Origin of the sequence: Vibrio crassostreae, from assembly GCF_041439375.1 — a bacterium.
GTDB lineage: Bacteria > Pseudomonadota > Gammaproteobacteria > Enterobacterales > Vibrionaceae > Vibrio > Vibrio crassostreae_D.
Genome location: NZ_JBGONY010000038.1, coordinates 1 through 52,476, shown reverse-complemented (window position 1 = coordinate 52,476; position 52,476 = coordinate 1). Strand labels below are relative to the sequence as shown.

Genomic DNA, 52,476 nt, shown 5'->3' with positions numbered 1-52,476 from the left:
GAGCGCAACCTTGCCAAGGTTGAGGTCATCGGTTCGAACCCGATGTATCGCTCCAGCTTTCTTCTAAAAAGCTATTAAGACTCTTTAAACCACCGTGTTTTTCTTTAGATCACAGAGTTTAAAGGCGACCTTAAAGGTCACACTCTTTCTTTAATGCTGCGAAGCATAATCCCCCCAAAAAGCAAATAATCCTCCATCATGGTGGATATTTTTTTGTCTTAAATTTTTCTTAGCAACTGGAATGCTAGTAAACATCAGGTCTCTGAAGCAGATACTTGAGGTTTTTCATATCTATAAACAGACTTATCCACAAAATGTTAGGTGTGGATAACTTGGTTGATAAAGTTATTTCAGGCTTAATTCTTTACCTATCCCTAAAAGATCTTTCTTGTTTTCAATATATTAGATGAATTGCGCCGATCGTAACTTGTTGTTTTTTATCAAGTTGGATGCTTGTCTTAGGTTTGATAAAAGATCGTTAACTTGTTGTTTTTTGATCTTAATCATTTATCGGTACTGTGTTTAACTTTGTGCGAGTGTCGGAAGTTTACGAGAGTTCTGAATTTTTTCCACATTGCTAGAATTGAGAACAAGGTCAAACATTGTTCTAAAATTATGTGCAACGAGTTGTCTTAAATATTGGACTGTTAGTGGGGGCTCGCTTGCCATACATTGGTATATAAAGCGTTAAGCGTCTCTTGGCAGTCCTTTTTCTACAATACGTATTAGTCGGTGCTTTTTAGTCGCGACTTTACTGTTACCTTTTGGCACCTCAATGGCACTAGGTAATTGCTGTAGTTGTTTTTCTAAAGCCCACTCAATATGGACATCTAGCATTTCGTTTTTGCCTTGATGAGATTCCAGTGTTTCAACAATGCGTTGTTGAAATGGTGCATTGCCCATCGCAACAAAGATATTGCGCAACCATTGGGTGTGGCCGATACGTCTTATTGCGGAGCCTTCCATTTTCTTTAGGAAGGTTGCTTCATCCCAACCTGAAAGTGCAACCAGATCGGCTTCTTGGAAATCTTCTCTGCGGTGAAAGTCGGTTTGTTCTGTGAGTTCGGCATGACGGTTCCATGGGCAAACTAACTGACAATCGTCGCAGCCGTAGATACGGTTACCAATCGCTTCTCTATACTCTTCAGGGATCACACCATCATATTCAATGGTTAAGTACGAGATACATTTGCGCGCATCCACCACGCCATCATCAATAATGGCACCTGTTGGGCAAGAAGTGATACATGCGGTGCATTTACCACACTCATCGACACTGGGTTCATCGACTGGAAGAGGGATGTTAACTAACAGCTCCCCTAGAAAGAACCAAGAGCCCGCGTCTTTATCAAGAATTAATGAGTGTTTACCTGTCCAGCCCAACCCTGCTTTTTGAGCGAGCGGTCTTTCCAAAATAGGTGCTGAATCGACGAAAGGGCGTGAGTCTAAACCTTCGACCTCTTTTTCAATTCTTTGTCCCAGCTTTTTCAACTGGTTACGGAACAATTTGTGATAGTCGCGGCCTAAAGAATAACGGCTGATGTAGCCTTGAGTGGTATCGCTTAGGTTAGAGGCGAACTGAGCTTCTGGTGGTAGGTAATTCATTCGAGCGCTGATCACTCGAATTGTGCCTGGGTGAAGTTCATCAGGACGTGCACGCATCATCCCATGTCGAGCCATCCAATCCATTTCGCCGTGGTGACCCGCATCTAGCCATGCTTGAAGAGGGGCTTCGTGTTCGCTTAAATCAACATCGCAGATGCCAACTTTTTGAAAGCCTAACTCTTTTCCCCAAATTTTAATTTTTTCAGCAAGATGGTCTAGATTCATGGCTTCATACTTATCGATTAAAATTCGGTTAGGCAAAAATGGGGGCGGATCTTAACGGATCTTAGTGGTGTTGACCAGAACAGACGTGTTTTGAGCAGTATTTTTCATAGAACTTACACTTGAGTGCTTGTCTCCCAAAAGCATCACGGTTTACTATTCTTGTTCTTTTGATTTTTATATAGTCAACGATCGATTTTTAGAGAACGTATTCATGAGCACGAAACAATTTACTTTGAAAGATGAACAAGCAACGATTCAATTAGGAACGGAGCTTTCTAATCTTTGCTCACAGCAGACGACTATTTATCTGCATGGTGATCTTGGCGCAGGTAAAACGACCTTCAGTCGTGGCTTTGTAAAAGCACTTGGCCATCAAGGAAATGTAAAGAGCCCAACGTATACTCTAGTTGAACCTTATCAACTTGCCGATTGGCAGGTGTACCACTTTGACCTTTATCGCCTAGCCGATCCTGAAGAGTTAGAGTTCATGGGAATTCGTGACTACTTTACTCCAGATGCTATCTGTTTGGTTGAATGGCCTGAGAAAGGCTATGGGATGCTACCAGAAGCTGATTTGGATATTGATATTCGTTACCAAGACGATCACCGTATTGTTTCTTTAACCGCTAATAGTGAATACGGACAGCGCTTACTTAGTCAGTTGGAGTTATGTTGATTTCTAAACGCCTTATTTCAGCAGTGGCCATGATGGCTGCTGTTTTTTCTATACTGTTTTCTTCACTTGTTTCTGCAAACTCACTGAAAAGTTTAAGGGTTTGGCCTTCTCCAGAAGAAACTCGTGTGGTTATCGACTTAAAATCAGAAGCGGATTTTAGCTATTTCACACTGAGTAGCCCGAGTCGTTTAGTGGTCGATTTAAAAAATACCAACCTTGCAACTAAGCTACCGGTCGTGGTGAAAGATAGCCCTGTTCTATCTAAGATTCGTAAGAGTTCACCGCCAGACAAAAACACCTATCGCTTGGTTTTTGAGTTAAAGAAGTCGTCTAAAGCAGAGTTGTTCAAACTGAGCCCGACTCCGGGTGGTCAGTATGGACACCGTTTGGTGATCGACTTTCCTCATGGTGCGGCAAGTAAAGCGACATCGAAGCCAAGTAAACCAACGGTTAGCAAGAACATTAATCAGGTTAAACGTCAGAAAGACATTTTGATCGTGATTGACCCTGGCCACGGTGGTGAAGATCCTGGCTCAATCGGTCCATCTCGTAAATATGAGAAGAATGCGACGCTGAGTATCTCCCGCAAGCTGGCTGCACAATTAAATGCCGTACCGGGAATCAAAACGCGTTTAACGCGTAATGCTGACTACTTTGTGAACTTGAATCGACGTGTTGCGATTGCTCGAGAGAATGAAGCTCACCTGTTGATCTCTATTCACGCCGATGCATTTACCACTCCTCAACCAAGAGGTGGCTCGGTGTTTGTGCTGAATACTCGACGTGCGAATACCGAGATCTCACGCTGGATTGAGAATAAAGAGAAACAGTCAGAGCTACTTGGTGGTAGCGGTGCTGCTTTTACTGGCAATATTGATGATAAGAACGTAAATCAAACCTTGCTTGATTTGCAGTTTAGCCACTCTCAAAAAGAGGGCTACAAGCTGGCAACGGCGATTCTGTCTGAAATGGGTAAGGTTGCGAAACTGCATAACAGTAAGCCGATTAACACCAGTTTGGCGGTATTACGTTCACCACAGATCCCATCTGTATTGGTAGAGACGGGCTTTATTTCGAATCCGACGGAAGAGAAGCTGCTTTTCCAACGCTCGCATCAAGATAAATTGGCACGAGCAGTGACTAAAGCGGTCGTTAAGTATTTGAAGGCTAACCCGCCTGAAGGGATTATCTTGTCTAACGCGACGTCATCAACGGGTAGCGTGAGCCAACATAAAGTCTCTCGTGGTGAGTCTCTATCTGTTATTGCGAATAAATATGGCACGTCGACACAGGCCTTGATGAAATTCAACAACCTGAAATCGAGCAGCTTAGCGATTGGCCAAGTACTTAAGATTCCAGGCAGCGCTTCAAGCTCATCATCAAGCAGTGCTGTTAGAACTAAGACCATAACTCACACGGTTAAGTCTGGAGAGTATCTAGGCAAGATAGCCAGCCGTTATAAAGTTTCGGTGGCTGATATCAAACGTGAGAACCGCTTGAAATCAGAGACTGTGAGAGTAGGCCAAAAGTTACGTATTACAGTTGAAGTGAAAGATGTCCCTCTGCGCAAACACAAAGTCGCAAGAGGCGATTATCTTGGCAAGATAGCTTCGAAATACGGCGTGAGCGTTAACAGTATTCGCCAAGCGAACAAATTGCGCTCTGATGAATTAGCCATTGGCCAAGTGCTCATTATTCCACATAAGTAGTTGAGCCAATATTTAAGTCATGTTTAGAACATAGAAGTAATCTTTAACGCGAGAAGTACTTCTATAAGTGGCAGTAAGGTAGCTATATGACGATCAAAATACTGCCAGCTCGGTTAGCGAACCAAATCGCAGCGGGTGAAGTGGTAGAAAGACCAGCTTCTGTTGTGAAAGAGTTGGTTGAGAACAGTTTGGACTCAGGTGCGACGCGTATCGATATTGATATCGAGAAAGGTGGCGCTAAGATGATCCGCGTTCGTGACAACGGTAAGGGCATCGTCAAAGATGAGCTTGCCTTAGCGTTGAGCCGTCATGCTACTTCTAAGATCCATACTCTTGACGACCTTGAGGCGATCGTCAGCCTCGGTTTCCGTGGTGAAGCGCTGGCGAGTATTAGTTCAGTTGCGCGCTTAACCATGACTTCACGCCCTGCTACTCAAGATCAAGCTTGGGCGGCACACAGTGAAGGCCGTGATATGCAGGTGAAACTGCAGCCTGCAGCGCATCCAATTGGTACCTCGGTTGAGGTGTTGGATCTGTTCTTCAACACACCAGCACGCCGCAAGTTCTTACGCACCGAGAAAACCGAATTCACGCATATTGATGAGTTGCTTAAACGTATTGCATTGAGTCGCTTTGATGTGACGATCAACCTTCGTCATAACGGCAAAATGATTCGTCAGTACCGCGCAGCTAAAACACAAGTTCAAGCAGAAAAGCGCATCGCTGCGGTATGTGGCAACCCTTTTGTGCGCCATATGCTTAAGATCGAGCTTGAGCATCAAGGCCTAAAACTTCATGGCTGGATCACCACGCCAGAAGGAGCAAGACAACAAAGCGATCTGCAATACTGCTATGTGAATGGCCGTATGATGCGTGACAAACTGATCAATCACGCAATTCGCCAGAGCTATGAAACTAGCCTGCGTCCAGATCAATTCGCAACGTATGTGCTGTTCATTGAACTCGACCCACATCAAGTTGATGTGAATGTTCACCCTGCTAAACATGAAGTGCGTTTCCATCAAGCGCGCCTTGTGCATGACTTTATTTACCAAGCATTGAGTGATGGCTTAGCACAGAGTAAGCAGATCGATGCTGCGCCAATCAATCAATCAGCTTTTCATCAATCAGAAGTGATTCATCATCAGCAAGATAGTACGAGCTCTGTAGTTGATGGTGTTGCAAGTTTTACTGAGCCAGAAAACACGCTACCTAGTAATGCTGATCAAACCCAAGTTTCGGAGAGGGAGCGACACGCCATTGAGCAAACACCTTCCTACCCGAGAAAAGCCGAATCTGAGCAGGTTCATGATAAGCCTCAACACAGCGTTAATGACGGCGGGCGACACTATATTTCATCAACTAGCCCAAGCTCATCAACCAGCTCAAGTTCATCAACCAGCTCAATTTCATCTGCTGGCCGAAGCTCGTCTGCTAGTGAAAGCCGTTTTACCGGCTCTCCTCGCCAAGAGTGGATTGAGTCTCGACCTGCACCGAAGAAAGAAAAAGAACCACACCAACATCATGCTGAGCCAGCGCCCTCAAAGCGCGAAGTTAAGGCTTATAAAGAGCTTTTAAAAACGCCAGACTTTGATGAGCAGGTTGTACAGACTTCATATCCTCAAGAGCATGTGGCACCAGTAGAAACCAGAGACAACATAGAAAATATAGAAAATAAAGAAGCTAAGCCTGCTCAACAGAATCCTGTTCATTCAAAGCCAAGAGTACCTGTGACGGACTTAGGCAAAGCCGTCTCGGTAGTGGAACGTCAGTATCTGGTGATGGGTAATAAGAACGGCAGTGTGTTGGTTTCTTTGGCTAAGGCTGAATTATTGCGTGTTGTTGGTCAGCTTGATACTCGAGGTGGCGCGTTAAAAAGCCAGCCACTATTGGTGCCCTTATCGATTAAGCTGGGTAGTGAACTTGTCGAAGTTGCGAAGACGCTGAGCCAAACATTGGCATTACTGGGGATTGAGCTTAAGGCGCGAAACAGTGAGGCGGTAATGGTGATGGGCGTGCCTTCTCCTTTAAGGCAGCAAAACTTACAAATTTTGATCCCAGATCTGTTATCTTACGCGGCTTCATTAAACGCTCAGATTGCTGATAATCACACGGCTAATGTTTCCAACGACCTGTTGCCATCATTGGTTAACTGGATCGGGATTCAAACGGCACAAGTAAAAAGCGACTACACTTTATCTGAAGCGGTTCAACTAGTTGGGGAACTTGAACAACTTTGGCATGGTCTACTTCCATTAGATGATCCAGAGTTTGTTAATCCTATCGACTTTTCAGCGACTATAGCCGCGTTTACGGTTTAACTTTTTCGCGACGACATTTGTCTTTTTAGCTGAATACGTCGCGACACAAAGCCCTTTGCTAAAAAGCGCTAAAACAGAGAAGCAAATACAAAATATCATGACTGAAAAATTACCTTTAGCGTTGTTTTTAATGGGCCCAACGGCATCAGGAAAAACAGATTTAGCTATCCGCTTACGTCAGAAATACCCAGTAGAGATCATCAGCGTCGATTCGGCACTTATCTACAAAGACATGGATATTGGTACCGCTAAACCGGATGCGGAAGAGCTTGCGCTCGCGCCTCATCGCTTGATTGATATTCTGGATCCAAGCGAAGCGTATTCTGCGGCAGATTTTCGTCGTGATGCGATCAATGAAATGAATAAGATTGTAGCGGAAGGCAAAATTCCGCTACTTGTTGGTGGCACAATGCTTTACTACAAAGCATTGTTGGAAGGTTTATCGCCATTACCAGCAGCGGATCAAGAGATTCGTAAGCAGATTGAAGCGGAATCTATCGAACAAGGTTGGCAGGCATTGCACGATCAATTAAGAGAGATTGATCCCGTATCCGCTGAAAGAATACACCCAAATGATCCACAAAGGCTTTCAAGGGCATTGGAAGTTTACCGAATTTCGGGTAAAACATTAACAGAGCTAACTCAAACGAAAGGCGATAGCCTGCCATTTCGTGTAAAACAATTTGCAATAGCTCCCAAGGAAAGGAAAGAACTCCATCGCCGCATTGAGCTGCGTTTCGAGAAGATGATCGAAGCGGGATTTGAAGAGGAAATGAAGGCGTTGTACGCCAGAGAAGATCTTCATCCTGAACTGCCATCGATCCGATGCGTTGGTTATAGGCAGATGTGGGATTATTTAGACGGTAATTGTGATTTAGACGAAGCGGTTTTCCGTGGTGTCTGTGCAACCCGTCAGTTGGCCAAGCGACAAATCACCTGGTTGCGCAGTTGGGATGATTTAACTTGGTTAGATAGCGAAAACATTGATCAAGCGTTAGAAACTCTTTCAGATGCAATAGCATCTGATTAGTATTGCTGTGTATAATGTGATCGCTTTTGCGTGAATATACTCTGGAAAGGATCCGTTATTGAGGCTTTTAAAAAATCACAGCCTTTCAATAACAACGGAGTTTTTTTATTCATTTAGCTCAGATGCAAAGGCCGCACCTTTTTGTGCACCACTAGCTAAATAATTACAACAAAATACAAATAAGGAAAATAAAATGGCTAAGGGGCAATCGCTACAAGACCCATTCCTAAATGCACTCCGTCGTGAGCGCATTCCAGTCTCTATCTATCTTGTTAACGGCATTAAGCTGCAAGGTCAGATCGAGTCTTTCGATCAATTCGTGATCTTATTGAAGAACACAGTAAACCAAATGGTTTACAAGCATGCGATTTCTACTGTGGTACCTGCTCGCGCAGTTAGTCACCACAGCGGCGAGCAACGCACGCCATCTGATCGTCCAGAGAAGACTGAAGATTAATCGTTCAATTGATACAGCTTGCGCTGTAATAAGGAGTTGGTTGCTTGTTTGACCGTTATGAATCCGGCGAGCGAGCCGTACTTGTTCATATCAACTTCACGCAAGAGGGAGAATGGGAAGACCTAAGCGAATGTGAAATGCTGGTCTCCTCTGCGGGGGTAGAAACGCTACAAGTGATTACTGGTAGCCGACAATCCCCACTCCCTAAATACTACGTTGGAGAAGGTAAAGCCCTAGAAATCGCACAAGCTGTTCAGCTAACCGGTGCTGAAATTGTGATTTTTAACCACTCTCTCTCTCCTGCCCAAGAGCGAAATCTCGAGCAATTGTGTAAATGTCGTGTGATTGATCGCACGGGTTTGATCTTAGATATCTTTGCACAACGTGCGCGAACTCATGAAGGTAAGCTACAAGTTGAGCTCGCTCAGCTTCGTCATATCTCTACCCGATTGATTCGTGGTTGGACTCACCTTGAAAGGCAGAAAGGTGGTATTGGTCTTCGTGGTCCAGGTGAAACTCAACTGGAAACCGATCGCCGTTTGTTGCGTGACCGTATAAAGGCAATACTGCGTCGTTTAGCGAAAGTCGCTAAGCAGCGTGAACAAGGACGACGTGCTCGTAATCGAGCTGAAATCCCAACAATTTCTTTGGTTGGTTATACCAACGCAGGGAAATCAACACTTTTCAATCGCATCACAAGTGCTGGTGTTTATGCGGCAGACCAACTGTTTGCAACCCTAGACCCAACACTGCGTAAGATTGATTTGGCAGATGTCGGGCCTGCAATTCTCGCAGATACCGTAGGTTTTATCCGTCATCTACCACACGACTTGGTCGCTGCGTTCAAGGCAACATTACAAGAGACGCAGGAAGCTGACATTTTGTTACATGTTGTTGATGCCAGTGATGACCGTTTTCGTGAGAACATTCAGGCTGTTCATGAAGTATTAGAAGAAATCGATGCTCATGAAGTGCCAACCCTTGTAGTCATGAACAAAATTGACTGCATGGAAGACCAAAAACCTCGAATTGAAAGAGACGAAGAGGGCGCACCTCGCGCTGTTTGGGTTTCTGCAATGGAAGGAGAAGGCATTGAACTGCTGTTTGAAGCTTTAACTGAGCGTTTAGCTAGCCAGATGGTTCAATTCCGGTTGTGTATTCCACATCAACATCAGGGCCGTATTCGCAGCTTATTCTTCGAGATGAAATGTATTCAACAGGAAGAGTATGATGAAAATGGTAACTTGTTGATAGATATCCGAATGCAACAAATAGATTGGTCTAAACTTGAAAAAAGAGAAGGGGCGCTCTTAGGTGACTTTATCGTTACCAAAGAGACTGCTACAGTATAACGTCATATCAAATGATGGAGCTTTCTAATGGCGTGGAATGAGCCTGGAAATAACAACAACGGCGATAATAACGGCCGCGATAATGACCCTTGGGGTAAGAACAATAATCGCGGCGGCCGAGATCAAGGACCGCCAGACTTAGACGAAGTGTTTAGTAAACTAAGTCAAAAGTTAGGTGGCAAGTTTGGTAAAAAAGGTGGCAACGGTAACGGACCATCTATCGGTGGTGGCGGTGCGATTGGCTTTGGTGTCATTGCTGTCATTGCGATTGCTATCTGGTTCTTCGCTGGTTTCTACACCGTTGGCGAAGCAGAAAGAGCAGTAGTACTTCGATTAGGTCAGTTCGACCGTATCGAAGAGCCTGGTCTTAACTGGCACCCACGCTTCATCGATGAAATCAAAGATGAGCAACTAGTCAACGTTCAAGCGATTCGTTCTCTACGTGCTGCTGGCACGATGCTAACGAAAGATGAAAACGTTGTGACCGTTGAAATGGGTGTTCAATACCGTGTTTCTGACCCATACAAGTACTTGTATCGTGTAACGAATGCAGACGACAGTTTACGCCAAGCAACCGATTCTGCGCTTCGTGCAGTAATTGGTGACTCACTAATGGATAGTATCCTAACAAGTGGTCGTCAGCAGATTCGTCAAAGTACTCAAGAAACACTAAACCGCATTATCGATAGCTACGATATGGGTATTCTTATTGTTGACGTGAACTTCCAGTCAGCACGTCCACCAGAGCAAGTGAAAGATGCATTTGATGATGCTATCGCGGCTCGTGAGGATGAAGAGCGTTTCGAGCGTGAAGCTGAAGCTTACCGAAATGACATTCTTCCAAAAGCAACAGGTCGTGCTGAGCGTTTGAAGAAAGAAGCGGTGGGTTACTCAGAGCGCACAGTTAATGGTGCTCTAGGTCAAGTGGCTCAGTTCGAGAAACTGCTACCTGAATACCAAGCAGCTCCTGAAGTAACACGTAACCGTATGTATCTTGATACAATGGAAAAAGTGTACTCAAGCACATCGAAAGTCCTGATTGATTCTGAATCAAGCGGTAACTTGCTATACCTACCAATTGATAAGCTAGGCGCACAAGGTGGTTCTCAGTCGGGCACTCGCCCTGCAAAAGCATCATCAACTTACGATCAAATTGAGTTAGAAACTCAAGCTGATCCAAAGTCTAGCACTCAAACTCGTTCAGACAGTTCACGCCAAGGGAGATACTAATAATGCGTAAATTAATGATCCCTGTATTAGTTGTGACGATTGCCCTTCTATTGATGTCACTGTTTGTGATTCAAGAAGGCGAGCGTGGCATGGTAATTCGTTTTGGTCGAGTTCTCGACGACAACGGCGTATCACGAATCTATGAACCAGGCCTGCACTTTAAACTGCCACTGTTTGATCGCGTAAAAGTACTTGATGCTCGTATTCAAACGATGGATGGTCGTTCTGACCGTTTCGTAACATCAGAGAAAAAAGACGTTCTAATTGATACCTACGCAAAATGGCGTATTGCTGATTTTGGACGTTTTTATCTGAGTACTGGCGGCGGCAATATCATGACGGCAGAAGCACTTCTTGAGCGTAAAGTGACAGATGTTCTTCGTTCTGAAATTGGTTCCCGTGAAATTAAGCAGATCGTGTCAGGCCCTCGTAATAAGGACATCCTGCCAGACTCTGCTGATAGCGAAGTTGTCACAACGGTAGCGGCTGCAGAAGCACTAGAAGTTGATGGCGAACGCGATAAGATTATGGAAAACGTTTTGTCTGGAACGGCAGAAAGTGCGATGGCTGATTTAGGTGTTGAAGTTGTTGATTTCCGAATGAAGAAGATTAACCTTCCTGATGAAATCAGTGAATCTATCTACCGCCGTATGCGTGCAGAACGTGAGTCGGTTGCTCGTAGACACCGTTCACAAGGTCGTGAGAAAGCGGAAGTTATCCGTGCTCAAGCTGAGCTAGAAGTGGCAACAGTTCTTGCTGAAGCTGACCGTACAGCTCGAATCACTCGTGGTGATGCTGATGCAGAAGCTGCGAAGATCTACTCTGATGCGTTCAGCAAAGATCCTGAGTTCTACGGCTTCATGCGTTCATTGCAAGCTTATGAGACATCATTTAGCGATAAGAGCGACATTCTAGTACTGGATCCGAAGACTGACTTCTTCCAATACATGAATCAAGCAAGCGGCGCTCCAGCGAAATAAGCTGATGCGTTAGCGAATGCTTAGCTCAATAAGCAAAATGCGTTAAAACTTAAAAGGCTCCCATTATGGGAGCCTTTTTGTTTTCTATTGTTTTCAGGTCTACGATTGGGGGCGCGAGGGAAGGCGCTCAATAGCGTTCTACTTATAGAAACCTAAACCTAGCGGTAGGTCATGAAAGCGATAACCGCTCCTGCCACCACAAGACAGCCGCCAATGCGACGCAGTTGTGTGTCTGGTTGTTCGCTCAGTTGCGCGACCATGTTTCTCCAGCCATTGGGTGCAATTAAGGGGCCGAGCCCTTCAACAATAAGTACGAGCCCAATAGCGAGCCAAATTGATTGAGACATGGTTCTGCCTTTTGTCTGTAAAAAAGCAATGATATCAGTATCTTCATACATTCGCCCTCAGTTATCACTGGTTTATTTTCGTACAGCGTTAACGTTTATGGACAAAAAGTGACTGCAAGAAGTGTGATTCAGTGCTAGAATCCATTTTTAATTAGCAACAGAAATTGGAAAGATGGGAAATAACGTAGTCGTTCTAGGCACCCAATGGGGTGATGAAGGTAAAGGTAAAATCGTTGACCTTTTAACTGAAGATGCAAAATACGTGGTTCGCTACCAAGGCGGTCACAATGCAGGTCACACACTTGTAATTGACGGTGAAAAAACCGTTCTTCACTTAATTCCATCAGGTATCCTACGCAATAACGTTAAATGTGTTATTGGTAACGGTGTAGTATTATCGCCTGACGCACTTCTAAAAGAAATGAAGCCTCTTGAAGATCGCGGTATCCCAGTACGTGAGCGTCTTTTCATCTCTGAAGCTTGTCCTCTAATTCTTCCGTACCACATTGCAATCGACAACGCGCGTGAAATCGCTCGTGGCGCTAAAGCTATCGGTACAACGGGTCGTGGTATCGGTCCAGCTTACGAAGATAAAGTTGCTCGTCGCGGTCTACGCGTTGGCGACCTTTTCGATAAAGAAGCATTTGCTGAGAAGCTAAAAGAAGTTATGGAATTCCACAACTTCCAACTAGAGCACTTCTACAAAGCTGAAACAGTAAGCTACGAAGAAGTTCTTGAGCAAGCGATGAGCTACGCAGACATGTTAACTGCGATGGTTATCGACGTAACTGACGAACTAGACGCAGCACGTAAGCGCGGCGACAAGATCATGTTCGAAGGTGCTCAAGGTACGCTACTAGATATCGACCACGGTACTTACCCATACGTAACGTCTTCTAACACGACTGCTGGTGGTGTTGCTGCAGGTTCTGGTTTCGGTCCTCGTCACATCGGTTACATCCTTGGTATTACTAAGGCTTACTGTACTCGTGTTGGTTCAGGTCCATTCCCAACTGAGCTATACGATGGCCTTGAAAAACAAGACCCAGTTGGTAAGCACCTAGGCGATGTTGGTCACGAGTTTGGCGCAACAACTGGTCGTCTACGTCGTACTGGTTGGTTCGATGCTGTTGCTATGCGTCGTGCAATCCAAATCAACTCTCTATCTGGTATGTGTCTAACTAAACTAGACGTTCTAGATGGCCTAGAAGAACTAAAAATTTGTACTGGCTACAAGATGAAAGATGGTTCTATCCTAGAAGTTTCTCCAATGGCTGCTGAGTCATTCGAAGAAGCGACGCCAATCTACGAAACAATGCCTGGTTGGTCTGAAAACACATTTGGTGCTAAATCTATCGACGCGCTTCCACAAGCTGCTCTAGATTACATTAAGCGTATCGAAGACCTAACTGGTGTTCCAATTGATATCGTATCAACTGGCCCAGATCGTAACGAAACTATCATCAAGGTTCACCCATACGGCGCGTAATGCCCGCTGAGTGATTACCACAGCACAAACATTGCTTTGATAATTAAAGTGCTCTGATAATGAAATAGTTTTCTAAAAGCCGACTTTATTAAGTCGGCTTTTTAATACCTGCAATTTGAGAGTCGAATACCAATCACAGTAAGTAAGTGATCAAAAATAGCGCCGGAAAAATGCTTGAGAACAAGGCAGAATTTTTCGATAAGTAGTTATTCTACAATCAAAAATTCTAACGAAGTTATCGAGTATTTTAACAAGCTAGAGTGAGCCGTTATTTACTACGATTGGTATATAGCTTTGGGTGATGATATTTTGAACGCCATCTGGCAAAATATTGCCCATTAGCGGCAAGTTTTGTCTAAAGCCGTCAGGGTTATTGCCGATACAGATATTATGGAAAGTGAAGTTCACCCTGTTTTGTGCGTGTAGAAATCCTCTGCACCCCTCAATAGATAACTTTAGCGACAGATAATAGAGTGCAGGTATGAAGCTACGAATTGTGGCAGCTTCATTAATAATGGCGCTGAGCTCACCCTTGAGTCATGCAAATTTGGCTGATGTGGGAGAGCCCGTTCCAATATATACAGAAGCTGAATTGATTAATTTAATCGAAAATAATCAACATCTAGAGCGAGTGAAAGCTGATAAGTGCCAGTTAGTTGAAGATATCGTTGCTCGTGCGACGCGTATTAGCTTGCCTTCTTATGAGTTTTTATACGGCGATATGTTGGCTTGGGGTGTGTGTGTTCCACAAGATGTAGAGCTTGGCCTTTACTATATGGAAAACGCGGCACATCAAGGTTTACCCGCTGCATTAGAGCAGTTAGGTCGTTATTACTCTCGTGGTACTTTGGTACAACAAGACAAAGAGCGTGCGATTCCGTATCTACGTGAAGCGGCCTCTATGGGTAACTTAAGTGCGAGTATCCACTTAGCTGAACTCTTGTTACGTGACTACGGTAGCCCATTAGATTATGAAGACGCTTACCGCTGGTTATACAACTCGGTGACAGCGGATCAAAGGCAGCATAAGCGTATCACCGTGCTTCGTAGCGGTCTGGAACAGAGAATGCCAGACAACATCATTGCTCGAGCAAAACGTCGAGACGTGTTCTGGTAAGATCGATTATTGAATCAGAGTTGATGATTAATGACTGCACTCGTTAATCATCTATCTTGATATAGAAATATATTGAGGTAAAAAAAACTCGTATTAAAAAGGCCTCATAGATAAATTCCTATGAGGCCTTTTTTGATCTTAAGGGAAACCGTTTATCTCATTCAGTGACGTTATTGAACAACCTCACCAGACTCAATCACCGTTTCACGAACAACCTTGGTAAAATCGAGTGCTTCTTGACGAATCTTGTCTTCGTCTACCGTTAGCATGTCGCGGTCTTGCATAATGATCTTGCCATCAACGATCGTGTGGCGAACGTTACCCGAGTTAGCAGAGTAAACTAATGCTGAGTATGGGTTGTAGACCGGAACCATGTTTGGTGCCTTGGTATCGATCACTATGATGTCGGCAAGCTTACCAGCTTCAAGAGAGCCGATCTTATCTTCCATGTGGAGCGCTTTTGCTGCGCCCATGGTTGCCATGTCGATCACTTTGATCGGCGGCATCGCAGCACGATCTTTATTAACTAGCTTGTGAACCTTAGCGACTTGGTTGAACTCATCAATGGTGCTCAGTGTGTTACCAGACATTGGCCCGTCTGTACCTAAACCGATACGTACGTTCTCGTCATACATCTTAAGCGCTGGTGATACGCCTTTTGCTGACTTGATATTAGCACTCATATTATGAGCTACGCCCATATCCGATTTCTTCACTAATTCGATATCGTGATCGTCTACTAGGATCATGTGTGCACCCACCAAGTTTTTGTTGAGTGCGCCAATGCTGTCCATGTATTGAACCGGGGATAACCCATCAGAACGCTCTGCGATTTTTTCTTCTTCACGATGTGACTCTGCAAGGTGAATCATTACTGGTACATCTAACTCTAGAGATAGCTTAGATATTTTCTGCAGGATCTCTGTGGTGTTGGTGTAAGGAGCATGTGGTGCAAACGCTGGTGTGATTCGCGGGTGATCTTTATATTCTTCAATGAAGTTCAATGCGTACTTGATGCCTTCTTCGGCGTTGGCAGCATCCGCTACTGGAAACTTAATCACGGTTTCACCCAGAATGGCACGCATACCGATCTTATCGACAGTTTTCGCTACTTCATCTTCGAAGTAGTACATGTCGGCGTAAGTCGTGACACCGCCTTTTACCATTTCAACGTTACCTAGATTCGCACCAATGCGTACCATGTCTCGCGATACTAGCTTTTTCTCTAGTGGGAAGATGTAGCGGTGCAGGCGATCAGGCACATCATCGGCCAGCGAACGGAAAACCGTCATTGATACGTGAGTATGAGTATTGATGAGACCCGGCATAACGATATCGCCATCAACGTCTAACACTTGTTTCGCTTGGTACTGCTTCTCTAGTGAAGCATCACCTACCGCAATGATTTTGTTGTCTTTGACGACAACAGTACCGCTTTCATAAACCGTTTTGTCTTGGTTCATGGTTAGAACCATCGCATCGGTAATCATCAGGTCAGCTTTTTCCATTGCCGAACTCGCAAATGGAAATATAGCGAGGCTTGCCATTGCTGAAGCCAATAAAGTGCGTTTTAGTTTCATATCATACTCAGAACAGGAGTTGGTAAAGTGCGTGGATAATAGTGTATTTCATTCATGGCGCAAACGTTTGTTTTATCGTTTGCTTGAAATTTTGATGATAGTCCACGTCTATGAAGCGATGTTTCACAAAGTGAAGATATGTATCAATCTGAGGTTATTTGAGTGTTTTCCAAAGCATATCTGTAGCTTACCTCTAGCATCAGATATACTAGGGGTATATACCTTCCTTGCTTAAGCAGGCCCGCCTATGTCAAAAAACACACCAACGTCAGAAAACACGACAGCGACAACAACTGTTGATCCTTTTGCCGACCGAGAGTCGAAAAATTACGATAATCCAGTACCAAGCCGAGAGTTCATTATTTCGTTTCTAACAGACGCGAATATTCCGATGAACCGCAACGATCTATTCGAAGCTTTGGGTCTTGCTGGAGAGGAACAATATGAAGGGCTGCGTCGTCGTTTACGTGCAATGGAGCGTGATGGGCAGCTTATCTTTACTCGTCGTCAGTGCTACGCATTGCCTGAGAAGATGGAGCTGATCAAAGGCTATGTGATTGGTCATAAAGACGGTCATGGTTGGGTTCGCCCAGACGGCAGTGTGGGTAAAGACAATGATATCGTGCTGCCGCATCATCAGATGAAAACCATCATGCATGGTGATTACGTATTGGTTCAGCCTACTGATAACAGTAAGCGTGGCCGTCGTGAAGGCCGCTTGGTTCGTGTGCTTGAAGAGCGTAAAACGCCACTTGTTGGTCGCTTCTTCCTAGAGTACGGCCATTCTTATGTTGTTGCTGATGATTCGCGTATTAGTCACGACATCCAGATCCCTACTGAGCATAAAGGCGGTGCTCGAATGGGTAATGTGGTTGTGATTGAAATTACGGATCGCGGCGGTCGTTCTCGTAACATGATGGGTAAAGTGACCGAAGTTCTTGGTGAGAATATGGCGCCGGGTATGGAAACGCAGATCGCGATTCGTACTCACCAGATCCCACAAGAGTGGCCTGAAGCGGTAGATAAACAAATCGAAAACCTAGGTGAGCATGTTCCTGAAGAAGCAAAAGAAGGACGTGTAGACCTGCGTAAGCTGCCATTGGTTACGATTGATGGTGAAGATGCGCGTGACTTCGATGATGCGGTTTATTGTGAAGCGAAGAAAGGTGGCGGCTGGCGCCTATGGGTAGCGATTGCTGACGTAAGTTACTACGTTCGCCCAGATACAGCGCTAGACAAAGAGGCGATTAACCGTGGTAACTCGGTATACTTCCCGTCACAAGTTGTACCAATGCTGCCTGAAGTGCTTTCAAATGGTTTGTGTTCATTGAACCCTCAAGTAGACCGTTTATGTATGGTGTGTGAGATGACTATCTCAGACAAAGGTAAGCTGTCGGGTTACAAGCACTACGAAGCGGTAATGAACTCTCATGCTCGTCTTACTTACAACAAAGTAGGCGCGATCTTAGATGGCAATGAAGAACTTCGTGAGCGTTACGAACCAGAAGTACCGCACCTTGAAGAGCTTCATAAGATGTACAAGGTGCTTAAGAAAACGCGTGATGAGCGTGGTGCGATTGAGTTTGAAACCGTTGAAACCAAATTTATCTTCAATGCGGATCGTAAGATCGACCGTATTGAACCGGTAGTACGTAACGACGCACATAAGATCATCGAAGAGTGTATGATTCTGGCAAACATCGCATCGGCATCTTACGTAGAAAAAGCGAAAGAGCCTGCGCTGTACCGTGTTCACGAAACTCCGGGCGAAGAGCGCTTAATGGGCTTCAAGAGCTTCTTAAGTGAATTAGGTTTAACGCTGGAAGGTGGTCTTTCACCATCTCCGGTAGACTACGCGCAACTGATGCAACAGATTAACGAACGTGAAGATCGTGAGTTAATCCAAACCATGCTACTGCGCTCGATGAAGCAAGCGGTCTACAACGCGGACAACGCGGGTCACTTTGGTTTAGCTCTTAAACGCTATGCTCACTTTACCTCGCCGATTCGTCGTTACCCTGACTTGCTATTGCACCGTGCGATTAAGTACCTTATTGCGAAAGAAGGTGGTCGTAACAGCGAACGTTGGACGCCAACGGGTGGTTACCACTACACTTTCGATGATATGGATTTCTACGGCGAGCAGTGTTCAATGACTGAACGTCGTGCTGATGACGCAACGCGTGAAGTGAACGACTGGTTGAAGTGCGAATACATGCAAGACCATGTCGGTGAAGTGATGGATGGCGTGATTGCCAACGTGACTGGCTTCGGCTTCTTTGTTCGTCTAACTGAACTGCACATCGATGGCTTGGTACATATCTCAGCGCTAGCGAACGATTACTACCAATTTGATGCTGTTGGTCAGCGTCTCGTGGGTGAAAGCTCTGGTAATATCTACCGCTTGGGTGATTCGGTTAAAGTGAAGGTTTCTGCGGTTAACTTAGAAACTCGCCAAATCGACTTTGACTTAGAAGACACCGATCGTCAGCCGCGCGGTAAAGGCAAAACAGCCAAGAAGCGTGCAGCAGAAGCGATGAAAAAGGCGAAAAGCAAGAAGCGCTCAGCAGTGAAGAGCAATAAGCCGGGTGTAGCAGCGAAGCCTATGGTTGAGCCAACTAAGCGACCTGATGGAAGCAGTGAAAGCTCTGCTAAGAAGAAAAAGCCAGCGAATAAAACTGGTGCTGCTAAAGCTCGCGCTAAGAAAAAGCGTGCTGCAAGCCGTAAGCCAAAGGCTGATAAGCCTTAAGGTCAATAAGGCGCTCTGCTAATCAGGTTTAGCGCCTAACTCATTTAATATGAGCGTATCTAACTGCGAGAGTATCAGGCGTAAGACGCATACTCTCGAAATAAACAATACAGAGGTGGATGCATCGGGTTTGATGTCATTCTTCTCTGAGTAATAAGAGTAAGTTGAGACAATGAGTAACGAATTTATTTACGGTATTCACGCGGTGAAAGCCGTACTAGAAAAAGATCCTGCACGTTTTATTGAAGCGTATGTACTGAAAGGTCGCCAAGACGAGCGTCTTCTTCCATTACTGAACCAACTGCAACAGTTTGGTGTGTCGATTCAACAGATGGGTCGTAAGCCGCTGGATGAAAAAGCACAAGGTGCGAATCACCAAGGTCTTATTGCTAAGGTGAAGCCTGCTAAGCAGCTTAATGAAACTCACCTAGATGATATCCTAGCGCAGTACGAACAGCCTTTGCTGCTGGTTCTAGATGGCGTAACAGACCCGCACAATCTAGGTGCTTGTCTGCGTAACGCGGATGCTGCTGGTGTGGCGGCAGTTATCGTACCGAAAGACCGTTCTTCGCCGTTAACGGCAACGGTAAGCAAGGTTGCATGTGGTGCGGCTGAAACGGTTCCTCTAGTACGTGTAACTAACCTGGCTCGCACAATGCGTGCACTGCAAGAGCAGGGCGTATGGTTTGTGGGTACGGCAGGTGAAGCAACGCATGATATCTACCAAGCGAAGCTAACGGGCCCTCTTGCGGTAGTTATGGGTGCAGAAGGTGACGGTATGCGTCGTCTAACGCGTGAAACCTGTGATGACCTAATTAAGATCCCAATGGCAGGTAGCGTGTCGAGCCTAAACGTTTCGGTAGCATCAGGTATCTGTCTGTTCGAAGCGGTACGTCAGCGTTTAGCTCAGTAATAGATTGAAAATATTCAAATATTAAACGCTCATTACTTAGGTGGTGGGCGTTTGTTTTATCTGCTCAAATAGGGTGGAAATTGCGATTACTGGATGGCTAGATGGCGAAAGAAAAACTGTTTCATTATTCGCCAAATATCACTTGCCAATACAGGGTTCTTTCTATAATATTTGCCGTCCTTAAAACTCGGTCATTTATCTTTAGTTCCTTGCTTCCTCTGGACGACCGGGCCACTCGTGGAAGCTAATAATCCGTAAGGAGCAACCAAATGCGTCATTACGAAATCGTATTCATGGTTCACCCTGATCAAAGCGAGCAAGTTGCTGGCATGATCGAGCGTTACACTGGTTCTATCACTGAAGCTGGCGGTACTATCCACCGTCTAGAAGACTGGGGTCGTCGTCAAATGGCTTACCCAATCAACAAGCTTCACAAAGCTCACTACGTTCTTATGAACGTTGAAGCTGGTCAAGAAGTGATTGACGAGCTAGAAACTGCTTTCCGTTTCAACGATGCAGTTCTACGTAACATGATCATGCGCACTAAAGGCGCTGTGACTGAGCAATCTATTATGCTTAAGCAAAAAGAAGAGCGTGCAGAGCGTGCTCCTCGTCGCGAAGAGCGTACAGAAGCTAAACCAGAAGCAGCTGCTGAGTAATTCTTTTTTGGCTTAACGCCTTAAAAAATTCTCAACTTGTTTTAGGTCGTTGATAGTTATTTCGATAATTGTGAAAGACCGCTTTACTAAATTTAAGATCAGGAGATAGCCCATGGCTCGTTTCTTCCGTCGTCGTAAATTCTGCCGTTTCACTGCAGAAGGCGTACAAGAGATTGACTACAAAGACGTAGCAACTCTTAAAAACTACATCACTGAAGCTGGTAAAATCGTACCTAGCCGTATCACTGGTACAAGCGCTAAGTACCAGCGTCAACTAGCTCGCGCTATCAAGCGTTCTCGTTACCTAGCTCTACTACCGTACACTGACAAGCATCAGTAATCGGTAATAGTTAATAATAGTTTAAGAGGACTAAGATAATGCAAGTTATTCTACTTGATAAGATCGGTAACCTAGGTGGCCTTGGCGACCAAGTAAACGTTAAATCTGGTTACGCTCGTAACTTCCTTATCCCACAGGGTAAAGCAGTTATGGCAACTAAAGACAACGTTGCTATGTTCGAAACTCGTCGTGCTGAACTAGAAGCTAAAGTTGCTGAGCAACTAGCTGCTGCTGAAGCTCGTGCAGAGAGCGTTAACACTCTAGAAGGCGTTACAATCGCTTCTAAAGCTGGTGACGAAGGTAAACTATTCGGTTCTATCGGTACTCGTGACATCGCTGACGCTATTACAGCGGCAGGTGTTGCAGTAGCTAAGAGCGAAGTACGCCTACCTGAAGGCGCTCTACGTAACATCGGCGAATTCGAAGTAAGCATCCAACTTCACTCTGAAGTTTTTGCTACTGCGAAAATCGCTATCGTTGCAGCTGAGTAATTTCAGTACCAAGACGAATTCTTTCTTTTGAAAGTTTTAAACACCAGCTTCGGCTGGTGTTTTTTTATGTCTGGAATATAGGAAAGTACAAGGAAGAACTCTGGTAAGTAAAAAGCTTACAGTGATCCATAAGCTGTTATTGCTGAACTGGTCGTTCTCAAGGTTAGAAGTAGTCTTAAGATTAGAATTGGAATAGCAGGTTGATAGATAGAATAGAGTCTTCTTTGCTTAATCCTTCAGGCACTTTATCGTGGTATTGGCGAGAGTGAGCGATCTTTAGTGCGATATTGTCGGTAATATCATTGATGGCTTCGAGTTCGGTATCAAACTTTAGGTTACTGTGGCCAGACACAAGCGTCACGTCTGCCTTGAGCTGTAAATTCTTCAAGACCTGCCAAGACGTATTCACGTTGCCACGAAAAATCGCTTCTTCAACAATCTCCGGAAAGATGATGTCATCGTCGTCTAGCTCATCAAGATTTGGCTCTTGGTAACGAAAACCAGGCCCAACTTCGACTTCCAGCACAAACTCTTCGGTATTCGAAAACTGGTAACCCAGACCACTAGAAACGGTGTAGTCCTTAAAGTAGGCGCTGTATCGAGAATCGACACCTTTAAAGCTGCCGTAGAGATAGGTTTTAGGGCTTAACTTGTAGTCACTCTGAGCCGAGTAAGTTGACTGCCTTTTATCTTCTTCGCCATCTTTGTAGAGGTTGTAGTATTTCCATTCACCACTGGTTCTATGACGGCCTGCCGTGTATTCACCGTTAAGGCGTGCGTTAAGCGACCGTGAATCAGAATTACCAGTATGCGACTGATATCCAAATTCGACTTCTGTTTTCAGTGGGTTCGGCAGTTCTGTATCACTCGTATCATTCGGTGCGATATCCATATCTTTTTCTTCAGATGTCGGTGCAACGACGATCGGCTCAGCAGTAGGTTCTGGTACTACTATAGAGTCGAGGATTGCATCAACAGAGGCTTTAGTATCATCAGCTAAGGCCAACGGAGTGCTCAGGAGGCCGATGCTTAGAAGACCAGTGCTCAGAGCCAATAATTTGGACACGCATACCTCAAGTTATACAGTGAATGAATGGCAGGATCGTAATGCTACCCTTGGTTAATTCCGTCAGCAATAGGTAAATTCTTCCTGAAGAATAAAACAAACTCATAGGATCGGATTACAAACGGATGTTCTTGGGTATAATGAACGATCATTATTAGTTATTGAGTGTAGTCATAGTGGATACCAAAAGTCAGAAATCAGCCAACGATCAGGTGGACGCCATCAAGGTCCCGCCACATTCATTAGAAGCTGAGCAATCTGTTATTGGCGGTTTGTTATTGGATAACGAACGCTGGGATACGGTTGCTGAAAAGGTTGTGGCCAAAGACTTTTATAGCCGTCCTCACCGTCTGATCTTTGAAGCGGTAAAGGATATCCTTGAAGAAAGTTCTCCTCTGGATCTTATTACACTCTCTGAACATTTAGAGCTGCGTGAGCAACTTGAAGAAGTGGGTGGCTTTGCCTACCTTGCTGACCTAGCGAAAAACACCCCAAGTGCCGCAAACATCAACGCCTATGCGGATATCGTGGCGCAGCGTGCACTTGTTCGTAGCCTGATTGGTGTCGCAAATGAGATTGCTGATTCTGGTTATGATCCTCAAGGTCGTACATCGGAAGAGCTTGTTGATCTGGCTGAAAGTAAAGTCTTCGCGATTGCCGAAGGCCGTGCAAGTGAAAACGAAGGTCCACAAAACGTTGATAGCATTCTAGAGAAGACACTAGAACGTATCGAGATCTTGTATAAAACACCGCAAGATGGTGTGACCGGTGTCGATACAGGTTTCAACGACCTCAATAAGAAAACAGCAGGTCTGCAAGGTTCTGACTTAATCATCGTTGCTGCTCGTCCATCGATGGGTAAAACCACGTTTGCGATGAACTTGTGTGAAAACGCAGCGATGAAGCAAGACAAACCTGTTTTAATTTTCTCGTTAGAGATGCCAGCCGAACAGCTGATGATGCGTATGCTTGCGTCACTTTCTCGAGTTGACCAAACCAAGATTCGTACCGGTCAGTTAGACGATGAAGATTGGGCTCGTATTTCGTCGAGTATGGGTATTCTGATGGATAAGAAGAATATGTATATCGATGACAGCTCGGGCCTGACTCCAACCGAAGTACGTTCTCGTGCTCGACGTATCGCTCGTGAACACGATGGTATCTCTATGATCATGATAGATTACCTTCAATTAATGCGTGTACCTTCGTTATCTGATAACCGTACTCTTGAGATCGCCGAGATTTCTCGCTCATTGAAAGCGTTAGCAAAAGAACTGAATGTTCCGGTTGTCGCACTTTCTCAGCTTAACCGTTCCCTAGAGCAACGTGCTGATAAACGTCCAGTAAACTCGGATTTGCGTGAATCAGGTTCGATTGAGCAAGATGCCGACTTAATCATGTTTATCTATCGTGATGAGGTTTATAACCCAGATAGTTCACTGAAAGGCATTGCTGAGATCATCCTTGGTAAGCAACGTAACGGTCCGATCGGTTCGGTTCGTCTTACGTTCCAAGGCCAACACTCCCGATTTGATAACTATGCAGGCCCTGCATTTGATGATGAGTAATCGCTAATGACTTACATGAAAGCGGCGACGGCGAGCATTGACTTAAACGCGCTCGAACATAACCTGAACCAGATAAAGTCGAAGGCTCCTCAGTGTAAGGTTATGTCTGTTGTGAAAGCCAATGGCTACGGACACGGCTTACTGCATATTGCCAAGCATTCAAAAAGCTCTGATGCATTCGGTGTGGCGCGTATTGAAGAAGCGTTACAACTTCGTGCTGGTGGCATTGTTAAACCTATTTTGTTGCTGGAAGGGTTTTACTCTTCGGGCGATTTGCCAATTTTGGTGACCAATAACATTCAAACTGTGGTGCATTGTGAAGAGCAATTAAGCGCGCTAGAGAATGCGGATTTGGAAACCCCCGTTGTGGTATGGCTAAAAGTCGACAGTGGTATGCACCGATTAGGTGTTCGCCCTGAGCAATATCAAAACTTTGTTGAGCGTTTGCATCAATGTGCGAATGTTGCCAAACCTCTACGTTACATGAGCCATTTCGGTTGTGCTGATGAACTGGATAGAGCAACCACCGTTGAACAGACCGAGCTTTTCTTGTCTCTTACCGAAGGCTGTGAAGGTGAGCGTTCACTTGCTGCCTCTGCGGGTTTACTCGCTTGGCCTGACAGCCACCTTGATTGGGTTCGTCCGGGAATCATCTCTTACGGTGTGTCTCCGTTTGTGGATAAATCAGCGCAAGAGCTTGGATTTTTGCCAGTGATGACCCTGACCTCACACCTGATTGCAGTGCGCGATGTGAAAGCCGGTGAGAGTGTGGGTTATGGCGGAAACTGGACCAGTGAACGTGATACCAAAGTTGGTGTTATCGCGATTGGTTACGGTGATGGTTATCCTCGCACTGCACCTAACGGCACTCCAGTGTTCGTTAACGGTCGAAAAGTACCGATCGCAGGACGTGTATCAATGGACATGCTAACGGTTGACCTAGGCCCTGATGCGGCAGATAAAGTCGGCGATGAAGCGACGCTATGGGGTAAAGATTTACCTTCAGAAGAAGTTGCGGAACATATTGGCACTATCGCTTACGAGCTCGTTACTAAGCTGACTTCGCGTGTCGCGATGGAGTATGTGAAGTAGCTATGGGTCTAATTAAATGATGTTCAAGCGAACGACTCGACACCTAGTGATGTCAGCAATGGCGCTACTCGGTGTCAGCTTTTCTTCTTCAGCCCTTAGCGAAGAAAAAGACTCGGCCTTTGTCCCTTTCTACTTCAGCACCGAAACCATGGGTAATACTTTTGGGGTTGCTGGTGTCGCAAAGGGTGTTTGGCAACCTCAAGCTGCCCTGTTTGGTATGGCGCTTTATTCAGATAAAGACAGTTATGTCGGTTTCTTATCTGCCTTTAACTACGCTTTGTCTGAGAATGTTTTATTCAGCACTCAGATGTATCAAGCTCGCTTCAACGACAACCCGTATTACCTTGGTTCCCAAGGCGATAATGACTCATCTATTGATGACAAAACCATTGCCGATGGCTTAGAAGAAAACTATCAGTTTGAGTTTAAGTATCTGCTGCCTTGGGGCAATGTTGCAGAGCATGGCTTGTTAGGGGCATTTCAACCCATCAAAGACGTGAGCTTTGCTTCTCCATTAGAGTCGGGTGTCAGTTCGATTGTCTTTACGCCTTTTTATACCTCCCGAGAGTTAGAAGGCTTAAACAATTCTGAAGAGGCGACAGGCTTTAGCTTAGCGTTTGATTGGGATAACCGGGATAGCACACGTAACCCAACCACGGGCTCTCATACTAACCTTGAATTCACCACTGGCGCAGAAAGCTGGTCTAACGACGATTTATGGTTGAAGTGGACGTTCCAAAACAGTCAGTACTTCGCATTAGGCCCTTTAGGTGACCTGTTCGACCAACAAGTCGTGGCGCTCGATTTCTATACTGTTGATACACCAACCTGGGATAACTGCTCTGGGCAAGATTGTGCTCGCCCACCGGAAACTGAGCAAGCTCGATTGGGTGGTTTGTATCGATTACGAGGTTATACCGGAGGTCGCTACCACGGACGTTCTGCGGTTCATTACTCTGCTGAGTACCGAGTGATTCCTGACTGGCAACCTTTGGGTGATATCCCGCTGATTAACTATTACGATTTGCCTTGGTGGCAATGGGTAGCGTTTGCCGAAGCCGGGCGCGTTGCGGATGAGTACGATATAAAAACACTGCACTCGGATATGAAATGGAGCTTAGGTGGCGCGGTTCGTTTCCAAGTGGAAGGCATTGTTGTACGTGCTGAGTTGGCGCGAGGTGGTGACGAAGGGACCTTTAGGGTCATGATAAATCAGCCCTTCTAAAGCTTTCGGCCTGCAGTAGGCCAAATACTATTTTTATAAGAGTGGTTGTGGAAACACACCACTCTTTTTTATTAAGAAGATCTAGCTTTCAAACCGTCTACTCACCTTGAATCGTAGCAACAACCGTACGGCTGCCACCACAATCTCGATGCTCACCTAAGTAAATGCCCTGCCATGTTCCTAAAGCTAAACGACCATTGCTAATTGGTATTGTCACACTGGTGCCAAGTGTCGATGCTTTAATGTGGGCTGGCATGTCATCATCGCCTTCATAGGTGTGTCTGTAGTAGGGTGCTCGCTCAGGTACAAACTTATTAAAGTGTGATTCCATATCGGTACGGACGGTAGGATCAGCGTTCTCGTTTAGCGTGAGGCTGGCAGAGGTATGTTGGATAAAAAGATGTAATAAACCAACAGATAGAGAATTGATATCGTGTATCTGTTGTTCAATTTCATCAGTAATGAGATGGAATCCACGCTTTCGTGCATTTAGGTGTATAGTCTTCTGAATCCACATACGCCATCCTTTATAATGTATTTGGAAAAAAAGTGGTTTAACGCTATCTTTTGAACTTGAATTTATCAGGTCTCGCTCACATTTAATTATGTTAGAGCTAGAGTCTGTACCGATTCTTCTGTCAGGAAATCTAATCCTGATTTATCTCAAGGTACAGCTCTTCATATGCGGCATAATACGTCGTGAAAAAAAATTACAAAGAATCTTTCAGTGGTGGCGCGGTTTGGTCATCACAGAAAAATATAAACTTTCGCCTAATCGGGGGTTCTATTCATCACCTAGGTGACGTTTAGAATAAAACCTACAGTAACATCGGGATAGATACCATGTTGAAAAATATCAACCCAACGCATACACAAGCGTGGAAAGCTCTAACGGCACATTTTGAGTCTGCTCAAGATATGGATATGAAAGAGCTGTTTGCTCAAGATGCAAAGCGTTTCGAGAGCTTTTCTACTCGTTTCGGTTCTGACATCTTAGTCGATTACTCTAAGAACCTTATCGATGCTGAAACTATGCAGCACCTATTTGCTCTTGCGAACGAGACTGAAGTTAAGTCTGCAATTGAAGCAATGTTCGGTGGTGATGCAATCAACAAGACTGAAGGTCGTTCAGTGCTTCACACTGCTCTACGTAACCGTAGTGATAAGCCAGTAATGGTTGATGGCAAGGACGTAATGCCAGCAGTAAATGCAGTACTAGCAAAAATGGAGCTGTTCACACACCGTATCGTTTCTGGTGAGTGGAAAGGTTACACAGGTAAAGAGATCACTGATGTAGTTAACATCGGTATCGGCGGTTCGGACCTTGGTCCATACATGGTGACTGAAGCGCTAACGCCATACAAAACTCGTCTAAACATGCACTTCGTTTCTAACGTAGATGGCACTCACATTGTTGAGACACTTAAGCCTCTAAACCCAGAAACGACACTATTCTTAGTGGCATCTAAAACATTCACTACTCAAGAAACAATGACTAACGCGCACTCTGCTCGTGATTGGTTCTTGGCTGAAGCGGGTGATAACGCACACGTAGCTAAACACTTCGCAGCACTATCAACTAACGCAACTGCGGTCGCTGAGTTTGGTATTGATACTGACAACATGTTTGAATTCTGGGACTGGGTTGGTGGTCGTTACTCACTATGGTCTGCAATCGGCCTTTCTATCTCACTATCTGTTGGCTTCGATAACTTCGTAGAGCTATTAGATGGCGCTCACGAGATGGATAACCACTTTGCTTCAACTGAGTTTGAAAGCAACATCCCAGTTATCCTTGCGCTTATCGGCATTTGGTACAACAACTTCCACGGCGCTGAGTCAGAAGCAATCCTACCTTACGATCAATACATGCACCGTTTTGCTGCTTACTTCCAGCAAGGTAACATGGAATCGAACGGTAAGTTTGTAGACCGCGAAGGCAACCCGGTAGAGTACCAAACAGGTCCTATCATCTGGGGTGAACCTGGTACAAACGGCCAGCACGCTTTCTACCAACTGATTCACCAAGGTACTAAGCTGATCCCATCAGACTTCATTGCGCCTGCTATCAGTCACAACCCAGCATCTGATCACCACCAGAAGCTGATGTCTAACTTCTTTGCTCAAACTGAAGCACTAGCATTCGGTAAGACAAAAGAAACTGTGGAAGCTGAATTCCTAGCTGCTGGCAAAACAGCTGAAGAAGTTGCTGAGCTAGTACCTTTCAAAGTGTTTGAAGGTAACCGCCCAACGAACTCTATTCTTGTTAAGCAAATTACACCTCGCTCTTTAGGTAACCTAATCGCGATGTACGAGCACAAGATCTTCGTTCAAGGTGTTATCTGGAATATCTTCAGCTTCGACCAATGGGGCGTAGAACTTGGTAAGCAACTAGCAAACCAAATTCTTCCAGAGCTTGCTGATGATGCTCAAGTAACGTCTCACGACAGCTCAACGAATGGTCTAATCAACGCATTTAAAGCGCTGAAAGCTTAAGACTGTTTGAGTAAAACTAAGTAATAAATGTAAAACGCCAACCTTCGGGTTGGCGTTTTTGTATCTGTAGAGCAAGCAATGGTTAAATCGCAGGTAATAAAAAGGCTGACGTGTCTGTCAGCCTCTTAAATATTCTAAATACTTACAGTGACTATTTCTATTCGAAACAGATCTCGATGAAAGCATTACCCCATTGAGATGAGAAAGGCATGATGATGATTGCCCCGTCACACTTGTGACGAATAGTATGCCCTTTACCGGAAACCACGATTGGAGTTGCCATGTCGAAGTCGAAGCCGCTTTCAGCAAGAATACGTTTTGCACCGCCAGTCACCATGTTAGTGATTTCACCCACCATATCGGTTACTTCTTCGTTGAGGCCGTTTGGTCGTTCACCGAGCATGTTTTCCATGATTTCGAGGGCGAGACCTTCATCAAAGGTGATCGACATTGAGCCACGAGATTGTGTACCCACCATACCAATTAGGCCGGATACATCACCACGAGCGATTTCATCTTTCTTAACTCTCGGTTTTTGTGGCTTCAATTCTAGAGAAGCCATCGTTTTTAATACGTTCATCAAAGAAGCTAAAAACGGGTTTACAAATTCAGCGCGCATAATGTTCTTCTATAATCTTATTCTTTCATCTCGGAGGAGCAAGATTGGCAAATGCCATGCGATTCAATGACATGATTAGTCAATTGAAAGCCATGCTTCTCAGCGTTACTGGCGAGTAGGGTGACAAGCGCATCGTCTTGCAGTTCTATCACAGTGCCACATTTATCGCAGATCAGTAGTTGGGAGAAATGTTTGTTGGCATTACAAGAACAGCAGCATATAAAGCTATTGGTTGACTCAACTCTGTGAATGAAACCTTGCTCCAACAAGAAATCCAAAGCGCGATATACTGTAGGTGGCTTGGCTTGCGGCTCACTGACTTTCAATTGCTCTAATAATTCATAAGCACTAGAGGCTTTCTTATTAGAGAGGATGAGCTCAAACACTCGCTTTCTTTGAGGCGTTAATCTAACGCCACGAGATGCGCATATCCCTTCAACTTGCTCTATTAATGTGTGGTCCAAATTCTTCACCATTCAATCGGACATCCTTAAACAAACCCTATTTTCAGGTTATTTCGGCTAAGGAGCCATTGATTTCTATTAAAGTCAGGTACAGAGCGTATTGTGACCCACGACTTTGAATAAGACAAGGTAACTCAAAATGACAGTGTGACTCAAGGCATAACTGATTAGTGAGGCTGAATTAGAGATCTGGTGAATAGGTTTATAAAAAAGTGTGAGGCAAAGTTCATATAGCACAAACAGGGCATAGCATTTACAATAGCCGACCTTGCTTTTGCTGGGTATTCCAGCATATTTTTTTGACTCGCTACTAGGGTACTTTGCCATGACACATTCATGTAGGTTGTCTGTCGCTCCAATGCTCGATTGGATTGATTAAGCAGCCTTAGCAAGGGCTGAGCTAGTTCGAGGGGTACCATAGGAGTACCACGTAGCGTTCTATGCTATTCCTTAGATACAGAAAACCCCCGCCGAAGCGAGGGTTCTGTAAATCGGCAGCACCAATAGGTTTGTTATCACCTGTCTTTGGGCTGGCTGTAATCCTACGAAAACAGTCTTAGTGCATCTCTTTGAGTTTCCTCAAAGGAGCGGGAACAATTAAATATTACATGTATAGCCTAGAACTGGCAAGTATTTAACCGCGTTCAATATGCTTCAATGACCCTCAATAATCTTCAATGACCTCTAATTGAAGCAATTAAGATTAAGTATTACAGGTGATTACTTAAGTGCCCAAGGTTCATCCCGTGTAATACGCAAGTAAAAATATTTTTCATGTTTTCTCGGCTAAGTGATTGCCCGAAGTAAACTCTTTTACCATTATCAAACCCTAACCTGATCAGGTCTAATCGCTCAAATCCCATTGTGTAAATCATGTCGCCTTTCAACCATGTTTCCTTTCCTTCAAAGAATTTATCTCTAGGCAGGTATTTATCATCGATTAGCATGTGATAGTCCATCTGTGGTTCTGGAGCTGCGGTACTAAGGCAAGCTACTTGTACTAGTTTTGGTCCATAACGAGAAGACTTTATAACGATAACCGGACGTCTCTTTACCATTTCAGGTTCTTTCATTCCCTTGAAATCACACATGAGTATCTGGCCAACTTTTGGTGAGTGTTTTAATCCCAAGTTATTCTCCTTTTTTAGGTTACATTCTCTGTCCTGACCAAACTACTTCACCGATGATCTCGAAGTCGTTGCCTTTAATCTCTTCCTTTCCAAGCTCCCATGCTTCATAAGCACTGTTATCACTCACTACCTTGATGCCGTTTGGTAGGAACTGAAGCCTCTTCACCATCAATCGATTGTCATATCTGAATACGTAAATTCCATCAGTAGAAAAACCATCAACGCGGTTCACCATTACAACGCTCTGATTCTTAAGAGTTGGGATCATGCTGTCACCGCGAACAGGCATCAGGAAGATATTGTTTGGGTTGAAGCCAAGCTCCTGCCTAATAAATCGCTCACTAAAAACCATTGCGCTCGATTCTTCTTCTTTCTCAACAAGCGCGCCATGCCCTGCACTTACCTCAATATCGAAGAACTTTAGTTCCAAATAGCCTTTTGGAGTCAATGAGCCACTTTGTGCGATCTCGTTCGCTTTTAGAAAAATATCTTCAGGAATTTTCCCTCGCATTCTCCACGTTTGAATGGTTGATGCTGAAACCCCCAAAGCTTTTGATAAATCAGTGTTTTTTGAGGTTTTAGTTAACTTCTTAAGGTCTGATATTTGTTCGTCTACAATGCTCATCGAGTGCTCCGGTGTGCTCAAAGGTGTTGCAATACGTAAATTATGATCCAATAATGTCTCATGACGACATTGAGACATTCTTGAGTTAATTATAGTTGCTCTTAGTTAACTCACCATAATTGCATAGGTGATTTATGAACACAAACTTCGCATTACTCGCTAGATTTGAAAGTCCTACCGTAGAACTTAAACAAGTAAGCCAAGAGTTTTTTGGTATCACCCCAAAGACGGCAGAGCAAAGAGCGAAAGCTTGTGACTTTCCCGTCCCTACCTTCAAGTTGCGTGATTCAGAGCGCAGCCCTTCGTTAATCAAGATAGAAGATCTAGCTGCTTACATTGATAAGCGTCACTCAGAAGCCGCGCAAGATTGGCTATCAGTAAACGGGTAAGAGGATTGAGCATGAATAATGTAGCGACTCCGATTCACAGCGTTAGCGTAGACCTTTCTCATTCGAGTGAAGCCAAAGAGCTTTTCATGATTGTAAAAGGTCGCTTGGCTTCTTTAAGCGAGTCTTCGCCTGAGTTTGAATTTTTATACCCGATTTATCTGAAGTTACTCGAAGCCGCAATTTTATTGGAAAGCTTGGAGGAATAGACATGCAGGTATCTGACCCTATCCACCTACCTTGCCCCGATATGCTCGGTATGGTTGACCCAAAACCAGAGCTACGCGAGCGCTCTATCTACTTGCTAGATAAATTGCGTGAGAAACACGGCTTATCGAAGCGCCCAAAGCGTAAATCTAGGCCGATGAATTACGTTTGCACAAATAACGCGTGTACGGGGCTGTAATGAACGAACAAGCGGTGATAGATGCACTTGCTAGTATGGAAGCGAAAAGTGAAGCAGGGGACATTCCTCGTTACTCTGCATTCACTAAACGCTTCTTTCCTCGCCTACCTAAAATTGTGCGTAACGATGTGAAGCGCAAAATAGCCAAGCGTAAGCAGCGTCAAAACCCAACCAAAGAAAACCTGATACTAGCTGCAGAAGATGCCGTTAAGTTTGGTCTGAAAAGAGCGCATTTCATTGAAGATAAATTCCCGTTTGTCGATAGTCGCGCCAAGAGCCGAACCCAACCTTTAAGCCACGATATTTTGATGCGTGATGATGCTGTCAGCGAACTAGCAAAAGAGTTCGCTGATAAATGCGCGTTACTGCTTACCGAAGAAAGCCAACCGGAAGTATTTAAAAGCTTTTTGGATGCGATAGAGCACGTTTACCAATTGCAGTCAGCTGAACTAAAAACGATTCATGTTAATGCGCCACAAGTGAACTTTAAAAAGCGCGACAAGAAACCGGAAGAGTTAGAACAAGACCTGCAGGTCGCAGTGCTTAAGATGCAATCTGAATCTTGGATTGAGGGACGCTTGCTACATCTTCGAGCGCAATACATCGAGTATTCACAAATCACGCTTGAACGAGTGGGAGAGGGAAAGCATCAGTCGCCGGTGATCAGTGCGTTGTCATTTGCTAACTGGAAACAGAAACAGCGTGACGCAAAAGCATTCCTTGAAACCATGGCCGTTATGAATAACGAGACGGGTGATTCGTTCAACCTTGAAGATGTGATCAAGCGAACTACTGCAAACCCAGAAAACCGCCGCATTGAAATGATGGTGCGTTCTCGTGGTTTTGAAGAGCTAGCTCAAGATTTAGGTTATACCGCGCTTTTTATTACTTGGACGCTGCCGAGTAAATACCACCGCGTCTCTAAAAAGTGGAATGGTGCGAGTATCAAAGACGGTCACCAAGTTCTCATGCAGCAATGGGCGCTAGGTCGTGCGTTGATAGCCAAAGAAGACATTCATTACTTTGGTTTCCGCGTGGCTGAACCACACAAAGACGCGACCAGTCATGCTCACTACTTTCTGTTTTGTTCGCCTGACGATAAAGATTTCATTATCGAAACCTTAAAGTCGTGCGCTATCTCTGAGGATAAGCACGAACTAGGTTCTGATATTTCACCTCGTTTTGATGTGAAAGAAGCTGATCCGAAAAAGGGCGGGGCGACTGCCTACATTGCCAAATACGTATCGAAGAACATCAACGGTAAGCACATGCCAGAAAACGAGGGTGAAGAATCAGCCTACCGTGCTCGTGCTTGGGCTTCCACTCACCGAATCCGCCAGTTTCAACAGTTTGGCGGTCAGCCTGTTTCCCTTTGGCGAAATTTACGCAGGGCTAAACCGGAACAGACCATGATAGACCCAAAGCTCGAAGAGCTACGCCAAGCGGCCGATTCTTCGAAGTGGTCGCTGTTCTGCCAATTGGCTGATAGTGCAAAAGTGGCCTACCAAACAAAACAAAACCAATACGGTGAAACCACCAAAAAGGTGATCGGCTTTTCTTGGCTCGGTCGTCTTATCGAAACGGCTAGCGAGTGCTATTCGCTAGTTAAGAAAAAAGACGTGAAGCGTCTTCAAGAGGCGCGGAGCGTCTCACCTTGGAGCACTGAAAATAACTGTAACTCTCCCTTAGTTGAACATCTTCAACGCGTGACCGGATGGAGCGTGGAGGGAGTCCAATGCCTGATTTCGCCACTGGTCGCAGGGGCGAAAGTGCCCATAGACCGACATTTAACAATCCAACTTAGAAACAATCGACTCACGGTGACCTAGAACATGAGCAAAGAAGAAACCTTACAAACGGAATCAACCAGAATCCTGAACGAAATGGACAACGAAGCTAAATCATATAAGCCGCCTTTGGGGTTTGGTTTTATTAAGCCATGGCTAACCAAAACCATTTGGTTGTTCAAAGCGTTCAACAAACGTCTAACTGACTTAGAGGGAAAATGTAATGGATAACGAAACCCAAATATTAGGTTATGTGCAATGCCGAACTTGCTCACAACCAAAAGCGATTAAGCAAGGCAAAGGAAAACGTGCGGCGTTTGTTCATGGCCGTTGTGAATGTGGGCCTGATACGCGAACAGGTAAAGCGGCTCAAGCCGAAATGAAAGCGTTTAAATCCTTGGAAGAAGTTCAAGCCGATATCGAAGCAATCAATAACCCAGTTGTGGAAGCACAACCAATGGTAATCCAACAGGAAAAAGAAACGGAATCTAAACCAAAAAATGAGACTGAACCAAAGCCAATCACAACCGTTAAATGCGTTGGTATTGGTGCGGTGCTTGGCTTGTTCTTCGGTGGTGTAATCAAAACAATCAAAGTGGTGGCGTAAATGGAACAAACAGAACAACTAGACCAAATCGAAATTGAAGAACTAGAGCAGCATGACGAAAGTGAAGAGCTTGCTTTGTTGGCCGAACTTGGCGAAGAAGATTTTGACCCCTCCCAATCCGAACAAAAAACAGATGCTGAACAAGCAGCACTATTGGCAGGCGAAGCAACGGCAAGTGCGGTTCTTGGCGTGACAGAGCAAATGCTAAAACAGTTCGGTCACCAAGAGTTTGCTTTTGATGCTGAACAAGCTCAAAGCGTTGCAAGTGCAGCTGCGCCGTTGTTCGTTAAATATGGTGGTGAACTTCCACCGTGGTTAGCTCATTACAAAGAAGAACTGTCATTTGTGATCGCAGCTGGCGCACTCGGTTTTACTTCGTTTAACCAAATCCGAACCCTTAAAGCGATTGATGAAGCGAAAGAGGTAAACCCTCAAGAGACGGAACCAGAGGGAAAAGAGGAAGTGCAATAAATGCAACCAATTAACCCAAATAATGCCCTTAAGAATGGTCACGTGTTTGCGGTTGGTATGAGCGGCAGCGGTAAAACCTCTGCCGCTAAAAAGCTGTTTATCAAATCTACCGACCAAGTAGCCATGTTTGATCCAATGGGCGACTACAGCGGAAAGCTAGCAGGGCGAGTGGTGCGCGGTTATTCCAGTATTAAGGAGTTTGCCGCCGCACTGATTGCAGGACGTAAAACAAAGCAGGGCTTTAAGATTGCGTATCAACCGACTCATGAAACCACATCAAAAGACTTCGATAAGTTTTGTCAGGTCGTTTGGGCTATGGGGAACGGCAAGCATACCAAGCCATTAAAAATCATTTGTGAAGAGGTGGCCGAGCATAGTGAAAATGCGGGTAAAGCGGTTGGCTACCATGGAAAGATATTGCGCTTAGGCAGGAAATTTAACCTACACACTATCAACCTGTTTCAACGTGGTCAGGAAGTCTCGAAGACCATTATTGATAACTGTCAGCATGCTTGTGTGATGATGCAAAAGACCAAAGCCAGTGCGACCTATTTAGAAAAAATGACCGGAATCCCTGCTGATGCGATCGAGCAACTCGACCCGCTTGAGTATCTACTTCAAGACGGGAAAGCATTCAAAAAGGGCGTTATCCGGTGGTAGTTTGTGATTCAAGTCTCATTTAAACCAAACCTAAACCAAATAAGTATTAGGAATCCAAACCAAATCATTTGTTTAAGTAAAGGCCGTCCAATGTTGGGCGGTCTTTTTTATAGGAAAACAAATGGCAGGTTTTACACCAAAAAAATTAGCAGTCATTGCTGTGCTAGCAGGCATTGTGGCAGCGGGTGTTGTTTGGGCTTCAAACAACGTTGATGCTGTTGAAGACCAAATCGGTTAAGGGAGTTAGTTATTATGTCTACTCCAACCAAACTGAATTCTTTTACGGGTACGGGCTACGGTGAGAAAGCTACGTTAACCATTCCGATTGGTCCTACGTACGATGAGATTTTTCTCGAAACCAATCTTAGTGCGGCTCAACTTCGACGCGTAACCATCAGCTTGAATGCGGATGAGATTATCGTTCTTGATGGTGAGCTAATTAAAAAGATTGAAGCGTACAAAGGTCTTGCTCAAACGGATGGTTTTTTCACAATTCCATTAGCTGATATTTCTGCAAAAACTAAGAACGGGGTTCGTTACACGGGTCTTGTGACTGAAGCGGGTGACAATATCACTTTGGAAGTTGAGATTGCAGATTCTACTCAAGACAACGCGCCTGCTATCAAGCTTCAAGCGTGGGCTACAGTGTCAGCGCGTCAGCCTGCTCGTGTTGTTATCCCACAAATCAAAAAGCAGACGATGCAAGCAAGCTCAACAGAAAATGAGTTTCTTGATCTCGTTTCTGGCCCTCTTCATTTAGTGCGCCGCATGCACTTTTTAAGTGATCAAATCCACGCCCTACAAATCTATCGTGATTTCGTGAAAGTACATGATTCAAGCCGTGCGCTTGAAGATATGCGCGCCAAACGAAACCGCCGTTTTTGGCAGGCGGGTTGTTACCACTTTGACCCAATCATGCGCGGCTTTTATATCGATGAGCTGTTTCCTACGGCGCACGGTTCAGAGCTGAAATTCACGGTGAAAACCAATAAGCCTGTTGGCTCAATTCCAATCATTGTTGAGTCGGTGCTCGTTGTTCGCCCTGACTTAGTGTAGGGGGTGACTATTGGCTTTTTGGGATGACTTAACGGACTTCGGTTCTGGTCTGCTTGATGACGTTGGCGAGGGGATGGGCAACTTGATTGATGTCGCGACCAAAGACGACTCATCGAAAAATGCAGGCACAACGCAACAGCCACAACAGACAGTGAAAGATAACCACGGCAACGCGGTTACGGGTTCCTCTCTACAGAGTAACGACAAAACCCTTTTGTATGTGGGCGGTGGTATTGGTGCTGCGGTGCTTTTACTTGGTCTTATCGTGGTTTTGAAAAACTAACAGGAGGAAGAGTTATGCCATTAATTGTGGTTCTTCCTCTGTTAGCGGGTGGTCTTGGCTTTGGTGCGGGTTTCTGGTCAGGAAGTAGCGTAACCAAGCTATTAAAAATCGGTGCCATTGGTGGCGGTTGCTATGTGACTTATCGAGTCATTAAGGGGAACAAATGATACCAGGTATCGGTGGTGGCTTGAGTGCAGGCGGTTCTATGCCAATCAGTGCCGGAGGCGGCGCAGCTGGGCCAAGTGAAGCAACAGGCACTAACTCAATTGGCGGGATTCGAAATGGAGCGATCAACTTTGGTGGTAGTGCAGGGCAAAAGCTTGCGCAAAACATACCGTTTGTGTTGTTAGCTGTTGGCATTGCGTGGGTGGCGTTTAAGAAATGAATTTTATGTTGATTAGACCCACTCGCGCAGATATTGCCGCTCAGTTTTCGCTAATTAAATCCGCGTTCAATGGTGTGTCACAAGCTAAGGCTGAATTTGATTTTTGCTGTGATGCGGTAAAAACCAAACGAGCCAGTTTTTATCACTTGAAAGGGGTAGGTGTTTCGGTTCGCTTTGTAGGCTTCGTCACCAGTGACAATGATTATTTGATTCTAGCAATGACAGGTAAGGGGCTAGTGAAAGCTGCGCCTTGCATCATTGAAGCGGTGAAATCTCAAGGGTATCGCTCAATCAAATATCACACGGTTCGCCGTGGCATGGTGCGAATACTTGAGCGTTTCGGTTTTGCGGTTTCGGGTAAGTCAGGCCGTGAGTCTGTTTTATCCCTTGTTTTGGAGAATGACTAATGGGCGGAGGTGGTAGCAGTTCAAGTAAGAACGTAACCAACACCACGAACACGAGCGGCACCAGTGCCATTAGTGGGGATAACCTTGGTGTCGTTCTCTCTGGCATAAATGGCAACGTTGGCAATATCTCAATGACTGATCACGGCTCAGTAAAAGCCGCGTCAGAAATAGCGAAACGGGCAATGGATAGCAATAGTGCCGCAATGGATAAAGCAGCGCGTTTAGGTTCGGATGCACTCCGCGCTAATGAACATGCGGTGGATGAGTCGTTTGATTTTGGTCGTGATGCGATCAAGTCAAACGAGAACGTCAGCAAAGAGGCTCTTAAACTAAACGGCCAAATTGCTTCTGATTCGATTAAGGCAAATAAAGACTCGTTGAAATCGGCACTGGATAACGGTCAAGAATCGCTATCCAAGGCGTTTGTCTTTGGTGAAAAAGCTTTAGAAAACAGCCGCCGAACGAGCGAAAAGGCGTTAGACAATATGCGCTCGAACAGTGTGGATACAACGTCAGCCATTAAGTCGATGGCAGCACAATCGGGAGAAAACGCCCGAGCTGCTTTAGTCATGGCCGAAAACACCGCGTCACGCAGTCAAACGGGTAGCTCTGGTGATATTAGCAAGGTGGCAATTGCGGTTGCTGCTGCTTTTGCTATCGCAGGCGTTGCTTTTGCACTTAAGGGGGGCAAATGAAAGCGATAACTTTAGAACCTAGTGCAGTTAAGCGTTTTGGTGTCGGTTCGGCTCGTTGGTTGATTGTCCGTGAATCTCAGGAATATCTATACGTTCGAAGCGACAACGGCGAAAAAATCCGTGTAGATGCAGGCGACACGTTAGACGTTTCAAGCTTTAAAGAGCTTGAGGTTTCTAACCCGCACACTGCGTCTATCCGCGTTGTGTATCAGTTGACTAAGCAGGACTTAAAAACAACACCGCCTGCTCAAGTGAAATTTGCTGAATCTATGGCTATCAGTGAAGTGCGATCAGTTGTCACGACCCGACAAGAGATTGCACAACGCTTTATTAGCCGTGACCACATTCTTATTCAGCCAAACAACAAAGTTCGTTTAGTTAATGCTTCGGTTACACGACTAGAAGCGATTATTCAGAACATCAGTGATACAGAAGCCGAGGCGATGCTCGGTGACTCGCATGTTTCTGCTGTAGTGGGATTACCCGTTTTAGGTGATCGCACGGCACCTGCAGGAATCACACTAACAGGAGGCGGTGAACTGTGGGCGTATAACAACAGCAATACACCTTTAAAACTGGCATTGATGGAGGTTCACCGATGAGCCACTTCATGCCACGTCGAGCGGTCGTGAAATACGACCCGCTCACCGAACACTTAAAAAACCTAGAACCTGATCAGGTAGACGCGTTGGAAATGATGCAAGGCATCTACAGCAATCAGGTATCACTAAGCTCGGCGGTAGTCTCATTACAACGCCACGCTTTCAATTCAGATAATGACGTTCACGAACTGGCCGACAGTGTTGCAGCGAATACGTTGCCACGCCTACATGACGTAGCGGAAGAAATGGAGAAAGAACTCAATGAGTGATTTTACGGCAATCGGGCAACTGGTGACCGAAGCCCGAAACCTACTTGATAGCATCAAGGGCGGTGCTATTCGAAAAATGGAAACGGCGTTTGATGCGCTCAAGTCATCTATTGCTAGTGAATGGAATGGCATCAAAACCAAGATGAACAATGAAGCTCTAGCGGCTATTGGTCGTGTAGATACACAAACCGTAATCAACGCGATGGGCTTTACTGCTTTGAACTACAACGGTGACTTTATTGATACCAATGAGCTATCAGCTAATTCACATGGCCATAAAAATGTCTATCCGTTAGGAATGGGCGTTCGTGGTGGTCGCAACGATTGCTTCAAAGCCGAAGTCATTCCGGTTAAGTCAGGTGATGATCCTGTTATGCGCGATAGCGAAGCTAAAGCTCTGTTGGATTTTATGGGAATAGGTCGCGGTACGAAGTACTTTTCAGGAAGTTTCAACATATTGAAGATGACTGTTTTGGATGCCTCTTTTCAAGATTTAACGGGATATGATTTTTATATTCCTAATCAACATATTAAGAACAACCCCACTGCAACGTTTCTTGCGTACACCAAAATTCAAGGTACAGCATCGGTTTCTTGGTTAGGGGCAGATACGGCGGGAGCTTGGAAACAAATTGCGAGTCATAGAACAAGCAGTAGTCCCGGTTCTTATACGCATGTAGATCTGAACTTCTCCAATGCAAGTGTTGGGGATGTTATCTACCTCGCTTTGCCTACCGTTTGCGTAGGCCACTTTCCTAAATCTAAAAAACACGGGCTACTGTACAACCCAAAAACTGAGCTTATCCGAAAGGTTAACGCTCTACATAAAGCTTAAGGAGTTGAGATTATGACAATGTTAGTTGTAACTACCCGCGGCCTTGTTGCTGAAGAATGGGTTGAACATATTGAGAAGCGTGACCGCCTTATGGTTGATGCTGATCATCTCGTGAATACAGCTATGGATATGGAGTTAGATGTCACTCCATTTCGCCAGTATCGCCAAGCTCTACGCGATATCCCTCAAACGTTCACTAATCCGGAAGATGTGGTATGGCCTCAAAAACCATCATTGCCGCAAGCGTCTGCATAATTGGGGGGCTAGCCTACATGACATATAGAAAAACTCTGCCGCGTGGTGTGCGTAACAACAACCCGCTAAACATTCGTGAGTCTAAAGGTGATCGCACTCAGTGGGATGGTGAACATCTACTCGACCTCGATAAAAGTTTCGAAGAGTTCAAGCATCCCGTTTATGGCTTTCGAGCAGGAGCGCGTGTTCTTCGTAGCTACTCACGACAAGGCTTTCAAACCTTAAGTGAAATGATCAACCGCTTCGCTCCGTCAGTGGAGAACGACACCGAGCTATACATCAAACACGTTAGCGAGTGGACGGGCATCGGTCGTAATCAGGTTGTCGATGTGAACAACAACGAACAGCTAGCAAAGCTATTACATGCAATGAGTCGTAAAGAAGTCGGGAGCTATTACGGTTTAAGCATGGCGCGTGAAGGAGTCGCCATGGAATGACCAAAGAAGACTGCAAAAAAATAGCTATTACCGTAGTAGGTGGCGTTCTCGCCGCCTACACCATCAAGTATTTAAGGAAGAGCAAATTACTATGAAAAGCTTATTAGAAAAAATCGGAATCGACCTTGACCAACCATCCACCAAAAAGGGTTTAGCGTTACTTGGCGCGGGAGCTGCTTTGGTAGTTGGTCACCCTGAGCTTATCACCGCGAGCGTATCGGCAGACGGTGTTCAATTCGGTGGCATTATTGGCGCAAGTGCTCCAATAGTATTTGGCCTGTGGGAAACCCTACGCAATGAGTTCAAGTAAATGGCAGAGTATCAAACACTAATCATCGCAGTGGTCAGTGCCTTGTCTAGCGGGGTTGGGGTAGGCGTAACTCTGAAAACGGATGTGAAATGGTTACGCCTTATGATGGAGAAAATGGATGAACGATTGACCAAATTGGAGGGTTCGGTCAAATAGTTTCACTTAGGAGAAGTTTGAAATATCCGTTTCCATTGACTTAACTTCTCGATTTACGATGGACCAAAATCGATCCTTAATATCATTATCTGATAGCTTCAGTTTATGGATTGGAATTCCCATATCATTAGAAACTACTTCTTTCATATTTTTGATTTTGTATGAATCAAAGTTTGGGAAGTAGTTACCTTTCCATTTGTGATGTTTCACTTCATGTATTGCTCTAGTGAGCTTTTTGACGTTCTTATAATCCACGCGATTTCTAACGCAAAGATGCTTTATCATGTTGTCGAGTTCAAAAAGCATTTTCATATCGTCAATTTCAGAAAAAAAGAACAACCATCCCTTACATTTATTGCTTGCTATACATCCGGTTATCCTCAAATTGAGTTTCCAGAATAGAAGTGCTTTTGAGCGGTGTTTACCTGCGTTTGCATAAGAGGTAAAAAGAGCTGCAATGGAATCTTGGAATCGCTTTCTACTAGCATCTCTTACCGAAACTGAAACGTCGCCTTTATGCATTGTTGGGTTATATACGTAGCCAAGATAAGAGAATTCTTGGTCTATGGAGGTTATGGTTGTTTTGTCTGAGTCTTGTTCGAGCTCGTGAACGTTCAAGCCTATCTTTGTAGCCTCTTGAACGAAATCTTGATGGATTTTTGGAGCGTCTTTTTCTTTGCAAAAAATAAGTACATCGTCGACATATCTTTTGTAGAAGATATCAGGGTTTTTCAGTTTTTTGTCTATCTCCATCATATAAATTTCAGCAAGTATATTTGAGATAGATAACCCTTGTGGTACACCGATGATATTACTTTGATTTTTTTTAAACCCTGTAGATATGGCTGCATGAACCAATTTAATTGCTTCTTTTTCTGCCCCCAGTTTTGCAAGCTGATCTAACAGGCTTTGATGATTAACCGTAGGGTAGAAGTCTTTTATATCTATCTTTATTGCAGTTTCGTAAAGTCCAGAGTCAAGTGCTTCTTTTACTTCTCTAGTTGCTTGCTGAGGTACCTGAACACTTAATTTTTGTCCAAAGTTTTTCTGTAGATAATTATTGAGGGCTTTTAGGGTAATTCGGTCTCTTAGGGTAGGGATCGCAATTTGTCTAGGATGTTTGTTTGCCCCTTTAGATATCAATTTCTCTTTGTATCTAGTGAAATTGTACTCGCTGAAATAGACTTTAGTGACAATGGTATGGAGTTCTTGGCTTTGTATCTTGGCGAAATGCTTTGGTTGAAGACAGTCCACTCCGGTAACTTTTGATAGAGTAAAATGTGTTAGATAAATGTCTCTTAAGTTTTCAGAGGTAAAGGTGTCGGATATCGAAGGGGTCATCAATTAGCTACGCTTTAAAAATAGAAAAAAATATTATCAGCACAGGAGCGAACATTATTGCTGCAATACTGATTACTTTGACAATACGTAGCCCAAAATAAAAGACAAAGTCCAGTTTGGTAGCAACTATCGTCAGTTTATTCTTATCTTCGGTGTTCAGATAAGCTTCTACTTTTGAGTTAATGAAGTCGGGCCAAAAATGGTTTTCGCAGGAATCAAGAATCTGCGTGTATCTTGTCATATCTTCTTCAGATAGAGATTCTTTGTGTTTTACTCTTGAATACAATGCTTGTAGTTGGATATAGCCATTTTTTAGCTTTGCAGCTCTATCGCTATAGCGTCCTAATGACGACAAAAGAGAAGCACAGAAAACAAACACAGAAAAGCAGATAAATAGCTTTGAGGTGAGGTCTGGTTGTTCCGCTCCTAGCAGTAGTACTGAAGCAAAAACGCCACATAGTGAATACCAGAAAAGAGCTAGGTTTGACCATGCAGCCATGCTCTTTAATCTTTTTTCGGCATTAATCCAGTTTTTCCGTGTCCACCAAATGTTATCTTTATTCATAGGTACTCCGAATTAATGCCCTGCGGGAATACTTTAAGACCGTTAACGCCCTTAACAAAGAGCTACTCCACAAAGGAAGTAAGCGATAATTCGCTTCATGATTAGAATCACCTCTTTTAGAGGCTTGTAAATATACACACCGACAGGGCGGGTATTATCGTAGCACTTCGTTGTGTTGCATACAATTGCTTAGAGTGGCGCTTAATCATATTTTGATAGTTATATTAACATGTTGCGTTCTTTTTCATGCAATAGTGATGGGTATAATTGAGTATAAACCTGCCAAAGTACATTCAAGCTCCTATGCCCAGTAACCTGCGCCACCTCCTCAATTGAATAGCCCTTTTCAAAGAGACGACTAGCCCCCTCTCTTCGCAAGTCGTGATATCTCAAGTCCTCAATTCCCAATTCATTACGTACTCTTTGAAAGCCTGCGCTAACACTACGTGAGTTGTACGGGAAAATAAGCTCACTTTTGTGAGGCTGCTTTAGTGCGATCTCAAATGACTCACCAAGTAGGGGGACTAGCATGTGGTTGCCAGTCTTTTTTCTTGGGTCTTTTCTATCTCTAACCACAACCGTTTTGTTTTCGTGGTCTACATCTTCCCACCGAATACTGCAGACTTCGCCAATTCGCATGCAAGTTAAGATGCTGAATTCAAGAATGTCAGTGAACGGAATCCGAGTTTTACCATTTGGGCGGAAAGATTCTCGTTGCTCTAATCCGAGCTTTAAGCATTTTAGTTCTTCGGAAGTTGGACGGCGTGTTCGCTTCAGGCTTTTACCTATTAGACTCATATCAATGAGAACGGGTACCGCTTCATCAAATATCTGGTGATTGGTGTCGATGTTGAAAACAGGTTTAGACTTTTTCATTACAGAACGTAGGTAAGCAATATCATGATAAATCGTTGCGGGTTTGGCTCCTGCGCCTCTTCTATTTTTACAGTGCTCGATTAAGTCGCTAGTTCGTAGCTGATTACTCTCAACTTGGGCGATGTCGCAATCCCTAAGCATTTTAATAACGTAGCGTTTTGTGCGGCCTGTATTGTCCCAGAGATCACGCTCAGCCATGAACAAATCGAGGAGTACCGAAAGGGGGACTGTTTTTGGCTGATTGAGTACCCCTTGAGCTTCTAGTTCAGCTACCCTTTTTTTACCGAAAGCTTTAGCGAGTGCTTTCTTTTTTAGAGTTTTGCTTTCCCTGTGTATAATGCGCGAATTCTTTTTAACGATGATTGTTACCTTGAACCTTGGTTCACCGCTTTTTAGCTTTCTGGTCTCGATGGTATAACTTGCCATTGTCCAACTCCTAAAGGGGTACTTGAGGGGTACTACAGGAAGTAATTCCGTTTAATTCTAGGTAATTCACTGTATGTTTGTACAGTATTAATTGAGACTGAATCATGACAAACACTAATAAAACCAGTAAATACGCTAGTAACCGACTTTCTGTTGCACCCATGCTCGATTGGACTGACCGCCACTGTCGTTACTTTCACCGTTTGCTTTCTCAGCAGACTCTTCTGTACACGGAAATGGTAACAACGGGCGCGATCTTACATGGTAAGGGCGACTTTCTAGAATATAACGAGCAAGAACATCCTCTTGCTCTTCAACTCGGCGGTTCTAATCCGGTTGATCTGGCTGCTTGTGCCAAACTGGCTGGTGAGCGCGGTTATGATGAAGTGAACCTTAACGTAGGTTGCCCTTCAGACCGAGTTCAAAACGGTCGCTTTGGTGCGTGTTTAATGGCTGAGCCAGAGCTGGTGGCAGATTGTGTGTCAGCGATGAAAGAAGTCACTGATATTCCAATTACCGTGAAAACGCGTATCGGTATCGATGACCAAGACTCTTATGAGTTTCTAACTAAGTTTGTTTCGACGGTTTCTGAAAAAGGTGGCTGTGAGCAATTTACTATCCATGCGCGTAAAGCGTGGTTGAGTGGCCTGAGTCCGAAAGAGAACCGTGAGATCCCACCTCTAGATTATGATCGTGCATATCAAATCAAGAAAGACTTCTCTGATCTTGTGATTGCCGTGAATGGTGGCATTACTACTCTTGAACAAACTAAAGAGCACTTACAACACCTTGATGGCGTGATGATTGGTCGTGAGGCTTACCATAGCCCATTTATCTTGGCTGAAGTCGATCAGCAGATCTTTGGTTTAGACACGCCAATCAAGAAGCGCTCACAAGTGGTTGAAGAAATGTACCCGTACATCGAACGTGAACTTTCAAATGGCGCAAGCTTAGGACATATCTCTCGTCATATGCTTGGTTTGTTCCAAAGCATGCCTGGTGCAAGACAATGGCGTCGCTACATCAGTGAAAACGCACATAAGAAAGGTGCAGGTATCGAAGTGATGCAAACAGCATTGGCTAAGATCCCTAAAGAGCTAAATGTTTAACCTCCCTCTAAGTTAAAAACTTAAGGTTAAATTCGCCATTAGAGGCTAAATTTACCACTACAAGTTTCCGAAAAGCCACGCATGAAGATGTGTGGCTTTTTATTTATCTGATAAATAAGGATTTTCTTGGATTTGCATACTTGGTATGGAAGCTGCAATGTTAGAAAGTAGGAAAGATAGATCATTAACTCATTAGGGAGACCATTATGTTTGAATTAATCTTTGTTCTTATTTTCGTTGCAACTCTGCTTGTCACAGGTATCACGTTTATGACGGTATTGGCCGCAACCGGAGTAGCGTTATTAGTCATGTTGGTCTTAGGTATGATGGGCGTTGTGTTTAAGTTACTGCCTTGGTTGATCGTGATTGCAATCGGTGTGTGGTTTTTCAAAAACTTTGTACACAGTTCTAACCAGAGACGTTACTAAGGTCATAGTGCCGTCAAATCTTTACTCGTCAGCGGTTTATCGTTTTAGAATTTAAGATGTGTGGTAGAATTTTCCCCAATAATCTATGAATGTGCATACAATTAGCACTACGATATGGAATTGGAGCTATCTCAAATGAATAAAATGCCATTAATTGCTTTAGTGGGAATGCTATCTTTAAGTTCAGCAGTGTCTGCTGCTGAAGAGTTTTCTTACACGGCTAAAGTCGGTGCTGATATGTGGTGGGGAAGTACAAAGTTAAACGAAGTTAGACAAGATGACGATTCTAACTCACCTTCGTTGTATTTCGCATTTGAGCATAATGCCCCAATGCTCCCAAATGCTAGCTTCCGTTATACCTCTGTTGATGCGGACTCGTTGGCTTTTGATAAGTACGACTACACGTTTTACTACACACTGTTAGAGCACAAGTTGATGAACTTCGATGCTGGTGTGACGTTTACTCAATACTCAAACTCTAATTACATTGAACCAAAAGCGACGGGTGCGAAAACATCGACGTTTGATGAGTTCACGTGGAGCTTCTACGGTAACGCAGAGATCAATGTGCCGGACACCAACTTCGATATCATTGGTACGATGGAGTTCGGTGATAGCAGTGGTATTAAGAGCACTGACTTGATGGCGGGTGTTCAGTACCGAATCCCTGTATCAGAATCTGAAATTGCTCTGCGTGGTGGTTACCGTGTTATCGACCTAGATTCGGATGAGTTCTTTAGCTCGGAACTAGGTAAGAGCTTTGTCATGGTCGATGGTTGGTTTGCTGGTGCTGAAGTGCGCTTCTAGGCCATATAAAGCAAATTTAGAACGAATTTTAAGAACGCCACTTTATTAAGTGGCGTTTTTTTATATCTATTGATTATATCTTTCTGGAATTAGTTAGCACATTCATCACTTTCGACCATCCTTAATACAAAGAGCTAATTAGCGTCTATTCTTAGAAGGTCTATGTAGTGAGGTCAAAGCAAGGGATGGAATATGACACTCAATGAATTACGAAATTTATATAGAGAAAACCTGTTAGTTGAAGCCATCATAGAGCCCTCAATTCAAGAAGGGTCTTGGGTTGTGGAGTTTCGCCATATGGGAGGTGGCTTTGTTCTGCTTACTGATGTTCATGGTGAAGAGTGTCATTACGCGGATTTAGACCTAGCATCTAAGTCGGCAATGGCGGTTGGCTTTCAGCAAGTACGCATTGAAAACCAGTAAGACAATTTACGTTTCAATCGGTTTTTACTTCCAAAAAGTTATAAAACATACTTTTCTATTCTTTCTTGTTATTAAAAGGAGTGGTTAATCTATCGTCACGCAATGATTAGGGATGTCGTGACCATGTCTTTAAATAAGAAAGAGTCTTCACAAAATAATAATGCACAGTCTGGGACTAATGAGTTGCCTGGGCTAGCAGCACCACTTAATGACCAACAATTGGGTCATCTTCAGCAAACTGTTTCTGAACTGTCTTCACAGCAACTGGCATGGGTCAGTGGTTATCTTTGGGGAGTGAGCCAAGCTCAGCCTGTCGGTGCTGCTGCGCCAATCGCTCAAGCGGCCGCTGCAGTAGCGGCTAAGCCAGCGGGTAAGCTCAGCATTATCTTTGCTTCTCAAACTGGTAATGCTAAAGGTGTCGCCGAATCGTTAGAGGCAGAAGCTAAAGCCTTAGGAATCGCGGTCGAGCTTTTCGATGCGAGTGATTATAAAGGTAAGAACTTAGCTAAAGAGACACACGTCATTTTCGTCGCTTCAACCAATGGTGAGGGCGAAGCCCCTGATAACGCTATTGAGTTGCATGAATTCCTTCAATCGAAGAAAGCGCCAAAATTATCGAATCTACAATACGGTGTGATTGGTTTAGGTGACTCCAGCTATGAGTTCTTCTGCCAAACGGCTAAAGATTTCGATAACTTCCTCGCTAAGCTTGGTGCTAAATCGTTTGTCGATCGCCTTGATTGTGATGTTGATTACGAAGAGTCAGCAACGGAATGGCGCGCTAAAGCATTAGAGCAAGTAAAAGAGACGCTATCGACAGGCACTGAAGCCGATGTGGTTCAATTACCTGTAGGTCAAGCGGCTGCTGGTCATTCGCAATACACCAAACAAAACCCATACACAGCGACACTATTAACCAGCCAAAAGATCACGGGTCGTGACTCGGGTAAAGATGTTCGTCATATCGAGATTGATCTTGATGAGTCGGGTATTACTTACCAACCGGGTGATGCACTGGGTGTGTGGTATGAAAACAGTTCAGAACTCGCGAATCAGATCCTTTCTAAGGTTGGGTTATCTGGCATCGAAAGTGTCGATGTCGATGGTGACAATCTATCTATCCATAGTGCGCTAGTGAGTAAATTTGAGATTACCACTTCAAACCCTCAGCTTGTGACCAAGTTTGCTGAGTTATCTGGCAGCAAGAAGTTAATCAAGTTGGTGGAAGATAAAGACAAGCTTCGTGAATACGCCGGCAATACTCAGATCGTTGACGTACTAGCAGAGAAGAAAACCAAGCTATCGGCTGATGAGTTAATTGGCCTGTTACGTAAGCTGACTCCGCGCCTCTATTCTATTGCATCAAGCCAAGCGGAAGTGGATGAAGAAGTTCACTTAACGGTTGGTCTGGTTGAATACCAAAAAGGTGAAGAGTCTCGTTTAGGTGGGGCATCAAGCTTCTTGGCTCAGCGTCTTGAAGAAGGTGGCGAAGTTAAGGTGTTTGTAGAGAACAACAATAACTTCAAACTCCCACAAGACGACAATACACCAATCATCATGGTTGGCCCGGGTACTGGTATCGCACCTTTCCGCAGTTTTGTTCAAGAGCGTGAAAACAATGATGCTCAAGGTAAGAGCTGGTTATTCTTCGGCGACCGTACCTTTACTCAAGATTTCTTATACCAAGTTGAATGGCAGAAGTACCTTAAGTCTGGCGCGCTAACTAAGCTAGATGTTGCCTTTAGCCGTGACCAAAAAGAAAAGGTTTATGTTCAAGACCGATTAATTGAGCAGGCAGAGCAGGTTTGGCAATGGCTCCAAGAGGGCGCGTACCTTTATGTCTGTGGTGATGCGACTCGAATGGCTAAAGATGTCCATGAAGCGTTAGTTACTATAGCGGAAAAACATGGCAATCAGAGCCGCGAACAAGCTGAACAATATATTAATGATTTACGTAAAGCGAAACGTTACCAAAGGGATGTGTACTAATGAGCAAGCAAGTAATAGAGCAAGAAGTGCTAGGTCAAGTGCTTGGACCTTTGGCTGACAATGAGCGTCTTAAGCGTGAAAGTAATAACCTACGCGGTACGATTGAACAAGATCTCCAAGACCGCATAACTGGTGGTTTTACTGCTGATAACTTTCAGTTGATTCGTTTCCACGGTATGTATCAACAAGACGACCGTGATATTCGCAACGAACGTACAAAGCAAAAGCTAGAACCGTTACATAACGTAATGCTGCGTGCGCGTATGCCTGGTGGCATCATTACTCCTAAGCAATGGTTGGCGATTGATAAGTTCGCCGATGAAAGCACCTCTTACGGTTCAATTCGTCTAACAACACGTCAAACGTTTCAGTTCCACGGTGTGTTGAAGCCGAACATTAAGCTGATGCACCAAACGCTAAACAATATTGGCATTGATTCAATCGCTACTGCAGGTGACGTAAACCGAAATGTTTTGTGTACGACAAACCCGGTTGAGTCCGAGCTCCACCAAGAAGCTTACGAGTGGGCAAAAAAAATCAGTGAACACCTATTGCCTAAGACTCGCGCTTATGCAGAAATCTGGTTGGATGGTGAGAAATTAGAAACAACAGATGAAGAACCTATCCTAGGTAGCAACTACCTACCGCGTAAGTTCAAGACGACGGTTGTCATTCCTCCACAGAATGACGTAGACGTTCATGCTAATGATCTTAACTTTGTTGCGATTGCTGAAGACGGAAAGCTGGTGGGTTTTAACGTGTTAGTGGGTGGCGGCTTAGCAATGACGCATGGTGATACCTCTACTTATGCACGTAAAGCTGACGACTTTGGTTTTGTACCATTAGAAAAGACATTAGATGTAGCTGCAGCAGTGGTCACTACACAGCGTGATTGGGGTAACCGTTCAAACCGTAAGAACGCAAAAACCAAATACACACTAGACCGTGTTGGTATTGATGTATTCAAAGCGGAAGTCGAAAAGCGTGCCGGTGTTGAGTTCTCTGAAAGTTGTCCTTATGAGTTTACTGGCCGTGGTGACCGTATCGGTTGGGCGGAAGGTATTGACGGCAAACACCACTTAGCACTGTTTATTGAAAATGGTCGTTTACTTGATTTCCCAGGTAAGGCTTTGAAAACGGGTGTGGCTGAAATTGCGAAGATCCACAAAGGTGATTTCCGCATGACTGCAAACCAAAACTTAATTGTTGCAGGTGTCCCTCAAAGCCAGAAGGCCAAAATTGAGAAACTGGCACGCCAATACGGCTTGATGGATGACGCGGTAAGTGAGCAACGCAAAAACTCAATGGCGTGTGTGGCATTCCCAACATGTCCTCTAGCAATGGCAGAAGCTGAACGTTTTCTTCCAGAGTTTGTTACCGATGTTGAAGGCATTCTAAAGAAACACGGTTTAGCTGAAGACGACAACATCATCCTTCGTATCACTGGCTGTCCGAACGGTTGTGGTCGTGCGATGTTGGCTGAACTTGGCTTAGTGGGTAAAGCCCCAGGTCGCTACAATATGCACTTAGGTGGTAACAAAGCCGGTACCCGTATTCCTAAGATGTATAAAGAGAACATCACATCAGCTCAGATCTTAGAAGAGATTGATTCGCTGGTGGGACGCTGGGCTACAGAACGACAAGACAATGAAGGCTTTGGTGATTTCACCATCCGAGTTGGCATCATCGAAGAGGTGATCATTTCAAAGAGGGATCTGCATGCATAATTCTGTCGCTTCAAAGTTGAAGTTAGCAGAACTACTCGCATTGACTAAGACGGAGCAAATACTTCGTCTTGGGCAAATTAATGCTGAGTTAGAACAGCTAACAGCATTAGAAAGAGTTAAATGGGCATTAGAAAATTTGGAAGGATCACATGTTGTATCTTCAAGTTTCGGCATTCAAGCCGCGTTAATGCTGCATTTAGTGACTCAAGCAAAACCAGATATTCCTGTTATTCTGACGGACACAGGGTATCTATTTCCGGAGACCTATCGCTTTATCGATGAGTTAAGTAAGAAGTTGACTCTAAACCTTCAAGTCTTTCGCGCCCAACAGAGCCCTAATTGGCAAGAAGCGCAATATGGCAAACTTTGGGATCAAGGTATAGAAGGGATAGAGAAGTACAACAAGCTTAATAAAGTTGAACCGATGAGAAGAGCGCTGGATGAACTAGAGGCTGGCACTTGGTTTTCTGGGTTGAGAAGAGAGCAATCTCAATCGCGTGCAAACTTACCTATCTTATCTATCCAAAATGGTGTGTTTAAGTTCTTGCCAGTAATTGATTGGACAAATAAAGATGTTCATTATTACTTAGAAGAGCATGGTCTCAGTTACCACCCACTTCGCGAGCAGGGGTACCTTTCTGTTGGGGATACTCATACGACTAAGAAATGGGAACCGGGTATGACTGAAGAAGAAACCCGTTTTAATGGTCTAAAACGAGAATGTGGTCTCCATGAAGACGATGGAGAGCAATATGGCTCTGGGATTTAGACTCATTGCCATTTAAAAAGCTGCCATAAGGCAGTTTTTTTGTTTTCTAGGATGAAAATTAGAGCAATTGTGGATAAGTCTGTGGTTATTCTGTAGGTACTTTGTAGTTAAACTTGCACAAATAAGGCTTTGAGTGTTTATTCGTCATCTAACCGTTATTTTTACATTTTTCTTTAATAAACACTTGCCAATGTGAGGAACATCTCTATAATGCCGCCTCACTGACACGGTAGACGCCACAAGGCTTCAGCGAAGAATGTTAGTAAGGCAACTAGCTTTAAGCGATTATTCGCTTCTACTTTTTAAAAGTAGAAATTAATTTTCAAAAGTGTTTGACACTGAGAATTAAAACGCTAGAATGGCCGCCTCTTCCGAAGTGATGTAAGTCACAACGAAGAGAAGCTCTTTAACAATTTAAACCTATCAATCTGTGTGGGCACTCGTTGATGAATAT

At 44.4% G+C, this 52,476-nt stretch carries 59 protein-coding genes; 47 read left to right on the top strand and 12 right to left on the bottom strand.

The features are described 5' to 3' along the window. Window positions 1-687 precede the first annotated feature (687 nt). The gene (queG, locus tag ACED45_RS15820; RefSeq protein WP_285952834.1) at window positions 688-1,830 is read right to left on the bottom strand and encodes a tRNA epoxyqueuosine(34) reductase QueG; all 1,143 of its coding nucleotides are present in this window, start codon (window positions 1,828-1,830) and stop codon (window positions 688-690) included. Between the two features lie 211 nt (window positions 1,831-2,041). On the opposite strand from queG, the gene tsaE reads away from it, so the two are divergent. The 8 genes from tsaE to hflC all read left to right on the top strand — a co-directional run bounded on the left by tsaE (window position 2,042) and on the right by hflC (window position 11,585). Next, window positions 2,042-2,506, top strand: a complete 465-nt coding sequence (gene tsaE, locus ACED45_RS15815; protein ID WP_004735870.1) for a tRNA (adenosine(37)-N6)-threonylcarbamoyltransferase complex ATPase subunit type 1 TsaE — start codon at window positions 2,042-2,044, stop codon at window positions 2,504-2,506. Continuing rightward, window positions 2,500-4,215, top strand: coding sequence for an N-acetylmuramoyl-L-alanine amidase (locus tag ACED45_RS15810; protein ID WP_371714430.1), 1,716 nt, complete (start codon window positions 2,500-2,502; stop codon window positions 4,213-4,215). Before tsaE ends, ACED45_RS15810 begins: the two co-directional genes overlap by 7 nt. 86 nt (window positions 4,216-4,301) lie before the next feature. Beyond that, the gene (mutL, locus tag ACED45_RS15805) at window positions 4,302-6,536 is read left to right on the top strand and encodes a DNA mismatch repair endonuclease MutL (protein WP_371714429.1); all 2,235 of its coding nucleotides are present in this window, start codon (window positions 4,302-4,304) and stop codon (window positions 6,534-6,536) included. Between the two features lie 97 nt (window positions 6,537-6,633). Beyond that, window positions 6,634-7,566, top strand: a complete 933-nt coding sequence (gene miaA / locus ACED45_RS15800) for a tRNA (adenosine(37)-N6)-dimethylallyltransferase MiaA (protein ID WP_060983120.1) — start codon at window positions 6,634-6,636, stop codon at window positions 7,564-7,566. A gap of 193 nt (window positions 7,567-7,759) precedes the next feature. Beyond that, entirely contained in the window at window positions 7,760-8,023 is a 264-nt protein-coding gene (gene hfq, locus ACED45_RS15795; protein WP_017059927.1) for an RNA chaperone Hfq, read from the top strand. Window positions 8,024-8,067: 44 nt separating this feature from the next. After that, window positions 8,068-9,375: a ribosome rescue GTPase HflX gene (gene hflX / locus ACED45_RS15790; protein WP_017059928.1), complete on the top strand. Its 1,308-nt coding sequence runs from the start codon at window positions 8,068-8,070 to the stop codon at window positions 9,373-9,375. A gap of 27 nt (window positions 9,376-9,402) precedes the next feature. Then, window positions 9,403-10,605: an FtsH protease activity modulator HflK gene (gene hflK, locus ACED45_RS15785; RefSeq protein ID WP_017103358.1), complete on the top strand. Its 1,203-nt coding sequence runs from the start codon at window positions 9,403-9,405 to the stop codon at window positions 10,603-10,605. Between the two features lie 2 nt (window positions 10,606-10,607). Then, complete coding sequence (hflC, locus tag ACED45_RS15780) at window positions 10,608-11,585, top strand: protease modulator HflC (protein WP_102478974.1); 978 nt, start codon at window positions 10,608-10,610, stop codon at window positions 11,583-11,585. Window positions 11,586-11,743: 158 nt separating this feature from the next. Here the strand turns inward: hflC and ACED45_RS15775 are convergent, their stop codons facing one another. After that, window positions 11,744-11,932 (bottom strand): DUF2065 domain-containing protein, encoded by a 189-nt coding sequence (locus ACED45_RS15775; protein ID WP_010434105.1) that lies wholly within the window; start codon window positions 11,930-11,932, stop codon window positions 11,744-11,746. A gap of 172 nt (window positions 11,933-12,104) precedes the next feature. Here ACED45_RS15775 and ACED45_RS15770 point away from each other — a divergent pair, with 172 nt between their 5' ends. Both ACED45_RS15770 and motX read left to right on the top strand, forming a co-directional pair. Next, on the top strand, window positions 12,105-13,421 hold the full coding sequence (locus tag ACED45_RS15770) for an adenylosuccinate synthase (protein ID WP_010434108.1): 1,317 nt from the start codon (window positions 12,105-12,107) through the stop codon (window positions 13,419-13,421). A 481-nt stretch (window positions 13,422-13,902) separates the two neighbouring features. After that, window positions 13,903-14,538, top strand: coding sequence for a flagellar protein MotX (motX, locus tag ACED45_RS15765; RefSeq protein WP_061019827.1), 636 nt, complete (start codon window positions 13,903-13,905; stop codon window positions 14,536-14,538). Window positions 14,539-14,708: 170 nt separating this feature from the next. Here motX and ACED45_RS15760 read toward each other — a convergent pair whose 3' ends face one another. Then, window positions 14,709-16,118, bottom strand: coding sequence for an amidohydrolase (locus ACED45_RS15760; RefSeq protein ID WP_146491333.1), 1,410 nt, complete (start codon window positions 16,116-16,118; stop codon window positions 14,709-14,711). 247 nt (window positions 16,119-16,365) lie between these two features. Here ACED45_RS15760 and rnr point away from each other — a divergent pair, with 247 nt between their 5' ends. The 5 genes from rnr (at window position 16,366) to rplI (ending at window position 21,270) form a co-directional block, all read left to right on the top strand. After that, entirely contained in the window at window positions 16,366-18,867 is a 2,502-nt protein-coding gene (gene rnr, locus ACED45_RS15755; protein ID WP_371714428.1) for a ribonuclease R, read from the top strand. A gap of 172 nt (window positions 18,868-19,039) precedes the next feature. After that, window positions 19,040-19,780, top strand: a complete 741-nt coding sequence (gene rlmB / locus ACED45_RS15750; RefSeq protein ID WP_371714427.1) for a 23S rRNA (guanosine(2251)-2'-O)-methyltransferase RlmB — start codon at window positions 19,040-19,042, stop codon at window positions 19,778-19,780. A gap of 269 nt (window positions 19,781-20,049) precedes the next feature. Next, a complete protein-coding gene (gene rpsF, locus ACED45_RS15745; RefSeq protein ID WP_004741278.1) occupies window positions 20,050-20,439 on the top strand; it encodes a 30S ribosomal protein S6 in 390 nt (129 codons plus the stop codon). 112 nt (window positions 20,440-20,551) lie between these two features. Then, complete coding sequence (gene rpsR, locus ACED45_RS15740; RefSeq protein ID WP_000090472.1) at window positions 20,552-20,779, top strand: 30S ribosomal protein S18; 228 nt, start codon at window positions 20,552-20,554, stop codon at window positions 20,777-20,779. Between the two features lie 38 nt (window positions 20,780-20,817). After that, a complete protein-coding gene (gene rplI / locus ACED45_RS15735) occupies window positions 20,818-21,270 on the top strand; it encodes a 50S ribosomal protein L9 (RefSeq protein ID WP_010434182.1) in 453 nt (150 codons plus the stop codon). 181 nt (window positions 21,271-21,451) lie between these two features. Here rplI and ACED45_RS15730 read toward each other — a convergent pair whose 3' ends face one another. After that, window positions 21,452-22,336 (bottom strand): DUF481 domain-containing protein, encoded by an 885-nt coding sequence (locus ACED45_RS15730; RefSeq protein ID WP_132982593.1) that lies wholly within the window; start codon window positions 22,334-22,336, stop codon window positions 21,452-21,454. Between the two features lie 176 nt (window positions 22,337-22,512). Between ACED45_RS15730 and ACED45_RS15725 the strand changes: the two genes are divergently transcribed. The 3 genes from ACED45_RS15725 to ACED45_RS15715 are packed head-to-tail and all read left to right on the top strand — an operon-like array spanning window position 22,513 to window position 26,221. Next, entirely contained in the window at window positions 22,513-23,904 is a 1,392-nt protein-coding gene (locus ACED45_RS15725) for a replicative DNA helicase (protein ID WP_016767560.1), read from the top strand. A 6-nt stretch (window positions 23,905-23,910) separates the two neighbouring features. Further along, on the top strand, window positions 23,911-24,996 hold the full coding sequence (gene alr / locus ACED45_RS15720; protein ID WP_017065624.1) for an alanine racemase: 1,086 nt from the start codon (window positions 23,911-23,913) through the stop codon (window positions 24,994-24,996). Window positions 24,997-25,015: 19 nt separating this feature from the next. Beyond that, a complete protein-coding gene (locus ACED45_RS15715) occupies window positions 25,016-26,221 on the top strand; it encodes a BamA/TamA family outer membrane protein (protein ID WP_371714432.1) in 1,206 nt (401 codons plus the stop codon). Window positions 26,222-26,318: 97 nt separating this feature from the next. Here ACED45_RS15715 and ACED45_RS15710 read toward each other — a convergent pair whose 3' ends face one another. Next, window positions 26,319-26,738 (bottom strand): secondary thiamine-phosphate synthase enzyme YjbQ, encoded by a 420-nt coding sequence (locus tag ACED45_RS15710; protein ID WP_146491335.1) that lies wholly within the window; start codon window positions 26,736-26,738, stop codon window positions 26,319-26,321. A 326-nt stretch (window positions 26,739-27,064) separates the two neighbouring features. On the opposite strand from ACED45_RS15710, the gene pgi reads away from it, so the two are divergent. Beyond that, a complete protein-coding gene (pgi, locus tag ACED45_RS15705) occupies window positions 27,065-28,717 on the top strand; it encodes a glucose-6-phosphate isomerase (RefSeq protein ID WP_371714426.1) in 1,653 nt (550 codons plus the stop codon). Between the two features lie 157 nt (window positions 28,718-28,874). On the opposite strand, the gene ACED45_RS15700 is transcribed toward pgi, so the two are convergent. The 4 genes from ACED45_RS15700 to ACED45_RS15685 all read right to left on the bottom strand — a co-directional run bounded on the left by ACED45_RS15700 (window position 28,875) and on the right by ACED45_RS15685 (window position 31,555). Then, window positions 28,875-29,336 carry a chemotaxis protein CheX gene (locus ACED45_RS15700; protein ID WP_017059940.1) on the bottom strand — a complete coding sequence of 154 codons (462 nt, stop codon included), beginning with the start codon at window positions 29,334-29,336 and terminating at the stop codon, window positions 28,875-28,877. A gap of 17 nt (window positions 29,337-29,353) precedes the next feature. Further along, window positions 29,354-29,812, bottom strand: a complete 459-nt coding sequence (zur, locus tag ACED45_RS15695; protein WP_017059941.1) for a zinc uptake transcriptional repressor Zur — start codon at window positions 29,810-29,812, stop codon at window positions 29,354-29,356. 698 nt (window positions 29,813-30,510) lie between these two features. After that, a complete protein-coding gene (locus tag ACED45_RS15690) occupies window positions 30,511-30,930 on the bottom strand; it encodes a type II toxin-antitoxin system PemK/MazF family toxin (RefSeq protein WP_136997328.1) in 420 nt (139 codons plus the stop codon). Window positions 30,931-30,949: 19 nt separating this feature from the next. Next, window positions 30,950-31,555 carry a LexA family transcriptional regulator gene (locus tag ACED45_RS15685; RefSeq protein WP_123953419.1) on the bottom strand — a complete coding sequence of 202 codons (606 nt, stop codon included), beginning with the start codon at window positions 31,553-31,555 and terminating at the stop codon, window positions 30,950-30,952. A gap of 134 nt (window positions 31,556-31,689) precedes the next feature. Here ACED45_RS15685 and ACED45_RS15680 point away from each other — a divergent pair, with 134 nt between their 5' ends. The 21 genes from ACED45_RS15680 to ACED45_RS15580 all read left to right on the top strand — a co-directional run bounded on the left by ACED45_RS15680 (window position 31,690) and on the right by ACED45_RS15580 (window position 41,562). Then, on the top strand, window positions 31,690-31,944 hold the full coding sequence (locus ACED45_RS15680; protein ID WP_102350531.1) for a pyocin activator PrtN family protein: 255 nt from the start codon (window positions 31,690-31,692) through the stop codon (window positions 31,942-31,944). 11 nt (window positions 31,945-31,955) lie between these two features. Next, window positions 31,956-32,150 (top strand): hypothetical protein, encoded by a 195-nt coding sequence (locus ACED45_RS15675; RefSeq protein WP_108212646.1) that lies wholly within the window; start codon window positions 31,956-31,958, stop codon window positions 32,148-32,150. 2 nt (window positions 32,151-32,152) lie between these two features. Further along, window positions 32,153-32,347, top strand: coding sequence for a hypothetical protein (locus tag ACED45_RS15670; RefSeq protein WP_102460991.1), 195 nt, complete (start codon window positions 32,153-32,155; stop codon window positions 32,345-32,347). Beyond that, window positions 32,347-34,176, top strand: coding sequence for a replication endonuclease (locus ACED45_RS15665; protein ID WP_016787886.1), 1,830 nt, complete (start codon window positions 32,347-32,349; stop codon window positions 34,174-34,176). The genes ACED45_RS15670 and ACED45_RS15665 overlap by 1 nt, the downstream gene beginning before the upstream one ends. A 3-nt stretch (window positions 34,177-34,179) precedes the next feature. Further along, window positions 34,180-34,365, top strand: coding sequence for a hypothetical protein (locus ACED45_RS15660; RefSeq protein ID WP_016787885.1), 186 nt, complete (start codon window positions 34,180-34,182; stop codon window positions 34,363-34,365). Continuing rightward, the gene (locus ACED45_RS15655) at window positions 34,358-34,741 is read left to right on the top strand and encodes a hypothetical protein (RefSeq protein ID WP_371714425.1); all 384 of its coding nucleotides are present in this window, start codon (window positions 34,358-34,360) and stop codon (window positions 34,739-34,741) included. The genes ACED45_RS15660 and ACED45_RS15655 overlap by 8 nt, the downstream gene beginning before the upstream one ends. Next, window positions 34,742-35,212, top strand: a complete 471-nt coding sequence (locus ACED45_RS15650) for a hypothetical protein (protein WP_371714424.1) — start codon at window positions 34,742-34,744, stop codon at window positions 35,210-35,212. After that, complete coding sequence (locus ACED45_RS15645; protein WP_102315762.1) at window positions 35,213-35,872, top strand: ATPase; 660 nt, start codon at window positions 35,213-35,215, stop codon at window positions 35,870-35,872. Between the two features lie 252 nt (window positions 35,873-36,124). Then, window positions 36,125-36,928 carry a major capsid protein P2 gene (locus ACED45_RS15640; protein ID WP_016787882.1) on the top strand — a complete coding sequence of 268 codons (804 nt, stop codon included), beginning with the start codon at window positions 36,125-36,127 and terminating at the stop codon, window positions 36,926-36,928. A 10-nt stretch (window positions 36,929-36,938) separates the two neighbouring features. Next, entirely contained in the window at window positions 36,939-37,211 is a 273-nt protein-coding gene (locus tag ACED45_RS15635) for a hypothetical protein (protein WP_016783618.1), read from the top strand. A 14-nt stretch (window positions 37,212-37,225) separates the two neighbouring features. After that, a complete protein-coding gene (locus ACED45_RS15630; RefSeq protein ID WP_016783619.1) occupies window positions 37,226-37,378 on the top strand; it encodes a hypothetical protein in 153 nt (50 codons plus the stop codon). After that, the gene (locus tag ACED45_RS15625; protein ID WP_016783620.1) at window positions 37,375-37,596 is read left to right on the top strand and encodes a hypothetical protein; all 222 of its coding nucleotides are present in this window, start codon (window positions 37,375-37,377) and stop codon (window positions 37,594-37,596) included. Before ACED45_RS15630 ends, ACED45_RS15625 begins: the two co-directional genes overlap by 4 nt. A gap of 5 nt (window positions 37,597-37,601) precedes the next feature. Then, on the top strand, window positions 37,602-38,003 hold the full coding sequence (locus ACED45_RS15620; protein WP_371714423.1) for a hypothetical protein: 402 nt from the start codon (window positions 37,602-37,604) through the stop codon (window positions 38,001-38,003). Next, window positions 38,003-38,698, top strand: coding sequence for a hypothetical protein (locus tag ACED45_RS15615; RefSeq protein ID WP_132982674.1), 696 nt, complete (start codon window positions 38,003-38,005; stop codon window positions 38,696-38,698). Before ACED45_RS15620 ends, ACED45_RS15615 begins: the two co-directional genes overlap by 1 nt. Further along, window positions 38,695-39,300, top strand: coding sequence for a hypothetical protein (locus ACED45_RS15610; RefSeq protein ID WP_210499659.1), 606 nt, complete (start codon window positions 38,695-38,697; stop codon window positions 39,298-39,300). The genes ACED45_RS15615 and ACED45_RS15610 overlap by 4 nt, the downstream gene beginning before the upstream one ends. Beyond that, entirely contained in the window at window positions 39,297-39,569 is a 273-nt protein-coding gene (locus ACED45_RS15605; protein WP_371714422.1) for a hypothetical protein, read from the top strand. Before ACED45_RS15610 ends, ACED45_RS15605 begins: the two co-directional genes overlap by 4 nt. After that, a complete protein-coding gene (locus ACED45_RS15600) occupies window positions 39,562-40,404 on the top strand; it encodes a hypothetical protein (protein ID WP_016796675.1) in 843 nt (280 codons plus the stop codon). The genes ACED45_RS15605 and ACED45_RS15600 overlap by 8 nt, the downstream gene beginning before the upstream one ends. 12 nt (window positions 40,405-40,416) lie before the next feature. Next, window positions 40,417-40,659: a phage tail assembly chaperone gene (locus ACED45_RS15595; RefSeq protein WP_016783626.1), complete on the top strand. Its 243-nt coding sequence runs from the start codon at window positions 40,417-40,419 to the stop codon at window positions 40,657-40,659. 17 nt (window positions 40,660-40,676) lie between these two features. Beyond that, window positions 40,677-41,096: a virion protein gene (locus ACED45_RS15590; RefSeq protein ID WP_371714421.1), complete on the top strand. Its 420-nt coding sequence runs from the start codon at window positions 40,677-40,679 to the stop codon at window positions 41,094-41,096. A 91-nt stretch (window positions 41,097-41,187) separates the two neighbouring features. Then, the gene (locus ACED45_RS15585) at window positions 41,188-41,406 is read left to right on the top strand and encodes a hypothetical protein (protein ID WP_102307959.1); all 219 of its coding nucleotides are present in this window, start codon (window positions 41,188-41,190) and stop codon (window positions 41,404-41,406) included. Next, a complete protein-coding gene (locus ACED45_RS15580; protein WP_371714420.1) occupies window positions 41,407-41,562 on the top strand; it encodes a hypothetical protein in 156 nt (51 codons plus the stop codon). It abuts the gene before it with no gap. Window positions 41,563-41,568: 6 nt separating this feature from the next. Here the strand turns inward: ACED45_RS15580 and ACED45_RS15575 are convergent, their stop codons facing one another. From ACED45_RS15575 to ACED45_RS15565, 3 genes are all read right to left on the bottom strand, one after another. Continuing rightward, on the bottom strand, window positions 41,569-42,903 hold the full coding sequence (locus ACED45_RS15575; RefSeq protein ID WP_371714431.1) for a reverse transcriptase domain-containing protein: 1,335 nt from the start codon (window positions 42,901-42,903) through the stop codon (window positions 41,569-41,571). Window positions 42,904-42,910: 7 nt separating this feature from the next. Continuing rightward, complete coding sequence (locus ACED45_RS15570; protein WP_371714419.1) at window positions 42,911-43,468, bottom strand: SLATT domain-containing protein; 558 nt, start codon at window positions 43,466-43,468, stop codon at window positions 42,911-42,913. A gap of 219 nt (window positions 43,469-43,687) precedes the next feature. Further along, window positions 43,688-44,770 carry a site-specific integrase gene (locus ACED45_RS15565; protein ID WP_371714418.1) on the bottom strand — a complete coding sequence of 361 codons (1,083 nt, stop codon included), beginning with the start codon at window positions 44,768-44,770 and terminating at the stop codon, window positions 43,688-43,690. Between the two features lie 104 nt (window positions 44,771-44,874). Between ACED45_RS15565 and dusA the strand changes: the two genes are divergently transcribed. From dusA to ACED45_RS15530, 7 genes are all read left to right on the top strand, one after another. After that, complete coding sequence (gene dusA / locus ACED45_RS15560; protein WP_019822275.1) at window positions 44,875-45,879, top strand: tRNA dihydrouridine(20/20a) synthase DusA; 1,005 nt, start codon at window positions 44,875-44,877, stop codon at window positions 45,877-45,879. A gap of 206 nt (window positions 45,880-46,085) precedes the next feature. After that, window positions 46,086-46,307, top strand: a complete 222-nt coding sequence (pspG, locus tag ACED45_RS15555; RefSeq protein WP_017059950.1) for an envelope stress response protein PspG — start codon at window positions 46,086-46,088, stop codon at window positions 46,305-46,307. Window positions 46,308-46,442: 135 nt separating this feature from the next. Next, window positions 46,443-47,114, top strand: coding sequence for a TIGR04219 family outer membrane beta-barrel protein (locus ACED45_RS15550; RefSeq protein ID WP_108020293.1), 672 nt, complete (start codon window positions 46,443-46,445; stop codon window positions 47,112-47,114). A gap of 192 nt (window positions 47,115-47,306) precedes the next feature. Then, window positions 47,307-47,537, top strand: a complete 231-nt coding sequence (locus tag ACED45_RS15545; protein WP_004735813.1) for a hypothetical protein — start codon at window positions 47,307-47,309, stop codon at window positions 47,535-47,537. A 123-nt stretch (window positions 47,538-47,660) separates the two neighbouring features. Next, window positions 47,661-49,526 carry an assimilatory sulfite reductase (NADPH) flavoprotein subunit gene (locus tag ACED45_RS15540; protein ID WP_371714417.1) on the top strand — a complete coding sequence of 622 codons (1,866 nt, stop codon included), beginning with the start codon at window positions 47,661-47,663 and terminating at the stop codon, window positions 49,524-49,526. Next, entirely contained in the window at window positions 49,526-51,253 is a 1,728-nt protein-coding gene (gene cysI / locus ACED45_RS15535; RefSeq protein ID WP_371714416.1) for an assimilatory sulfite reductase (NADPH) hemoprotein subunit, read from the top strand. The genes ACED45_RS15540 and cysI overlap by 1 nt, the downstream gene beginning before the upstream one ends. Beyond that, a complete protein-coding gene (locus ACED45_RS15530) occupies window positions 51,246-52,022 on the top strand; it encodes a phosphoadenylyl-sulfate reductase (protein ID WP_371714415.1) in 777 nt (258 codons plus the stop codon). Before cysI ends, ACED45_RS15530 begins: the two co-directional genes overlap by 8 nt. The last annotated feature ends 454 nt before the right edge of the window (window positions 52,023-52,476 follow it).

Excerpts from the sequence above, each read along its gene's own strand:
- queG (WP_285952834.1), bottom strand. The coding sequence starts at position 1,830 with ATGAATCTAGACCATCTTGCTGAAAAAATTAAAATTTGGGGAAAAGAG.
- tsaE (WP_004735870.1), top strand. The coding sequence starts at position 2,042 with ATGAGCACGAAACAATTTACTTTGAAAGATGAACAAGCAACGATTCAA.
- ACED45_RS15810 (WP_371714430.1), top strand. The coding sequence starts at position 2,500 with ATGTTGATTTCTAAACGCCTTATTTCAGCAGTGGCCATGATGGCTGCT.
- mutL (WP_371714429.1), top strand. The coding sequence starts at position 4,302 with ATGACGATCAAAATACTGCCAGCTCGGTTAGCGAACCAAATCGCAGCG.
- miaA (WP_060983120.1), top strand. The coding sequence starts at position 6,634 with ATGACTGAAAAATTACCTTTAGCGTTGTTTTTAATGGGCCCAACGGCA.
- hfq (WP_017059927.1), top strand. The coding sequence starts at position 7,760 with ATGGCTAAGGGGCAATCGCTACAAGACCCATTCCTAAATGCACTCCGT.
- hflK (WP_017103358.1), top strand. The coding sequence starts at position 9,403 with ATGGCGTGGAATGAGCCTGGAAATAACAACAACGGCGATAATAACGGC.
- hflC (WP_102478974.1), top strand. The coding sequence starts at position 10,608 with ATGCGTAAATTAATGATCCCTGTATTAGTTGTGACGATTGCCCTTCTA.
- ACED45_RS15775 (WP_010434105.1), bottom strand. The coding sequence starts at position 11,932 with ATGTCTCAATCAATTTGGCTCGCTATTGGGCTCGTACTTATTGTTGAA.
- ACED45_RS15770 (WP_010434108.1), top strand. The coding sequence starts at position 12,105 with ATGGGAAATAACGTAGTCGTTCTAGGCACCCAATGGGGTGATGAAGGT.
- motX (WP_061019827.1), top strand. The coding sequence starts at position 13,903 with ATGAAGCTACGAATTGTGGCAGCTTCATTAATAATGGCGCTGAGCTCA.
- ACED45_RS15760 (WP_146491333.1), bottom strand. The coding sequence starts at position 16,118 with ATGAAACTAAAACGCACTTTATTGGCTTCAGCAATGGCAAGCCTCGCT.
- rnr (WP_371714428.1), top strand. The coding sequence starts at position 16,366 with ATGTCAAAAAACACACCAACGTCAGAAAACACGACAGCGACAACAACT.
- rlmB (WP_371714427.1), top strand. The coding sequence starts at position 19,040 with ATGAGTAACGAATTTATTTACGGTATTCACGCGGTGAAAGCCGTACTA.
- rpsF (WP_004741278.1), top strand. The coding sequence starts at position 20,050 with ATGCGTCATTACGAAATCGTATTCATGGTTCACCCTGATCAAAGCGAG.
- rpsR (WP_000090472.1), top strand. The coding sequence starts at position 20,552 with ATGGCTCGTTTCTTCCGTCGTCGTAAATTCTGCCGTTTCACTGCAGAA.
- rplI (WP_010434182.1), top strand. The coding sequence starts at position 20,818 with ATGCAAGTTATTCTACTTGATAAGATCGGTAACCTAGGTGGCCTTGGC.
- alr (WP_017065624.1), top strand. The coding sequence starts at position 23,911 with ATGACTTACATGAAAGCGGCGACGGCGAGCATTGACTTAAACGCGCTC.
- ACED45_RS15715 (WP_371714432.1), top strand. The coding sequence starts at position 25,016 with ATGTTCAAGCGAACGACTCGACACCTAGTGATGTCAGCAATGGCGCTA.
- ACED45_RS15710 (WP_146491335.1), bottom strand. The coding sequence starts at position 26,738 with ATGTGGATTCAGAAGACTATACACCTAAATGCACGAAAGCGTGGATTC.
- pgi (WP_371714426.1), top strand. The coding sequence starts at position 27,065 with ATGTTGAAAAATATCAACCCAACGCATACACAAGCGTGGAAAGCTCTA.
- ACED45_RS15700 (WP_017059940.1), bottom strand. The coding sequence starts at position 29,336 with ATGCGCGCTGAATTTGTAAACCCGTTTTTAGCTTCTTTGATGAACGTA.
- zur (WP_017059941.1), bottom strand. The coding sequence starts at position 29,812 with ATGGTGAAGAATTTGGACCACACATTAATAGAGCAAGTTGAAGGGATA.
- ACED45_RS15685 (WP_123953419.1), bottom strand. The coding sequence starts at position 31,555 with ATGAGCATTGTAGACGAACAAATATCAGACCTTAAGAAGTTAACTAAA.
- ACED45_RS15680 (WP_102350531.1), top strand. The coding sequence starts at position 31,690 with ATGAACACAAACTTCGCATTACTCGCTAGATTTGAAAGTCCTACCGTA.
- ACED45_RS15675 (WP_108212646.1), top strand. The coding sequence starts at position 31,956 with ATGAATAATGTAGCGACTCCGATTCACAGCGTTAGCGTAGACCTTTCT.
- ACED45_RS15670 (WP_102460991.1), top strand. The coding sequence starts at position 32,153 with ATGCAGGTATCTGACCCTATCCACCTACCTTGCCCCGATATGCTCGGT.
- ACED45_RS15665 (WP_016787886.1), top strand. The coding sequence starts at position 32,347 with ATGAACGAACAAGCGGTGATAGATGCACTTGCTAGTATGGAAGCGAAA.
- ACED45_RS15660 (WP_016787885.1), top strand. The coding sequence starts at position 34,180 with ATGAGCAAAGAAGAAACCTTACAAACGGAATCAACCAGAATCCTGAAC.
- ACED45_RS15655 (WP_371714425.1), top strand. The coding sequence starts at position 34,358 with ATGGATAACGAAACCCAAATATTAGGTTATGTGCAATGCCGAACTTGC.
- ACED45_RS15650 (WP_371714424.1), top strand. The coding sequence starts at position 34,742 with ATGGAACAAACAGAACAACTAGACCAAATCGAAATTGAAGAACTAGAG.
- ACED45_RS15645 (WP_102315762.1), top strand. The coding sequence starts at position 35,213 with ATGCAACCAATTAACCCAAATAATGCCCTTAAGAATGGTCACGTGTTT.
- ACED45_RS15640 (WP_016787882.1), top strand. The coding sequence starts at position 36,125 with ATGTCTACTCCAACCAAACTGAATTCTTTTACGGGTACGGGCTACGGT.
- ACED45_RS15630 (WP_016783619.1), top strand. The coding sequence starts at position 37,226 with ATGCCATTAATTGTGGTTCTTCCTCTGTTAGCGGGTGGTCTTGGCTTT.
- ACED45_RS15625 (WP_016783620.1), top strand. The coding sequence starts at position 37,375 with ATGATACCAGGTATCGGTGGTGGCTTGAGTGCAGGCGGTTCTATGCCA.
- ACED45_RS15620 (WP_371714423.1), top strand. The coding sequence starts at position 37,602 with ATGTTGATTAGACCCACTCGCGCAGATATTGCCGCTCAGTTTTCGCTA.
- ACED45_RS15615 (WP_132982674.1), top strand. The coding sequence starts at position 38,003 with ATGGGCGGAGGTGGTAGCAGTTCAAGTAAGAACGTAACCAACACCACG.
- ACED45_RS15610 (WP_210499659.1), top strand. The coding sequence starts at position 38,695 with ATGAAAGCGATAACTTTAGAACCTAGTGCAGTTAAGCGTTTTGGTGTC.
- ACED45_RS15605 (WP_371714422.1), top strand. The coding sequence starts at position 39,297 with ATGAGCCACTTCATGCCACGTCGAGCGGTCGTGAAATACGACCCGCTC.
- ACED45_RS15600 (WP_016796675.1), top strand. The coding sequence starts at position 39,562 with ATGAGTGATTTTACGGCAATCGGGCAACTGGTGACCGAAGCCCGAAAC.
- ACED45_RS15595 (WP_016783626.1), top strand. The coding sequence starts at position 40,417 with ATGACAATGTTAGTTGTAACTACCCGCGGCCTTGTTGCTGAAGAATGG.
- ACED45_RS15590 (WP_371714421.1), top strand. The coding sequence starts at position 40,677 with ATGACATATAGAAAAACTCTGCCGCGTGGTGTGCGTAACAACAACCCG.
- ACED45_RS15585 (WP_102307959.1), top strand. The coding sequence starts at position 41,188 with ATGAAAAGCTTATTAGAAAAAATCGGAATCGACCTTGACCAACCATCC.
- ACED45_RS15580 (WP_371714420.1), top strand. The coding sequence starts at position 41,407 with ATGGCAGAGTATCAAACACTAATCATCGCAGTGGTCAGTGCCTTGTCT.
- ACED45_RS15575 (WP_371714431.1), bottom strand. The coding sequence starts at position 42,903 with ATGACCCCTTCGATATCCGACACCTTTACCTCTGAAAACTTAAGAGAC.
- ACED45_RS15570 (WP_371714419.1), bottom strand. The coding sequence starts at position 43,468 with ATGAATAAAGATAACATTTGGTGGACACGGAAAAACTGGATTAATGCC.
- ACED45_RS15565 (WP_371714418.1), bottom strand. The coding sequence starts at position 44,770 with ATGGCAAGTTATACCATCGAGACCAGAAAGCTAAAAAGCGGTGAACCA.
- dusA (WP_019822275.1), top strand. The coding sequence starts at position 44,875 with ATGACAAACACTAATAAAACCAGTAAATACGCTAGTAACCGACTTTCT.
- pspG (WP_017059950.1), top strand. The coding sequence starts at position 46,086 with ATGTTTGAATTAATCTTTGTTCTTATTTTCGTTGCAACTCTGCTTGTC.
- ACED45_RS15550 (WP_108020293.1), top strand. The coding sequence starts at position 46,443 with ATGAATAAAATGCCATTAATTGCTTTAGTGGGAATGCTATCTTTAAGT.
- ACED45_RS15545 (WP_004735813.1), top strand. The coding sequence starts at position 47,307 with ATGACACTCAATGAATTACGAAATTTATATAGAGAAAACCTGTTAGTT.
- ACED45_RS15540 (WP_371714417.1), top strand. The coding sequence starts at position 47,661 with ATGTCTTTAAATAAGAAAGAGTCTTCACAAAATAATAATGCACAGTCT.
- cysI (WP_371714416.1), top strand. The coding sequence starts at position 49,526 with ATGAGCAAGCAAGTAATAGAGCAAGAAGTGCTAGGTCAAGTGCTTGGA.
- ACED45_RS15530 (WP_371714415.1), top strand. The coding sequence starts at position 51,246 with ATGCATAATTCTGTCGCTTCAAAGTTGAAGTTAGCAGAACTACTCGCA.